We start from the raw sequence: 57,671 nt of genomic DNA, 5'->3' as shown, positions 1-57,671 counted from the left end.
CAGGGTCTTCGCCGCGTCGGCCGGGCTCAGCGCAGCGCCCTGCAGCGTTCGAGACGAGCCGCGGCCGGCCACCCGCAGCTGGGGCACCTGGCCCAGCGTCGTGACCAGTTCGTCGAACAGGCCGTGGGCGAAGACCGTCAGATCTTCGGCGTCCGACGGGGCCCGGAACGGCAGCACGGCCACCCGGATGTCGCGCTCGTCCGAGGATCGTGACCGGCCGCGTTGATGCCAGGCCTCGCGCAATCGGCTGCGGGCATGGTCCGCTCGACGCGTCCCGTCGCCGACCAGCGACTGTTCGATGGCGACCTGCAGGCGCTGTTCGACCTGGCCTCGGCGGGCACTCAACCACTCCTCGAAGGCCGCGCCGAAGTCCAGGCCGTCGAGCAGCGGCTGGTTTCCGATTGCAAGCACCAGCGCGCGCGCCTGCTCATGCCGGTATCCGGCCAGCGCGGACTCCAGTTCGGCCAGATCGGTGTCCAGCGCGTCGGTGCGGAGCGTGACGTGTTCCCGGCTGCCTTCGAACGGATCGGGACACGTTTCGGCCAGGGACCGCTTCAACTCCAGCAGGGTCTGGCGCAGGCTGGCCCGGGCCTGGGCCCGGAACTTGCCGCGCCACAGCAGCTGGCTGAGCTGCTCGCGCTCGATCGGCTCGCCCGGCGCCAGGCAGAGAATCGCCAGCACCGCCTGCGCCCGTTTTCCGCTGATCGGGATCTCGCGGCCGTCGAGCGTGGTCAGCCGGAAGCGGCCGAACAGGTGCGCGCGCAGCGGCGCGAGCGACCGGCCGGTGGAGCCGGACATGCGGGTGTCGGTCAAGCGCTCATCGGCAGGATCGCCGGCGCTGGCCGACCGCCGCTGGATCAAGGCTCGATCCGCTCCATGTGGATGCTGTGACGCTGGAAGCGCATCACCTCACCGTCCGGGCCGAGCTCGAAGCGCAGCGTTTCGCCGCTCGTATCCCCATCGGCCCGGATTCGTCGGAAGCTTGCGCCCTCGACGTGTTCGAATCGCTCCAGCGACTCGGCCGGGGTGCGGCTGCTCAGCCCCAGGACCGCAAGTCCCTCGTCCCATCGGACCACGGCGGTCTGGCCCCAGATGCTCTTGTAGACCCCTTCGTACCGCGCGAAGTCGGGGTTCCGCTCCGGCGCATCGCCGGATGCCTCCTGCGCCTTCTCGATCGCCGGCGCGATCAGTTCGAAGGCCTGCCCGGCGTACAGGCCGGGCTCCGAGCCGATCGCGCTGGTCAGCACGATCGCGCCGATCTTCGTCTTCGGCTCGATCCGGAACTCGGTGAAATACCCCGGGCAGCCGCCGCCGTGCCGGGCAAAGCTGCGGTTGCCTTCCTGGCGCACGCTGAAGCCCAGGCCCCAGGTGGTCGCCCAGTCGGGATCGACCCAGTGGACACGCTGCATTTCGCGCAGCGAGGAGGCCTTGAGCAGTTCGGAATCGGCACCGTCGAGCACGCGGAACTGCCACATCGCGAACTTCGCCAGATCCGGCACGTTGGAGGCGAAGCCTGCCGCCGGGGCGATGCCTCGGGTTCGAAACGGGATCACCGCGTCGCGCGTGCCGTCGCGGTTCAGTGCGGTGTGGCCGACGGCCAGCGCGCCGCCGTGCAGATCGACCGGGATGTCGGTGGTGGTGTCGGCCATGCCCAGCGGGTCGAGCAGCGCGCTTCGCATGTAGTCGTCGTAGGGCGCTCCGGCCACCTCGGCCACGACCTCGCCGACCAGCGTCAGGCCGAGATTGGAATACTGGAAGTAGCGCGAGGCCGGGTACAGGGTCTGCTGTGAACCCAACCGTCGGCGAATCTGCTCGGAGGTCGGGAACGGGTAGTCCGGATCGGTCCAGTAGGGAAAGTCCGACTCGCGCGGCAGGCCGGCCGAGTGCGTCAGAAGCCGTCCGACGGTGATCGCTTCGTCGTCGGGATGGACGTCCTCGATGGCCTCGAACCAGTCCAGGTGCTCGGCCACGGGATCATCGAGCCGAAGCGCGCCGTCTTCGCGCAGCTGCATGGCCGCAACCGAGGTGAACAGCTTGGAAATCGAGCAGATGCTGTAGAGCGTCTCCGGCGTTGCCGGCCGGTCGGTGGCCGGGTTGGCCTGGCCGAAGGCCCCGCTGGCGATCAGTTCCTGGTCGTGGACGAAGCCCCAGGAGACGGCCGGGGCCCGCGCGATCGAGGCCTGGTACTCCATCCACTTCGTCCATAGCTGCACGGCATCGGACACGCGCGGGTCGTCGGCCAGCGATCCGGTCTGCGCGGGGGCGTTCATGCCGGCGCTGCCAAGGACGAGAGCCACGGCCGCGGCGAGGGTCGGTCGGGTCAGGGTCATCGTGTGCTTCTCCTTAGCCAGGGTGTGGGAGCGGTCGGCACAAGCGCCGGCGCAAAGTCCATCGTCGGCTTCGGGCCCGGCATCACGGCCGGACAGAATGGATGGCCCGGGGGAACGACCGGCAGAACGGCGAGGACCGGGGACGCGTCGGCCGCGGTCCCGGCGGTGGATCCTGCTGCTCGTTCGTGGTCCAAATCGATCTCCCGGTCGCGGACCGTACGGCGCCTCCCTCGAAGGCCGCAGGCCGCATCGACCCACAGCATAGCCCACGGCGCGACCGGCTCCAAGCGGCCGGCGGGGTGCTCCAGGTCCGGGGCCGGTCGGATACTGCGCGTTGGCGAGCGAGTACACTGGATCCGGGCGCTGCTGCACCAAGGCCCACCCCCCCACGGGCCACCGAGGAACCGCCATGTCCCGTTCGACCATGATCCGCGTTGCGTGGATCCCGATGATGATCTGCACCTTCGCCACCGGCACGCTACATGCGCAGTGGAACAACCGCTACGCCAAGCTCGATGACTTCGGCCATCATGTCTACCTCGAGCAACACGAACTGCCGCTGCTGGCACACGGTCCGGTCGATCCGGCGCCGGCGCCGGACGGTCGGACGCTGGCCTTCGCGGCGCGCGGGTGGTTGTGGGTGCTGGACCTGGACAGCGGGGTCGCGACCCGGATCACCGACGGCCCGAACGTCGACGGCCGGCCGCGCTGGTCGCCGGACGGGACCCGGCTGGCCTTCGTCCGCGACGACGGCAGCGACACGGCCGTGGTGGTGCGCGACCTCGCCACCGGCCGGGAGCAGGTCATCGACACGCCGGCGATCGAACTCGATCCCGAATTCTCGATCGACGGCAACGACCTGTTCTACACCAGCGGCGAAAGCGGCAGCCTGCAGCTTCGGCAGCGCCACCTGGCCAGCGGTGTCGAGCGCAGCCTGACCGATCTCGATCAGGTCGTCCGCAACGCGCGCAGGCTGCCGGATGCTTCGGGTCTGCTGTACCTGCACGGTGCCGGCGCGCACCGCGTTCTTCGGGAACGCGATTTCATTGCCGGCAGCGATCGGATCGTGCACGCCGAGACGCTCACCTACCACCTCACCGCCGACGTCCATCCGGTCGAGCGACTGATCGTCTACAGCGCGCCGATCGACAACGACTACCACCTCTGGACCCTGGACCTCGACGACCCGCGGGTCCGGCATCGTCTCACCGACGGTCATGCCTACGCGACCACGCCGGCGTTCAGCGCCGACGGCCATACGGTGTTCTTCGTCGATCTCGACGACCGACGCCAGTTCCGGCTGATGCGCATCCCGACCTACGGCGGGCAGCCCGAGCCGGTGAGGATCGATCGCTGGGACTACGGCACGGCCACCGCGGCGCTGGAGATCAACATCCGCGATGCCGATGCGAACCCGCTGACCGCCCGCGTTTCGGTGCGCGAGGCGTCCGGGCGACCGGTCGCCTTCCACGAGGACGCCACCTACTTCGACCCGCAGACCGGACGGCACTATTTCTATGTCGAGGGCAGAACCCGCCTGACGCTGCCGGCCGGTCGCTACACCGTGACCGCCACCCGCGGACCGATGACGCCGATCGTCGTGCAGGACGTGCGCGTCCGGGCCGGCCGCGACGCCAGCGTCGTGCTGGAGCCGGCGCCGATCTGGGATGCCCATGCCGCCGGCTATGTCTCGGCCGACCACCATGTCCACCTCAACGGCGACGGCCATCACCGGGCCGACCACGACCACGCACTGCGCGCGATGGCCGGCGAAGACCTCGACCAGCTCGCGCCGCAGTCCTGGAACCGCTGGGAGCGGCGCATCGATCGCAGCATCCTGGGCCAGAACACGGAGCGCGATGGTCGCATCGTGCACCAGGCCCAGGAAGTGCGTTCGCACTTTCACGGCCACATCGGCCTGATCGGCGTGGTCGAACCGTTCGCGCCGTGGTTCTTCGGCCCGAACAATCCCACGCTCGGCAGTCCCGACCTGACCAACGGCGACGTCATCGCGTTCGCCGAAAAGCACGGCGCGTTCCCGACCTATGTCCATCCGATCGGCAGCGACCGCGATCCGTTCGAACATCTCGAGGACGGACCCATTCCGGTCGAACTGATCTCCGACGGCGTGCTGGCCGAGCGGATCGGGCTGGAACTGGTCTGTGCCTGGACCAGCCCGCTGGGCAATGCCCAGGTCTGGTACCGACTGCTCAACATCGGCCGGCCGGTCGCGGCGATGTCGGGCACCGACGGCTGGATCGACTTCCACCGCACGCCGGCGCCGGGCACGGCCCGCACCTACGTACGCGTCGATCCGGCCGAGGCCACGGTGGAATCGGTCATCGAGGCCGCAGCGGCCGGGCGCAGTTTCCTGACCACCGGACCGGCCCTGCTCTTCGAACTCGCCGAAGGTGCGCGGCCCGGTGACGTGACCCGATCGGGCCGGCAGCAATGGACCGCCACCCTGGCCAGCACCAACGACATCGACGTTGTCGAGATCCTGGTCAACGGAACCGTCGTCGAGCGGGTCGAAGGCGTGGCCGCCGGCCAGACCCGCAGGATCACCGGCGAGGTCCGCCTGCCGGCCGGCGGCTGGGTCGCGGCCAGGGCCTATGCCTCCGAGCCGCCCGCCGACCCCTGGCCGACCATGCATGCCCGTCCGTTCGCGCATTCCTCGCCGATCTGGATCGGCGAGATCGGTTCGACCGATCCGGCGGCGCGAAGCGCAGCGGCGGCCGACCTGATCCGCGCGGTCGACGCGGCGGCGGCCACGGCCCGGGCCGCCTACGGTGAGGTCGAGACCCCGCGTCTCGATGCCCGCTTCCTGGCCGCGCGCGCGCGGCTGGCCGGCATGATCGACAGCGGGATCGAGGGCCGATGATCCGCTGGATCACCGTGCTGTCCATGATCGCCTGCATCGCCTCCGGCGTCCCGGTGGTGCTGGCCCGGGACGCGCATCCGGCCTGCGACCAGGGTGCCGTCGTGGATGCCGTGAGCGCCGAGCGGGCCGCCTTCAACGACGCGATCCGGGATGGCGATCTTGCGATCGTGGAACGCGTGCTGGTCGACGATGTCGTGCTGGTGGCCGGCACGCACAGCGATCTGTTCGTCGGCAAGGACGCTCAGCTGGACCTGTGGCGCCGCGAGTTCTCGGGCTCGACGGATCGCCTGATCTACGTCCGGACACCGAACTGCATCCGGACCTCGCCCGTTCGGCCGATCGCGCTGGAGCGCGGGACCTGGCGCGGCGAGAGCCCCGCCGGCGACTTCGCCGCCGGGAGCTATTCGGCCAAGTGGCGTCGGATCGACGGTTCGTGGATGCTGGAAGCGGAACTGTTCATGACCGAAACCTGCGGCGGCAGCGCCTGCCCATGACCGCACCGTCGACCGGCGCACCCGGCCCCGACCTGACGGGGACTCCGGCTGGATGATCTCCCGCCCCCCGTCGTTGCCGCGCCGAACGGGCGGCGATCGGGTTCGGGGTGTTTCCGGACCTCGTTGTCGTCACCGCCGCTGGACCTGATCGAGCGAGCCGTTGGCCGACCGCCGATCAGGTGGCCCGCTCGGGCGCACGACCTCCCGCGACCTCGATGCGGCCCTTCAGCGCCGGCCGATCCGCAGGTTGCGATTTCGCCGAGGAGCATCGTCGTCCCGCATCACCGACGCCCGGTGCAGGGATGCGATCCAGTGCTCCGGCAGGGCGTGCTCGCGCGCACCCTCGACCACGAAGCGCTTGTACCAGTCCAGCGGCAGCAGGGATGCGTCGGTCGGGATGGCGCGGTAGGTCCGCGCGAGCCGGACCCGCCGATTGACCAGGATGCGGACCGCCTCGGCGGTGTAGCCGGTGTCGAGCTCTTCGTGGAAGTCCAGCGCCGGCCGCTCGGCACTGCGGATCCGCCAGGCCACGCCATGGACGTGGTCGGTCGGGCGCCCGGTGGGTACCACGTCGCACTTGCCGGTGTCGTCGCAGCCGATCTTGTGCCAGGCCAGCCGGTGGCCGGGCAGGATCGCGTTGCCGGCCTTGCGCGCCGACGGGCAGCGCGCAATCAGCCTCGCCGTCATCAGGTTCGAGCCGTAGGCGAAGTACAGGAAGGTGCCGTGGGGCCGCACGCGAGCTGCTGCGTCAGCCGAAGCGCCCGCGGTCGTGCGGGCGGTGGACGTCCAGCGCCGGGCCGACCGGGACCACGCCCGACGGGTTGATCATGTCGTGGCTGCCGTAGTAGTGCAGCTTGATGGCGTGGAATTCGCAGGTCTCCGACACGCCGGGCACCTGGTAGAGCTCGCGGACGTAGTTCGAAAGATTCGGGTAGTCCTCGATCCGTCGCAGGTTGCACTTGAAGTGACCGACGTAGACCGGGTCGAAGCGGATCAGGGTGGTGAACAGCCGCCAGTCGGCCTCGGTGATCCGATCGCCGCACAGGTAGCGCTGCTCGCCGAGGCGCTGTTCGAGTTCGTCGAGCGTTTCGAACAGCGGGATCACGGCTTCTTCGTAGGCCTGCTGGGTGGTCGCGAAGCCGGCCTTGTAGACGCCGTTGTTGACCCGGTGGTAGACCGTCTCGTTGATCGAATCGATCGCTTCACGCAGCTCGGCAGGGTAGAAGTCGCCGGCCTTCGCGCCGACGCCGTCGAAGGCCGAGTTCAGCATCCGGATGATTTCGGCCGATTCATTGTTGACGATGGTGTTCTTGTTCCGGTCCCAGATCACCGGCACCGTGACCCGGCCGGTGTAGTCCGGGTCGGCCGCGGTGTAGACCTGGTGCATGTACCTGGCGCCATGGATCGGGTCGGCGTGGACCTTGTAGCCGGGCTCGAAGGTCCAGCCGTTCTCCTTCATGATCGGGTTGACCACCGACAGCGAGATCATCCCTTCCAGGCCCTTGAGCTTGCGGAAGATCAGCGCCCGGTGCGCCCATGGGCAGGCGTAGGCCACGTACAGGTGGTAGCGGCCGGGCTCGGCGGCGAAGCCGCCGTCGCCGCTCGGGCCGGCCGCGCCGTCGGCGGTGATCCAGCTGCGGAACGCCGATTCCTGGCGCTCGAAGCGGCCCCCGGTCGAGTCGGTGTCGTACCACTGATCCTTCCATTCGCCGTCGACCAGCAGGCCCATGCGTGCACTCCTCGTGATGCGGGTTGGGCGATCCACGTGGATCGCGCGAGATGGTTTCAAGTGTAACAATCCCGGCGGTGCTCGGCGTCGTGCTCGCTTGCGCCGCGGCGGTGCGGGAGGGTAGGGTCGGAGCATGTTCCGGTCGGCTGTCAACCGATCCGCGCCGGTCGACGTTGTGCCTTTCGAGCCCTGCCGAGGAAACGGTTTCGATGATTCCGGTCCTGGACCCACAATCCGAACGCGCCCGCGTGCTGCGTCTGGTCGAGCGCATCACCTACGGCGCCGATGCCGGGACGGTGTCGATTGCCGAACAGATGGGCTACGAGGCCTTCGTCGAATGGCAGCTGGCGCCGGAAGCGATCGACGACGGACCCCTCGAAGACCTGCTGCGCGACGCACTGCCGACGCTGTCGATGACGCCGGAAGAGCTGGCCCGGCAGATCTTCGTCGAGCAGGATTTCGGCGCGGCCCAGCGCGACCTGACCATCGCGACGATGATCCGGCGCGCGTTCAGCCCGCGCCAGCTCTACGAGCGGATGGTGGAGTTCTGGTCGGATCATTTCAACGTCCCGGCCAGCGGGGTGGTCGGCAGCTACTACAAGTTCCTCGAAGACCGCGACATGGTGCGGCCGCTGGCGATGACCCGCTTCGTCGACCTGCTCCGCAACAGTGCGGCCAGTCCGGCCATGCTCGACTATCTCGATAACGCCACCAACACCGCCGAGGGGCCGAACGAGAACTATGCCCGCGAGCTGATGGAGCTGCACACGCTGGGCGTGGACGGTGGCTACACCGAAGACGACGTCAAGGAAGTCGCCCGGGTATTCACCGGATGGACGATCCGGCCGCCGGCGTATTTCGCCTTCGACCCCTCCACCCACGACGACGGCGGCAAGACGGTGCTCGGCGAACCGGTGCCGGGCGAGGGCGTGGCGCAGGGGCGCAACCTGCTGAACCGGCTGGCCGAGCATCCGTCCACCGCGCGCTTCATCGCCACCAAGCTGGCCCGTCGCTTCGTCGCCGACCTGCCCGAGCAGGCCGTGATCGACAGCGTCGCCGACGCCTTTCTCGATTCGGGCGGCGACGTCAAGACCGTCCTGCGCGCGCTGCTGCTGAACCCGCAGGTCGCCGACACCATGGCGCTGAAGCTCAAGCGCCCGAACGAATTCACCGCCGGCGTGCTGCGCCGGCTGCAGCCCGATCCCGGCGTCGACATCCTCGGTGCGATCTACGATGCCCTGAACGCCTCCGGCCAGGTCCCGTTCGGCTGGCCGGCCCCGGACGGGTACCCCGACGAGCGCGAGCACTGGCAGTCGACCACCGGCTTCCTGGTCCGCTTCAACTCCGCCTACGACTGGGCACGCCGGCTCGTCGACGGCTCGCCGCTGCTGCGCGCCGCCGCCGAGGAGGCGCGCATCAGCGATGCGGCCACGGTGCTGATCGACGGCCTGGCGCCGGCCGGCGTCACCGCCCGGACCCGGCGCATCCTGATCCGCTACGCCAACGGCCTGCCCGCGGCCGATCGCGTGCCGTCCATGGCCGCGTGGCTGCTGGCCGGCCCCGACGCCCAGTGGCGCTGAGCCCGGAGGAATCGACATGAAACGACGCACCTTCCTGCACACCGCCGCGCTGACCGGCGGGGCCGCGCTGGCGCCGCGCTGGGCCTGGTCGGCGGCCAAGGGCGCCACCGGCGGCGATCGGCTGATCGCGATCTACCTGCGCGGCGGCACCGATGGACTGACCGTCTGTCCGCCGCTCGGCGAACCGGCCTATTTCGACGTCCGTCCGACGCTGGCGGTGGGCGAGGCCGAGGCCCTGCCGCTGGACGGCTTCTTCGGCCTGCACCCGGCCGCCGGTGGCCTCAAGGACCTGTTCGATGCCGGCGACCTGGCCGTGATCCACGCCAGTGGTCTCAAGACCGCCGAACGCTCCCACTTCGAGGCCCAGGCCACGATGGAGCTGGGCGTCGATGCCGGCGACCTGAAACCGGCCGACGGCTGGATCGGCCGCTACCTGGCCGAGCTGGCGCCATCCGATCCGCTATCCGTCGTCTCGCTCGATGCGGCGGTGCCGAAGTCGATGACCGGTCCGGTCGACGCGCTGGCGATCGGTCGGATCGACGAGTTCCAGCTCGCACTGGGCCCGCTCGACCGCTCGGCGCTGCTGGCGGCCTATGCCGGCGATCCCCTGCTGATGCCGACGGCCACCGGCGTGTTCCAGGCCGCCGATGCGCTGGGCCCGGCTGCGGCGCTCCCGCCCGGCGCCGACTATCCGCAGGGCCAGCTCGGCGCGGGCCTGGCCGACTGCGCGCGGCTGATCAAGGCCGAGGTCGGCCTGCAGGTCGCGGCCATCGACAGCGGCGGCTGGGACCACCACGACGACCAGGCCGAGCAGATCGACCCGCTGCTGGCCGACCTCGGCGGCGCGCTGGCCGCCTTCCGCGAGGACATCGGCCCGGCCTGGGACACGACGACGGTCGTGGTCATGACCGAGTTCGGCCGCCGGGTGCGCGAGAACGCCTCGCTGGGCACCGACCACGGCCACGGCGGCGTGATGTTCGCCGCCGGCGGCAACGTCCATGGCGGCCAGGTCTTCGGCGACTGGCCGGGCCTCGGCCCGGGCGACCTGTCCGACGGCCAGGACCTCCGGGTGACCACCGACTACCGCCAGGTGCTGGCCGAGCTGCTGGTCGACCGGCTCGGCGTCATCGATCCGACCGCCATCCTCGGCGGCTGGACGCCGGGTCCTGGCCTTGGCCTGTTCCGCCCGGCGGCAGGTGCGGCGAAGCGCCGGTCCGGGGCCGGGCGAAGCGTTTCCTGACCCGCTGGACGGGCGAGCCGGTGCGCGGCCGCTCACCGGCTCGCGAGCGGCCCGGAAGGCTTTTCGATGACGGCCTCACCGCAGCGCCCGCCTGTTGGCGTTTCCCCGGGGCTTCGACAACTCCTATCGAACCGTACAGGGCTCGACGATCGCGTTTTCCGTCGCATCGGGCGCCGCCTTGAATGAAATGTTATATCATTCTATTCACTGGTCCGATACGGACCCTGGTTGAATCAAGGAGACGTCCAGACATGACGAGTCAGAGGCTGAACAATCCGCTGCGGATCGCAGCGATCGCCACGGCTGCATCGCTGTACTCGATGAGCGCGTTGGCTGAAATCACCGAACAGGACGTGCTTGCCGCCCAGCAGGAATGGGGCGCGGGCATCGTGGCGATTTCCGCGGTCCACGCCGAAGGTGGCGACTACGCGGCCCGTGCCACCGAACACATCGACACGCTGTATGCCTACGGTCTGAGCGACGTCATGTTCAAGCCGACGCTGGCGGCCCGGGACCAGTTTCGCGAGACCTTCGACGAGGCGCTGACCTACTTCATCGGCGAGGAAGGCAGCGAAGACAAGGGCTTTGCGATCTCCGGCTGGACCAACGTGCGCTGGGAGAACAACGGCATCTACACCGACCATGACTCGGCCATGGCCATGGGGAACTACTACTTCACCGGTCCCGACGGTTCGGAAACCAAGGTCGAGTACACCTTCGGCTACCTGCTGGACGACAACGGCGACCTGAAGATCAACCTGCATCATTCGTCGCTGCCCTACGCCCCGGAATGAACCGGGTGCGTCGTCTGCCCGGTCGGCGGGCAGACGATGGTTCAGCGCTGCCCCGGGGCACGCCGACAACCGTGAACCCGTCCCCGACCGATGCGCTTGGGCGGCCTGAACCGGGCCGCTCTTTTTTTGACCGGGCGCAGCTGGTCCGGTCGCTGCACGCAATCGATGGATGTCGTGGACCGAGCGGCGGCTCCGCGCGCTCCGGCGAGCGCGATCAGGACATCGCTGACCGGTCCGGCGTTGCGATCCGCACGCAGTTCCGGCCGCTCTGTTTGCCCCGGTAGAGCGCATGGTCGGCATCTCGAAGTGCGCGCTCGAAGTCCCCGTCATCGCCGATCTCGGCCACGCCCAGCGTCGCGGTGACCGACAGCGTCGCGTCGTCGTGGATCACCGGCGTGGAATCGATGGCTTCGCGAATCCGCTCCGCGACCTGCAGCGCCGCGTCTGCCGTGCACTTCGGCAGGAAGGCCAGGAACTCCTCACCGCCCCAGCGGGCGACGGTGTCCTCGCTGCGCATCATGGCCTGGATCCGCTGCGCGACGTCTCTCAGTACGACGTCGCCGACCTCGTGGCCGTGGTCGTCGTTGACCCGCTTGAACCGATCGACATCGATCAGGATCAGTGCACCGCGAACCGTTTCGTCGGTCATGCGTCGACGCAGGTGGTCGATGAAGTACCGTCGATTGCGCAGGCCGGTCAGGGTGTCGGTGTTGGCCAGCTGATCCAGCTCGCGGTTGGCCGATGCGCGCACCCGGCTCTGCTGCACGGCCAGCCATAGGGCAAACAGCAGCAGCACTCCGGCGATCGCGGCCAGCAGGATCAGCGTTCGACCTCGTTCCAGCTGGACTTCCTGCAGCGCGCGTTCCATCCGCAGTTGCTCGATCTCGCGTTCGCGCTCGAGCACTTCGAGACTGACTTCCAGCACCCGCGCCCGGTTCTCGACGGCCTGGCCCTGCAGTGCAGACCGGATGGCGGCCACCGCGTCGCGGTGACGGGCCTCGGCCTCGGCGTTGCCCTGCTCGGCTTCGAGCTCTGCGAGGTAGTTGTGGGCGAACAACTGCCAGCGCTCCTCGCCGGCGGCTTCGGCGCGCCCGAGCGCGTCCTCGAGGTGCATTCGCGCATCGCTGCGATTGCCCAGCAGCCGCTCGACGTCGCCGAGCTCCAGCAGGCCATAGACGATCAGCTGTTCGCTGCCGGCCTCCAAGGCTTGCCGGTACACCGCTTCGAACGCCGATAGCGCCGGCTCCAGCTCGCCGCGCCACTTGTGGATCATGCCCAGATTGTTGCGCCGCATGATCTCCTGGCGGGGCGTCGACAGCGGTCGGTCCATGGCCTGCTCGATGCTGGCCATCGCTTCGTCGAGACGGCCCAGCGCCCCCAGGATCGAGCCGCGCATCACCAGCAGCGCAGCTTCCAGGTCGGGCTCGTTTTCTTCACGCAGCGCGCCGAGCCCCCGCTCGACCAGCGACAAGGCCTGTTCGTAACGCCCGAGTTCGCCGAGCATTCCGGCGGTGTCACGATAGAGCTCGGCCAGCAGCGTCGGCGACATGCCGGGACGGACCTGTCCCATCGCTTCGCTCAGCGCTTCGACCGCTCGGTCCTGGTCGCCGAGCAGCGCATAACCGCGGCCCAGCGAACGCTGGGCATGGATGCGATCCTCCGGTGCCCTTGCGGTGTCCCGGAGTTCCACCGCCGCCAGGATCATCGATCGGTAGTCGCCGTCGCGTTCGTGCCGTTCGATCGCGTCCCGGAGTGTCGAAAGGGGATCCGACCCGGGAGCGGCCTCGGCCGCCACCATTGCAGCCAGCAGCGCTGCGCCGATGATCGAAAGAACCCGGGACGAGGTCGGTACGGTCTGATGCGTCATTGGATGTGCTCCTGCATGCGCCCGTTGTCGGTCCCGATGATGTTTTTCCATCGTGGTTGCGCGGGCCTGGACCGAGTGCGCGAGTTCAACGATACGGGCGCCGGCACACCGCGTTCAGTCCGATCGAAAACCGGCGATCGTAGCGACCCGAATGTATCCGGTTGCTTCATTCACGAAGCGACAGCGGAGCCATCGAGACGTCGTGAAGACGAGCTGAGCCGTTGATGGACCCCGGTTGAGCAGTGAAGCGGTCGTTTCGGGTTCACGCTATTCATCGTTTCAACTGTAGCGTACCCATAGTCTCGAGCATATCGCAGGGTCGGTCGAGATGTCTCGGTTCTGGACGGTGCTTGGGCGGGAGTTGGCGGCTGACATCCAGAAAAGGTGATCAGCGTCACGCTGCCGTCAAGCGCGATCGATACGAACATTGCAGCGAGGTTGCAGTTCGAAGAACAGGCTCCGGTGTGTCGTTCACTTCAACATCACGATTTCTGGAGAAATCATTCACATCCAAAGACTCTTCTGCCTTCACAGCAACCAAGGGGGTTCGTCGAATGCAGCACTCCGATTACGTCGCCTGGACGCGGTCCGATTTCCTCGGACAGATGTCCGAGTTCGATCTGGAAGACGAAACGCGTCCGGCTCGATTCCGTCACCAGCAGCTGGCGATCGGCTCGAAGCATTTCGAGATCGAAAGCGAGGGGTGGCGGATCGCCGGCGACCGGCTGTGCGGTCGGTATGCTCGAATCCGCGGCGCGGCCATGGACATCGCCACGGTCATGGTCTACCCCACGGCGAGCCCCGAGGTCTTTCCGGTATTCGCCGCCGAATGGGTCGTGTTCGGTGACCGGGTGCATGCGCTGATTCTCGATGTCGAAGTCTGCGGCCGGCAACCGGCGCTGGTCGATCGTCTCGACCGTGAATTCGGCGCACTCGGCGAATACTGGCGGGCACGCTTCCCGGAAAACCGTGAACGCCCCGCGTGGTTCGAAGAGATCGCCATGCCATGGGTGCTGTACGGAAGCTGCGAGGTATCCCGTCTGTCGGAGCTGCGCCAGGCCTTCAACGACTATCTCGCCACAACGATCCGATCGTTCTGGAATCCGAGCCTGTCCGCTGGACGTTCGGGGTCCGACCACGAAGATGTCGAACGGTACAAATTCCACCACTACGAGAATTCGCCCGGCCACCGATTGCTCGGCGTCAAGATGGGTCAGAAGGCCGCCGATGAACTCCTGAAGGATTGGCACTTCGGGCCCGCTCGCGTCGACGGGCGCAGCGTCCCGGCCGATGGGTCCGTGGTCGCAGCACGGAGCATGGCGCTATGAACCTCGACGCCACCCTTCAGAATGCTGCCGCCGCGGCGACGAAGTCATCGGCCGCCGCGCACGACAAGAAAGCGGCCCGTCTGTTCGAACCCCACGCCCTGTCCTGCTGCGAGACCTATCTTCTCGACCGTGAAGGCGCAGGACTCAGCGCTGTGCTGGCCGAAGAACGCGGCAAGCTCGTCATCGAGTTCAGTCGCAACGAAGCGCTGCAGGCGAAGATCGGTGACGTCGATCTCCGCAAGGCCACGGAGATGCTCCGGGAGTGCCTGGACGAAATCGAGGCACGCGTCTCGGGGCGCCGACCCGGTGGACTCGACCTGATGCCCGCCGCGGAGCGCCTGCTCGAAGCACTGCCGCCCGGTCCGGCAGTGCTTGCGCTGAACATGGTCCAGGGCCGCCTGGGTGCGGTGCTCACACGTCAGCAATCGATGCTTCTGCACGCTGCTCTCCGGGACGTGCGCGGAGCGGTCGACCGTCTGACCGCCCGCAGAAAGCTGCGTGAGCCCGAAGCGATCGTTGCGCAAGCGCTCTCGGAAGCCGGTCTGAGCGAACGAGAGGATGCCGATGCGATCGGCGAGGAGCTGAACGCCTGGTTGAACGGCTGGGCGCGGCTGCGCCCGCTTCGGCACCACGCGCTCGATTTCGAGTTCTTCCGCCGTCTGGTCCATTCGGTCGACCAGGCCGCGCAGCTTACTGCGGAAGAATGGCGCATGCTGAGCCGCCAGCTTACCTTCGCGATCGAAGAACGGGTCGGAGGCAGTCTCGACGAGCGTACCTTCGCCCTGTTCCGCGGCCTGGCGCGGAGCGGTCATCGCTTGGCGTTCGTCCGCAACCTTCGAACGGTGCACGCTCGTGCACTCCGTATGCTCGACGACGATCTCGTCGACTGGATTCTGGTTCTGACGCTGATCGGCGATTCGCGAACCCATCGAGCCGCGTTCATTCATGCCGTCGACCCCGAGCGGTTGACGCAGACCGTCGATCTCGATATCGACGAGCTGCGCGAATTCTTCGACACCTTGCTGAACAAGATCCGACCGGGTCACGAACGCTACGAGCTCGACTGGCTGCACGATGTCGCAGAGCGCCTCTGTCTGCTGCTCGAGGACGTGCGCGAGCTGGCCGCATGGAGAGGCGCTGCAGACCGCGAATCGGCCGGCTTTGCCAGCACCATCGCGGCTGAAGTCAGTGAACGCCTACCGACCGAAGATGCCACCCGCACGCTGCAACAGCTGATGAACGTGATCGCCCGCTCGGTTACGGCGGCCGATCAATCGGCCGACGCCGAGCAGAACTTCCGGCGTTACGCGGCGCTCCTGGCCGGCAGCGAAAGCGAGCGGCCGATCTGGCGCAGCACCCAGAGAATCGCGGCTCAATTGAGCCGGATCGATCAACCGCTGTCGTCCACGGCCGGAGCTCGTCTGCACGGTGTGCTGCGCGCGCTGTCCCAGTTCGAGGTCGCGCGCAGCGCCGGTGCAGCGGACTTTCGGGAGGTCTGGGCGGCGGTGTCCATGGACTGGGCTCCCCTGGCAGCCGAGTACATCGACCGGGCGCTTGGCGCCGAACGCGAGGTCAGCGGCCCGGGCCTGGTGGAATTCGCCAGCGACGATGTCGTGGCGGGCCGGACCCGGCCCGAAACCGTCGTCGAGTTCTTCGAATCGGGAATTGTCGAACGGGTCGCGTCTTCCTTGAATCTCGACCGCGAAGACGTCGCGGCGATGATCGACCGCGGCATGAACGAGTCGACCGTCCTGCGCCTCTGGACGATGCAGAACGAACTGGCCGCAGAACTTGCCGGGACCGATGAGCGGGCGCGTCAGCGGTTTCGACGGATCATCACCTTGCTGGCCCGATTGCCGGGCAACAAGACGCCACGCGTGGACGAGGAGTGGCAGATCTGGATCGTCCCCGAGGTCCACTGGTTGCTCCGGCATGATTTTCCTGCACAAGCCGATTGCTGGAAGTCCCTGACCGATGCGCTTCAGGCCAATCTCTCGGCCGAGCAGCAGAGAGGAATCGCCCAGTTCTTCCACAGCCTGCTGGGCCTCGGCACGCGGGCCGCGTCGGCCAGCAGGAGCGCCGTGCCCGACCGCGCCCTGGCGACGCCGCCGATCGGCGACTCCAGCGGTGCCTCGGAACCCTTCCAGCATGCCGTGCAGCATCTTCTCGCGCGATTCAACGACGCCGAGGCGCCCGATTGGCAATCGGCCTGGATGGCCGCCCTGGATCGGCACGGTGATTTCAAGATCGCCGTGCAGGACATCCTGCCCATCGTCGGCTCGGCGATCGGCGCGCGCGGCTTCTCCATCGTGGCCGAAGAGCTGCAGCAACTCGAAGGGAAACTGGCGGCCGAGTTGGAGGCGCCTGCGGCAGCGCTGTGGATTCAGCTGCTCGGCGAACTGCGCGCGATCGCTCGCCGCATCACGATCGGACGATGCTGGAGCGACGATGCCGGCTTGCTCGGCCGCAGAGCACTGAGCGCAGCGGCGGACGCGGCCGGAATTGCCGGCAGCCTTCCGGCCGCGCTGCCGAACGCCCTGGTCGACTCGGTGCGGCATATGGGAGATCTCCTGGCGAGCGAGACGGAACCGCTGATCGCGCTGGAATTGCCGCGCTACTGGCTGGCCAGCGTCCTGCCGATCGAAGGCGGCGATCCCGACTTTCCGGTCCGGTTCGCCGCGGCCCTGGCGAAGGAAACTTCGGCAAGGGTTCCCGACGAATGCCAGGCGGCGGTTGTCGGTTGGACTTCGCACCTCGGCCAGGCGGCATCGCATCTCTCCAACTGCCGGGTTTTCGCCGAACGAATCCTGCAAGCCGAGGAGCACCTGTTCACCGAAGACAAGGCCAGTGAGGCCGAGTGGCGTTCGTTCCTGGGTGGAATGGTCGTGGCGGCGAGCCTCGGCGATTGGCGGGGCGGGCGTGCCGAACTCTGCCAAACGCTGGTCGACGCCACCCCGACGGTGGCCGGCTTGCCACCGGAGACCTGGAAATCGTCGTCCGCTGCTTTGATCAAGCGGCTCCGCGAGGCATTGGACGAGCGCCTCCTGCCGGAGTTGATCGCCTGTCAGACGGAGATCGGCAAGGCGCTGGTCGCACGGCAGCAGCTTAATGCGCTCGATTCCGTCGAGTCCGACGTCCGCGGTTGGTGTCGGGGTCGAGCCGTCCGTGGCGAGCAGCGTCTCTGGCAACATTTCGTCGTTGCGTCCCGTCGCACGTTCGGCATGGCGCACCAATCCTTCATCGACGTATCGCAGCTCAACGACTGGCCGCTGCCCGACGAGACGACCGTGAAATCACAGATGAATCTGCTCCGGGCCGCATTGCATTCCGCGTCCAGCGCAGATCCGAACGCTCTTCGCGGCGGTCTGTTGAAGCGCTCGGTGCCGAAGATTGCCGAGCACAGCATCGAAGCGGTGCGCGCATCGGCGCGGGATTACGCGTTCGCGGTAGCGCGCGGGGATGACTTCGGTCAGCGATCTGCGCTCGTACAACTCTGTGCACGACCCCTGGCCGACTGGAGTTTCGACGACGTTCAGCGCTTTGCCGAGACAATCGATGCCTCGATCTACAGGCAGTCATCGACGGAGCGAGAGGCTGCCGAAAAGCGGTCCAGTGCAGTGGCCCAGGCATGGCTGGCCGCCAGGCTGTCGAGCCATGGCGCGCGATGGATCGAAGCGATGCAGGAAGCCGGCGGCTGGAGCACCAGACTGAACCGGACATCGACGGCCACCTCCCCGCTGGATTCGCTGACGCTGGTCCATGTCCTCGCGATGCTGGCCCTGATGGGAAGGATCTCGACCGTTCCGACTGCCGGCACTCGCGACGGTGCAGGCGGAACGTGCCGGATTCCTCGTATCGAGGACCCGGCCGAAGTCCGCCGACTCCGGAAGATGCTGCGCAGCCACCTTCCCAAAAACGTCCATGCGTTCTGTGAGCCGGTCGCGCTCGCACTGCTGAGCCCGCCGACGGGAGGCCATGAGCATGCCTGAGGTAACGATCCAGGGCCGAAAGGTCCCGGCCAACGAAGATCAGTCCCTCCTCGATGTCCTGATCGGGGCCAATGTCCAGGTCAAGAAACTCTGCGGGGGCCGAGGGCTGTGTGCCACTTGTCATGTCTATGTCCGCTCGGGCAGCGAAGGTCTGTCGGCGCCGACGAATCGCGAAGAAATGACTCTGTCGATCCTGACGGGCGCACAGGAAAACAGTCGACTTGCCTGTCAGTGCAAGGTGCAGGGTGGTGGGGTAGACCTCGAACTGCCCGACGGGTTGTACGTCGAGTCGTTTCAGGACCTCGAGACCCAGGTCGGCAAACGGACCAGCGTGCCGATTCTCCACCCCCGGACCGGGCAGGTCCTGGTGGAAGCCAACAAGATCATCATTCGAACGCAAATCATGAAACTCAAGGACATGGATTTCAGTGTCCTTGTCGAACAGGAGTGACCTGACCATGTCAATCGATACGGCGATCGGCGGATACGCGGGCTACCACAACTACTACGTGCCCGATGAGTTCTTCCGATCCAATCCGAAGACCGGCGAGATCTTCCTTCGGGACGGTCAGCGCGCGGCGAAAGTGACCGAAGCATTCATGGTCGGACTGCACCTCGGGATCGAGGAAGAAGTAGGCGCCTCCAGCGGTTTGCTGATGTATCGGTGCGGAATCGCTTGGGGTCTGGAAGACATGAAGCGCTTCGCTGCTCGGATGCGTCAGGAATTCGGCGGCGGAAAGCGCGAAATCTGGCAGATGAATCCCAAGTTCGTCTGGGAATGCTGGTGGTGGCCGCTCACCATCATGGGCTTTGGGGCCTGGCGGCTCGATCTGGAGTTCAAGAAGCGGGACTTCACCGTCATCGAGATCAGGAATTCGGCGGTGGCCCAGTCGATGCAGATCGTCGGTAAGCCGGTGTGCCACATGTACGCCGGATTGTTCGCCGGGGCCTTCAGCTTCTTTCATCGCACCGACCTGCAGAGCATCGAGGTGCAGTGCTATTCCATGGGCAGCGACGTCTGCAAGTTCCTCGTCGGCGAGGAAAAGAAGGTCAACGCCGCGGAGTTCTGGCGCAGTGAAGGGGCTTCGGCCAAGGAAATTCTCGAAAAGATCGAGGACTAGGCATGAACCAAGACATGAACGCTCGACTGTTGAGAGGCACGCTGGCCACGGTGCGAAAGGCGCTGAAGGTGCGTGGGTTGAAGGAGGTCGACGAACTGGAGCTCTACGAGCCCATCACGGTCCACTCGTCGTCGGTCGACGGCTCGGAAGTAGGGGCCGGTGGCGTTGACGCCATCGGCATCGAGGACAAAGCCGAGGCGACGAATGCGGATGTGGCGATCGCCGGGCCTGCATCGAAAGCGACAGCTGCGGCGCCGGAGCCACGCCGGGCCGACGATCCTGAGGCCGACGCGCTATTCGATCAGACGGCAGAGGAGCTGTTTGCCGAAATGCCCTGGGAACCAGGCGAGGCACCCCGCTCGCCGACGGATGCCGAAAGCGCGAACGTCGGCGGTGAGGCATCGCGTCATGAAGTGGAGAAGGGCGCGGCGGAGTTCCTTAGCGACATGCCCTGGGACGGCGCGGGAACGAAGCAGGAGGAGCCAAGCATGAGCGAACGATCGGCGGTCGAGCGATCGATGAACGAACGGAAATCCGACGCGCAGGATGACGCGCAGGATTTCTTCGAGAACCTGAACTGGGATGGTGACACGGACGCCCATGCCGACGACCCGACGGCGGAATCCGATCCGGCGGATCCGGCCGACGGCGCTCCGGGCGAGCGCTTCTCGGTCGACCCGGATGGCGGCGAGGTTCCGGACCACGTCCGGCGAGTGGTCGAGCTGCGTGAACGGGAGCGGGTGCCTGCAGCAACCGACGATGCCGTGGACCGAAGCTCCGAGAACGAAAACCGCCGTAGTGAAGGAGGCAAGGAATGAGTGCCAATGCAGCAGTGGTCGACACTGCCCGACCCGAACTTCCCGACGAACTCCGTCGGATATTCAAGGATGCCGAAGCCCGCCATCTGACGGAAGACGAACTATCGATCTATCGACGCCTTCTTCCGGACTGGGCGGAGCGGGCGGATGCCGCAAAAGCCGCCTATGCGGTGGAAGCCGACGTAGTCAGCGATGCGATCAACCGGATCTTCGAGGTCTACCCGTACGCCGAGAAGCACAAACTGGCACCGGAGAAGTGCGTTCGTGATGCGACCAACGTAAGCACCTACGCCATTCAGGCCATGTTGATGAACGACAATCAATGGTACAAGGACAAGCTGCTGTTCTGGCTCAAGACCATTCTCCAGGCCTTCAATTTTCCGGGGCGGGTCAAACCGAAGGAGAGCGTTCTGTTCGGCAGCAATGAAGATGCCGAACGCATCAACGGCCTGCCGGACGGGTTGCAGTCGCTCTACGAGACCTATCTCCTCATGGATCGTAACTACCAGCAATCGCTCGACGAGCCGCACTACCTTCTGCTCAAGCCGCATGTCGAAATCGTTCGCGAAATTCTTACCGGGGATTGATCCATGTCCAGCCCTGCACCCATTCAGGAAACGACTCAGACCGAAGCTACGGAAATGGTCCTCCAGCGGATCTTCGGTGAAGATCAGCTCTGTTACACGCTCGACGAAGGGACGGTTCGCGGCTATGCCGAATATCGCGTCATCTATTTGTCCGAGGATGTCATACGGGGCATCTATGAAGCGCTGCTGCATGAAACCGGCGAGGCCTGGTCGCTGATTCTGAAGACCGCCGGGCTCACCTGGGGTCGGCGCACCGCCAAGACGCTGAACCGGCAGGTCAACGAGATCGCGCCGCAAGGCCTCGACCGTCTTTCGGTGCAGTCGTTCTTCTCCGTGCTGGAGTCGTACTATCAGCTTCATGGGTGGGGACGGGCCGATTTCGATTTATCGATGGCTCGCTCGGCAGGCCTGATCCGCGTGACCTTCAAGAACAGCATCTTTGCGCGCGCGCTCAGCGACCTCGCCGAGCCCGTGGATCACATGGTCGGCGGCATGCTGGTCGGAATGTTCGAGGCCATGAGCCGTCGCGACCTGGACTACGCCGAGATCGCCTCACCGCTACTGGGTGCCCCGCAGACCGAATTCCTCATCACCGCACCGGCACGCATCGACCAGATTCGCTCGATGGTCGACGACCGGACGCCACCGGACGAGATCTGTGAATTCCTCTGTCGTTGAAACCATGCTCGGTGGCGCGTACTCCGGAATCCGTCCGATCCGGGGCGGCCCGAACGACAACGTGTACGTCGCCTTCGACAACAACGATCGCAACAAGGTCTTCATCAAGCTGGTCGATGGCAACCGCTACCGTCGGGAACTCAACGTGTTCGCTCTTCCGGTCCGCGACCAGATCGTCGCGCCGCTCGATACCGTGTTCATCGATAACACGCGTTGTGCGCTCATCTACCCGTGGTTCTCCTCCGGCAGCCTGCGAAAGTGGCTTCGACGGCGATCGATCTGGTCTCCGGACCTGGTCAAGCGGCTGGCGCACGATCTGATGGTTGCGTTGCGTTGCCTGCATGCGCAGCGGATGCTCCATAGCGACTTGAAGCCCGAGAATATCCTCGTTCGTAGAGACGGCAGCTCACTGAGGTTCTTTCTCGCCGACTTCGGCAGCAGCGCGTATTTCCAGGAAGTCGAGCAGCAGAAATGGCGTTCGGCATCTCCGGCGTACGAGGCTCCGGAATCGGTCGACGGCCACCCGTCGCTTCGTTCCGATCTGTTTTCGCTGGGGATTGTCCTGCTGGAAGCGCTGCGCGGCAGCGTGCCGAACCGTGGCATGCCCTCTGCGATCTATCGCGAGGCGCGCTACACGATTCCCGAATTGTCCGGCGTGCCCTGCCTGGCGCTGCGCAACCTGCTGTCCCGTCTGCTCCAGAACGACGAACGGAATCGGCCCGAGCACGCCAGTGAAGCGCTGGCGTTGCTGATGAAGGGCGCAAGCGACGATCGGTCCGTATTGCCGCGATCAGCGACGGTCGTTCCGGCAGGCCTGGTGAAGCGGCATGCGCGCTCGCATCGTGGCCCTTTCGACACCGTCCTGTCCAGCGACGACGGCCGCTTTGTGGCGTTCCACGCCGGATGCAATCTCGTGGTCCGTGAGGCCACGGGCCGCACCATCGGCTCCGTATCGTGCTCGAGCGTATCGCCGATCTGGCATGGCGACGAACTGTACTTCGTTCAGGGCTCCGACCTGTGGCAGTGGTGCGTCGAGTTCGACCGGCTGAGCCATGTCCGCTGGCTGCGGCACGTGCCCGACGCGATTGCCGTTGCAGAGGACGGCGAGGCCTGGCTGAGCAACAACTGGCTGTTCTGCGCCTCGCGCGGCAGCGCCGATATCGCGCGGACGCGACTCGAAGGGTTCGTCAACAGCGACCTGATCGCGCTGACGACGGACCGCTGTTATGTGATCGAGGGCAACCTGCAGGATCGACTGGTCTGCCGAGACCGGAATCTCGTCGTGCGCTGGTCGCGTGACCTCGACGGCATGGCCGAGGGATTGCGAGTTTCGCAGGACGGCTCGCTTCGCTTGCTGCTGCGCAGCGTGCAGCGGCCGGTGTCGTTCGAAGCGCAGACGATCGAGAACGGCATCTGTCGCCAGCGGATCGCGCTGGATCCCGGCACTCGAAACGTATCGCTGACGCGAAACGGCTGCATTGCCTGGCTTCAATCCGGCCAGGTCCGACTCTATTCCTTTTCCGAAACCGGGCGGGTCCGACGGCAATGGCTGTCTCCGCTCCGGCTCCGTCCACGTCAGAGGCGTTCGATCGAGCCCAGTACCGGCGAGCCCGATCAACCGCAAGAAGGTGAGGTCCGTCCATGAGAAATTCGATCGAATGCATTCTGTACACGAATCCGCTTGCCGTCCGTCATCTCGATGCCCTCGGTGTGGTCGACGACGGCAGTTCGCTGGTCATCGAGCTCAGCGCAAGCTCGGTGCTTGCCCCGGTCTTCGATCAGCAGGGAATCGCGCGCTTCGGCGTGGCCGGCCTGCTCGGGCGTGCGCAGCGCATCCATCGCCTCGGGGAAGTCTTCGATGGCATGCGCAATCCGGTCGTGCTCGGTTCCCGTCCGGCGGTTCCGCCGGAGTCGAGCGCCGGTGCACTGTCGCTTCTCCGGTCTATCGATGTGCCGTATCAACGCATCGTCGTGCTGTTGCACCTGGCCGAGATCAGTCGGTTCGCCTACGCGCTCCAGATGGTCGACCGATTCTCCATCCTGCTTGCCGATAGTGACCCGGTCCCGTTCGCGCTGCCGTCCAAGGCTCAGTTGCTCGCGCAGATGCAGATGCTGGATGCAACGAGTTGGGCGGGGCTCTTCTTTTTCGATCCGTCCGGTGCCGATCACGGCGGCCGGCTCGACGCGGACTGTCTCGACGTGCTCGACGAATTCGAGGGCTACGTCCGGTCGCCGCGGAGCCACGCCGCGTGAGGGCCGGCGCGGTGAACGCGGTGACCGTGTCACCTCTGCCGGATAGCGAAGCGTTTCGAGGTTGGCAGCGCGAGGGCTTCAATCGCTGGATCAGTCTGTGCGGTGTCGGTGCGTCCGATCTTCTCGATCGCGACGAGACTCCGATCGAAATCGAAGGCATGGTCTTCCGGCTGGCCGATCCTTTCTCCGCATCGGACCCGTGGGACGGTCGAGAGCAGCTCGGCGCCCGGGATTTTCTCGAGCACTCCACGCCGGTGCTTCGCGCCAATCTTCTGCGAGCGGTGCGGGCGTTGGTCCGTTCACTCGAGCAGGGCGAGCGCGTCGTGGTGTTCTGTCATCTCGGTCTCAGCCGATCCCCGCTTGTCGCCGCCGCCGGGCTGATGGTCGCTCGGAGGCTCGATCCCCTGAGTGCCTGGGCGGCCGTGGCCCGGACGAACGACGAGCTCCGGCTCACCAGGTTGGCACTGGCGGCGTTGTTGTGGATCGAATCGACGTGGAATCAAGACAGGGGCTTCGATAATGATATTTCATGACCTCGTTGTAATCGGTGGCGGGATGGCGGCAATGGCCGCCGTCAAGTCGTTCCGCTCCCGGGACACGGTGTCCACGATCATGATGCTGTCCGATCAGTCGGACATGCCGGTCCGCAAGCCGCCTTTGAGCAAGCAGCTGTGGAAAGGCATGGCCGTTTCCGATTGTTTCTACAACCCGGCCCGGTTCGGCGTTGAGTATCACCCGGCGACGCGGGTCACGGAAGCCGACTTCGATCGGCATCTGCTGACCCTTTCATCCGGAGAGAAAGTGCGCTACGAGCAGTTGCTGATCGCCACCGGTCTACAGCCCCGCCGGCTTCCGGGCGATTGCGCCGAAGCGGTGTACTTCAATTCGCTCGCCGATTTCCGTCGCGTCCGACAGAAACTGGCGGCGGGAGGATCGGCCGTGGTCATCGGTGGCGGTCTGCTCGGCGTGGAGCTGGCCAGCTCCCTGAGTGCCAACGGAATCCGCGTCAAACTCGTGATCTCCTCCGAGGCGCCGCTGACCGGCTATCTGTCGGAACCGCTGGCTGTACGGATCCGGGCGCGGCTGCAGGCTGCCGGAATCGAGTGCATTACCGGTCGCCGTGCGATCCGGCTCGAGCCGGGCGGGCGGGTCCAGCTCAGCGACGGCAAGCAGCTCGATGCCGATGTGGTCATTCCGGTCATCGGCCAGCAGCCGAGCGTCGACTTCGTTTCGCACGATCCGGAAGTCTCCAGGCACGGCCTGGCGGTGGACGCTCGGCTCCGGATCAAGGGGCTCGAGGACGTGTTTGCCTGCGGGGATGTCGCGCGCTTCGGAGTGCAGGCCTCGAGTTTTCGCCACGAAGAGAATGCGCTCCGGTCCGGAGCCGCCGCCGGCCGCAACCTGGCCGGTGACGACGTGCAGTTCAAGCCGAGTTCCTTCCTGTATTCGGAATTCCTGGACATGCGCCTGGAATCGATCGGCGTCGGCAATGCCGCCGAGATGAAGGCGATCGGCGAGGACTGGTCGGATTCCAAGGAGCAGGGAATCTGCATCCTGACCGAGGATGACCTGGTGCGGCGGGTCAGCATGGTGAACTATCGGATGGACTCCGAAACGGCAGAAATGCTCTCGAGTCGCCTGATCGGCCGCTCTGCCGAAGCCGACCAACTCCAGATCGTCCGGACCGTCCTGAAGCCGGCGGCCTGAAACCAGGAGAAACGAACATGGGACTTGCCGATACGCTTCGCCACGCTACCGTCGACGACCACCGCGCCGTCGAAGAAGCCGAGTTGCTGAAATCGATCTTTCGCCCGGATTTCGATCTCGATGAATACGCCCTGCTGCTCGGGCATTGGGCCTGTTTCTTCTGCCGTTTCGATCCGGAACTTGCCTTGTTCCACAGCGCGAAGTACAGCTACATCCCCCGCTTGCCCCGGGTCGATCGTGATCTCGCCTACCTGTCCGGCGTGACCCGCCGACCCCGGGTCCGGTCTTCCTACGATGGCTGGCTGCCGCGAACCGATTCCGAACGTCTGGGCGCCATCTACGTGCTCGAAGGATCGACCCTGGGTGCGCGGTTGATCTGCAAGCGTCTGACCGAGCGATTCGGTTCCCACGCCCGGCTGTGCACGGCCTATTACGCGATGCGAACCGTCCACTGGCCTGGCTTCCGCGCCTTCCTCGATGCCGCGGAATCCGATGACACCGTCGATCCGGACGCGGTCGTTGCCGGGGCGCGTTCGACGTTCGGCGCACTTCGCGACTACATGGACGTCTCGGCGTGCGGCGTGCTCCGGATCACCGCGACCGCGTCGGTCGGAGAGCCTCTGCCGGTCTGACCGTTCGAACGGGGCCGCTGTCAGGTCGAGGCCGCGCCGGTTTCCGTCTCCAGGTCATCGGCCAGTGCGCGGACCCTGTCGGCGGCATCGATGATCCGCGTTTCATCTGCGTCGAGCCGAACCTTCGGGTCGAGGTTCGGCCACAGGTCCTCGAGGCTGGAGATCGCGACCCCGGCTTCGGCGGTCACCTCGCGCTCGACATCGGTGGTCACGACGATCTGACCGATGCGCTCCAGCGCCACCTGGGTGAATCCCCAGGCATCCTGGTATTCGTGGACGTTGTCGACCACCCCGTCGACCACGCCGATGGCGTACTCCTCGGCGGCCGTATCGAGCATGGCGGCCACCGCCAGCAGTTCGTCGCGCGGCGAGGCCGCGGTGGCGCGCTCGATGGACTCGATGGCGCCGTCGACCTCGCGCCAGGCCGCGGTGACGTCCTCGCTCGGCGCCCCGGCTTCGACGGCCCGTTTCAACGCCGTCAGTTCCGCATCGAACGGTTTCAGCCCGCGCGCCTCGATGGCCGGGACCAGTCCCGCGTACAACTCGTCGCGCGGATGTTTCATGTGCGTTTCCGCCATGGCGGATCGGCCGTCGACGTACAGCGCGTGCCCGGCGTGCAGGTGGCCCCGGATCAGGCCGAGTCGCTTCATGAACGCGACGTCGTCCTCGGCCAGCGCCGGCGTGGCGGCGTCCATGCCGTCGTTGCGGTCCTCGGCTTCGGCCGAGCCGGGCGAGTCCGTGGCCTGCGCGGAGCGATCCGCCCGCGGACTGTCCGCGTCGCCGGAGGGCTCTCGATCGGAACAGCCGATGATCAAAAGAGACGCAAGCAGAAGGGTCGGGATCGGCGAGTGATGCATGTCGGGCTCCTTGGAATTTCGTGGTGAAGTTCGGGCGGCGTGGGCGGTCGACGAGCACCGATGCGGCTCGTCGATCCCGTTCAATCGATCGAATCGTCGAGTTCGGGCAGCGGCGGTTCGACGCCGTCGCTGCGGAACGTCTGCCAGTAGCGAGCGAGGCGATCGGCGAAGCGACCCGGTGGCTCGGCATACAGGACGGCGCCGCCGCGCAGCGCGGCGTGCTCGAGTCGGAGACGAACGCCGCCGGCGAGTACGTGCACCCGATCGACCGCATCGGAGCCGCCGTAGCGCTGCGGTTCGGCGCCGAGCCGTTCGCTCAGCACGTGAAGATCATGGGCGTCCCCGAGGGTGTTGGACAGGGCGTGGAACCCGTCGGCGAGCGGACCGAGGACCCACGGCGCAGCGTGGCCGACGAGCCGAAGGTGGTACCAGGTGTACTTGCAGCGCTTGCGCCACTCGTGGAAGTCCTCCGGCGAGGCGCTGTCGGCGGCCGTGCGTCGGGCCTTGTGTCCTCGCTTGTAGGTCTTCTTCAGTCCGGGCCGGACCGCGGATGCGTCCAACGGGCCGACGGCGGCGTCGATCCGGACGCGCCGGGCCCGTTCGACGCCCGCCTCGATGCCGTGGGCGGCGTCCTCCAGGTCGTCGTCGCCGTCGCGCAACGCGGTCGAGGCGCGCTCGGCGTCGGCGGCCAGGCCGTCGCGCACCGCCGCCAGGGGTTCACGGTCGCGACCGCGGCCGGGAGCGACGGCGCCGAGGCGATCGAAGGTCTCCAGCAGCGCGTGCGCGTCGCGATAGGGACCGAGTCGACGCGCGGCGTCGCGGAAGGCACGGTTGCCGGGCGCGTACAGCTCGCCGATGACCGGCCGGACCAGGCGGAGCAGACCGCGCAGCTTCTTGCAGCGCTTGCGGGCATCGTGGACGGCCGCCTCGACATCGCCCTCGCGCTCGCCGGACAGGTCGCGCAGGGCCTTGTCCGACTGTTCGCCTGCAATCCGGTGAACCGCCGCCTGCACGGTCTCTCCCGGCTGGATTCGGTACGCCACGATCGGCACGCTCGGGTTCAGGAGTGCCTACGACCCTAACGCGGGCGCTGAAAAAGCGTGAAGACGCCACCGCACCGGGATGCCCGGGCCGATCGGCGCCCCTCAGATGATCCGCAGCGTGATCGCCTTCAGCACGGCACGGGTCCGGTCGCGCGTGTCGAGCTTGTCGAGAATGTCGGAGACGTAGTTCTTGACCGTTCCTTCGGCCAGGTGGACGGTGCGCGCGATCTCGCGGTTGGAGTAGCCGCCGGCGATCAGGCGCAGGATGGCCAGCTCGCGGTCGGAGAAGGCGTCCAGGGGTGGCTGGTCGTCCGGGTACGGGTAGCGCTCGGCCACGCCGGCGGTGCTGATCGGCTTGAATCCGCCTCGGCCGTCGACGACCGCCTCGATCAGCTCGGCCAGGTCCTCCGGCGAGATGTCCTTCAGCGCGAAGCCCCGGGCGCCGGCCTCGACCGCGGCCAGCATCAGCGCGCTGTCGTCGAAGGTGGTCAGCAGCAGCACCGGCGGCGCGTCGTCGCGCTCGCCGAGCCGCCGGCAGAGTTCGATGCCGTCGACGCCGGGCATGCGGATGTCGGAAACCACCAGGTCGACGGCGTGGTCGTCGAGCGCGTCCAGCAGCGGCTCGCCCGATTCGGCCTCGACCACGACCTCCATGCCGGGAAGGTCGTTGAGCACCGACTTCAGGCCTTCCCGGATCAGGGCCTGGTCGTCGGCCAGCGCGATGCGGATCGTCATGCGTTCGGCTCCAGCGGTAGCGAGGCGGTCAGGCGGACGCCGCCGAGGTCGGACGTGCCGATGTCCAGCGTACCGCCGAGTTCGTCGAGTCGCTCGCGCATGCCGGTCAGGCCGTTGCCGGGTTGCAGCGGTCCGCGCACCCGTCCGTCGTCCTCGACGACCAGGACGAAGCGGCCGCCGTTTCGATCGAGGACGACCCGCAGGACCTCGGCCGGTCCGTGACGCGCCGCGTTCGTCAGGCCTTCCTGGACGACCCGTAACAGCGCCTCGGCCTGGTCGGCGCGGGGGATGCGGGCCTCGTCGGCGATGACGAGCTCCAGCCGGGGCCGGGGAAACGGCCGGGCGAGTTCGCGAAGGCTCTTGCCGAGGTCGATGCCCTCGGTCTCGCGCAGGTGCCGGACCACCGAGCGCAGGTCCTGCAGCAGTTCGTCGGCCAGCGCCGTGGACTGCTCGACCGCCTCGGCCGCGTCGCCGTCGAGCTTGCGGGCCAGGCCGCGCAGGTTGAGCTTGAGTGCCGTGACCTTGTGTCCGGCCACGTCGTGCAGCTCGCGCGACAGCCGGAGCCGTTCGTGATCGCGCGCCGTCTCGCCGAGCAGCGAGCGGGTGGCCAGCAGCCGCGCGTTGACCGCCTGCAGGTCCTCGGCCAGGCGCTCGGCCCGGTTGGCGTAGACCATGACCATGACCGCGAACAGCTGGAAGCCGCCCATGGCCAGCACGGTCAGCGCCGCGCTCTGCACCGACTGGTCCCAGGGCCCGAGCAGCACGCCGAAGAAGTACAGGTTGGCCACGATCAGGCCGGCCACCAGCGCCCGGCTGGGCAGGCGGCCGGTCAGGCGGATGGCGACCAGGATCAGCAGGATCGGCGTCGTGCCGTTCTGGATGAACCACAGCGCCAGCGCGGTCAGGGCGATCAGCGCCAGCAGCGCGGCGTTGTCGACGGCGGTCGGGACCAGGTCGTCGAGCAGGCAGACCAGCCAGGCCGCCAGCCACGCGAACAGCAGGCCGTCGACGATCGACGGGAACACGGCGTCCTGCGCGCCGAACACCGCGCTGGCCGACAGCCAGACGGCCAGCCAGGCGGCATAGGACGCCCAGGCCAGCGGGCTGATGACGAGGTCGAGCAGGCCGTCGCGCAGTGCGTGCTTCATGGCGTCCTGTATAGCCGGGCGGACGCCCGACGACAACCGGCGGCGGCAAAGTCATGACTTCCGGCACCCGGTTTTCCTGACTTCCGGCACCTCGATCGGGCCGGCCGGCAGGCGATGCTGTGGCCACGCTCCGACGAGGACTCCGCCATGACCATCATCCCCTTCCTGTCCGGCTTCGCGCTTCCGCACGCCCTGATCGGGACCGTCGCGCTGCTGACCTTCTGGACCGCCGCGTTCGCGAAGAAGGGTTCGGCCCTGCACCGCACCATCGGCCGCGTCTATCTGCTGGCGATGATCGGCGTGCTGCTCACCGCGATCCCGCTCGCGCTGTCCCAGGCGCTGAAGGGGCAGTGGGTGGGTGCGACCTTCCTCGCCTATCTCGTGATCCTGGTCGGGCACGCCTGCCGCACTGCCTGGACGGCGATCAAGTGCAAGAACGACTTCGCCCGCTTCACCGGCACCGGGTATCGCGTCAGCGCGGTCGTGCTGGGCGCGGCCGGCCTGGCCGTCACCATCATCGGGTTCGTCCACGGCGCCGTACTGCTGATCATCTTCGGGCTGATCGGCCCGCTGGGCGCCTGGAGTGCACGCTCGCTGCTCCGCACCGGCCCGCAGTCGCCCCGCTGGTGGCTGAAGGAGCACTACGGCGCGATGATCGCCAACGGTGTGGCCACCCACATCGCGTTCCTTCAGGTCGGCCTGATGCGGCTGGTGCCCGAGCTCGGCAGCGGCATGATCCAGCACCTGGCCTGGTTCGGACCGCTGGCGCTGTCCTTCGTCGCCGGCTGGTGGCTGGACCGCCGCTACCTTCGACCGCGGTCGAAGGTGTCCGAGAAGGTGCCGGGTCTCGAGACCCAGCCCTCGTAGCAGCGGGCGGCGGTGGAACGCTCGGGCTAGTCCGCGCCGTTCAAGCGTGCCAACGCCACTTCGAAGCGCTCGAGTTCGGGGCTGCCCGCGGGCAGTTCGCGCCGCGCGCTGGCGGCGGCGCGTTCGAGCAGCGGCCGAGCTTCGTCGAAGCGGCCCCGGTCGAGCAGCAGCTCGCCGAGACCGAGCTGCGAGTCGGCGGCTCGCAGGCTGTCGGCGCTGCCGTCGGCTTCGAACAGGGCCACCGACTCGTGCTTCAGCCGTTCGGCCCGGTCCAGGTCGCCGAGCGCCTCGATGATATTGGCGTGGGTCACCAGGCCGCTGGCGATCAGCACGTTGTCGCGACCGAAGACCTGCTCACGAAGCGCGAGCGATTCGGTCGAGTGGGCCAGGGCGGCGTCGAGGTCGCCGCGCTGGCGCTCGATGTTGGCCAGCACGGCCAGCGTCACGGCGAGCGAAGACAGGCTCCAGTCGCCCGCCGCGCGCTTGATCGCGATCGACTCGGCGGCCGCCTCCGCGGCGTCGTCGAAGCGTTGCTGACGACGCAGTGCAAGTGCCAGGTTGTGCAGCGGTGCGGCGGCGGCGTCGGTGTCCCGGCCATCGACCTGACGGTGTAGTTCGATGGCATGGCGGAGCGATCGCTCGGCGGTTTCGTAGAACCCGAGCTCGTTCTGCAGAAGACCGACGTTGTTGTACGAATCGGCAAGATCCTGATCGATCGGACCGTTTTCTTCCCGCCACTCCAGCGCCTGGACCAGCAGCGGCTCGGCCTCGGTCAGGTGGCCGAAGCGCCGCAGCACGTTGCCCAACCGGTTGCGCGAGTCGGCGACCAGCGCGCTGTCCTCGCCGGCGTGCTCGATCCGCAGCGCCATGGCCTCGCGCAGCAGCCCGAGGCCCCGCTCGCCGAGCCCGAGATTCGAATACGCCAGCCCGATCACGTGCATCAGCTGCGCCCGGCCCAGCGGGTCGCTTTCCAGCTCCTCGGGCAGGCGCTCGGCCGCGGCGTCCAGCATGTCGCGGGCGCGGACGTCGGCCGGGTTGGCTTCGCGCGGGTCGGAGACGGCGAACAGGTCGATCAGGAACGCGGAGGTTTCCTGCGCCACCCGGGCCTCGCGCGCGGCCGCGTCCCGCTCGAGTTCCAGCAGGTGGGCCTGGCGGGCCATCGTCGCCCCGAAGCCGATGACCAGCACCGCGATCAGCGCGGCGGCCCCGGCGCCGAACGGATGGCGCCCGAGGAACCGCCCGGCGCGGTAGAGCGCGCTGTCGGGTCGGGCCTCGACCGGTCGGCCGTCGAGCCAGCGCTGCAGGTCGTCGGCCAGCTCGCGGGCGCTGGCGTAGCGGCGGGTCGGGTCCTTGTGCATGGTTCGGGCGATGATGCAGTCGAGGTCGCGGGCGTTCCTGCCGCCCAGCGGCGGCGGTTCGGTCTCGCAGACGATCCGTTCGATGTCCGACGGTCGCCGGGTCGGGAACTCGTAGGGCCGCCGGCCGGCCAGCAGCTCGAACAGCAGCACGCCGAGCGAGTAGACGTCCGAGGCCGGGGTCACGGTCTCGCCGCGCACCTGTTCCGGACTGGCGTAGTGCGGGGTCATCGTCGACGCCACGGTCAACGGGGCGTCGCCGCTGTCGGCGTCGTCGACCAGCTTGGCGATGCCGAAGTCGAGCAGCTTGAGCTGGCCGTGGCGGTCGATCAGCACGTTCGAGGCCTTGATGTCGCGGTGGACGACGAGGTTGCGGTGGGCGAACTGGACCGCGTCGCAGAGCGCCAGGAAGCGCTCGACGCGATCCCGGCGGTCCAGTCCCTGCTCGGCGGCCCAGCGGTCGATCGGCTGGCCGTCGACGTATTCCATCGCGACCCAGGGTGTGCCGTCGGCCTCCTCGCCGCCGTCGACCAGCTGGGCGATGTGGGGATGGCGCAGGCTGGCCAGCACGCGGCGCTCCATCTTCAGCCGCTCGCGGGCGAAGTCCGAGTCGCCGGCCGCCGGCAGGCGCTTGACGGCGACCTGCTGCTCGAAGTCCGGGCCGGAGCGTCGGCACAGGTAGACCACGCCCATGCCGCCGGCGCCGAGGCGGCGGACGACGTCGAACGGGCCGATCCGCTCGGGCGGCGTCTCGTCGGGTGTCGTGCCGGCTTCGTCGGCCACGACCTGCTTCCATCGATCGTCGCCGCGCGCCTGCGCGTCGTCGGCGGAGAGCATCGCCTGCAGCTGCTCGACCAGGGCCGGATCCTCGGCGCGGCAGGCGGCGACGACCGCGTCGCGGTCCTCGGCCTCGACGGCGCGTTGGAACCAGCGCTCCAGCCGGAGGAAGTCGTCGCGGGTCATCCGCCCGACTCGAGTGCGCTGCCCAGCCAGGCGCGTGCCGTGCGCAGATCGCGCTTCGCGGTGGCCGGTGAGATGGCCAGGGCGCTGGCCACCTCGTCGTCGGTGAGACCGCCGAAGTAGCTGAGCACCACGGCCTCGGCCTTGCGCGGGTCGATGTCGGCCAGCTCGTCGATCGCGGTATGCAGGTCGAGTACGTCGATGCCGTCGGAGTCCGGGTCGGAATCGACGCCCGCACGGGTATCGAGCGTCAGCGGCCGGACGCCCTCGCCGCGCTTCTGCCGGTTCCGGCTGCGCGCCTGGTCGACCAGTACCTGGCGCATGGCCACCGCGGCCAGCGCCAGGAAGTGATTGCGGTCGCGCGGCTCGACGTCCGGTCCGGACAGTTTCAGGAAGGCTTCGTGGACCAGTTCGGTCGGCTGGCAGGTCACCGGTGCCTCGCGCGCCAACCGGCTTCGCGCCAGCGCACGCAGCTGGCCGTGCACCTCGGTCCAGAGCCGGTCGCGGGCGGCGCGGTCGCCGTCGGCCGAGCGTCTGAGCAGCTCGGTCAGCGGCGGGTCTTCGGGCGGTGCCGTGCGGTCGGTCATGGCCGTTTCCGTTCGAGCGGGTGATCCGATTATGCAGAAAACGGCGCAGTGGACCGTACACCCGATACGAGCGTGCCGAACGATGAACCGAGTCTTCCCACGAATCCTGCCTGTCGGGATGGTCGTCCTGCTGTTCACGATGGCCCCGCACCTGGCTGCGGCCGACATCGATCGTTCTGCGCCGATTCCTCACAAGACGCCGTCCACCGAGATCGAGATGCGTGCGGCGCTCGAGAACCTGCACGCGCTCGATCTCCCCGAGCTCGACGGGCTGGACGGCCTCGAGGCACGGATCGACGCCAAGGCGCTGACCCGGAACGACCGCAGCCTCCTGTGCATCGGTGCGCTCTCGATTCCCTACGCCGCCGCGTTCGGCATCGGCCTGGTCCCGAACCCGCCGTGGGACTACCTGCTCGGACAGGTTCCGGCGTACGCGGCCAATCTCGGCCTGAAGTTCTGCCCGGCGGTGCTCGAAGCGCCGGCCGACATCGAAGTCTCGCCCAACGTCGATACCGCCGACGGCGTGGCCTGCGGCTACGACTTCAGTCAGCCGATCATCGCCGGCGGCCGCGAGGACTTCATGGGCGTGCCCTACAAGCCGCTCGGCAACTGGACCTTCACGCAGTCGGCCGACTCGCGCGGCTTCGGAACCCCCAGCGTGTTCCACTACAACACCGGGGTCGATGTGCGCATGTTCCTTCCCGGCGAAGCGCCGCCCGGCTACCTCGACGAGTTTCCTGCCGAGCAGTTCGTCGCCCGGATCACGCCGTCGGGCATCCTCGAGCCCGTGGTGGAGGTCGTCAATACGGTCGGCTGCGTGCTGGACGGCACGGTGCCGATCAGCAACGCCGGTCAACCCTGCCCGGTGGACATCGATCGGAAAGTGCAGCTGCCGGTCGGTCGCCACACCGTCACGTGGCGGGCGGAGACCTCGGTCGGCTTGCTCGACACGCTGCCGCCGATCTATTCCCCGGGCAATCCGCCCGGGTCGAAGAAGGCGGTGGCGAAGGAAATTCTGAAGAACCTCTACGAAGCGGTGCGCGACACGGTGACCGGCTCGTTCCTCGAGAGCTATCCGACCGGCGTGGTCACGATCGAACGGCAGACCGTCGACGTGCTCGACGAGGTGCCGCCGACGCTGGACTTCGTCGACCCGGCCCTGGCCACGTTCCGGATCGAGGCGCAGGAACCCGGCGGCCAGTCCACGCGCGGCCTGCGCGCCGTACTGCGCGACTCGATCGCGGCGACCGATGCCTGCAATCGCACGCCACAGGTCACTGTGCCGCTGGCCCCGTTCCTGCCGCTGGGCAGCCACCCGATCACCTGGACCGCGCGCGACGCCGGCCCGGCACCGGGCGGCGGCGTCAATTCGACGACGCTGGTGCAGACGATCGTCGTCGAAGACACCCGCCCGCCGCAGATCGCGCCGCCGCCGTCGATCGTCATCGAGAGCGACACCGCGCCGATCGTCGTCGACACCGGGTCGCCACAGGTCTTCGACGTGGTCGACCTCGAGCCGGTCATCGAGTACGACGGCCCGGCCGATTTCGCCTTCGGCCCGACGGTCGTCCGCTGGCGCGCCACCGACACCTCGGGCAACGTCTCGCCGTGGGTCGAGCAGACCATCAACGTCAAGCCGACCGGCAGCAACAACGCACCGGCGGCCGACGACGCGGTCGCCGCCGGTCCGTCGTTCGAGGAGATCACCGTGCCGCTGACGGCCACCGACGCCGACAACGACGAACTCTATTTCTACATCGACCGCCAGCCCGACGAGGGTTTCTTCGTCGCCCCGCTGCTGCCGACCTTCGTCGACGACTTGCGCGTCCAGGCCCAGTTCGACCCCGGCGCGATCTGCCAGGGCGGTGGCACGCTCCCGCCGCAGGACTACGTCTGGAGCCCCGAGTACGTGACGACCGACGACGACGGCGTGTCCTTCGTCATCGACCGGATCGTGCGCTGCGACTCGAACAGCAGCACCGGCATCTCGACCAACAACACGCGGATCGCCCGCTTCGGGCCGGACGGCGAACTGCTCGGCGAGTACGACCTGGGCAGCAGCGCGCAGGTCGATCGGCTATCCTTCCACCCCGGCGGCCTGCCGGGCTACCCGGATCCGTTCCTGTACTGGATCAGCGGTCAGACCGACCACCTGCAGGTGCTGAACCAGGACCTTTCGGGCAGCCGGGAAGTCGTGCGCCTCGACGGTGTGCCGTCCAGCATCCTGAGCAACCCGGTGGATGCGGTGATCGACGCGCAGGGCATTCTGTACGTGGCCAGCACGCGCAAGCTGCTCGCCTTCGACTTTCTCGAGCGCGAGGGCAGCAACGAGGCGGTGTTCTTCGACCGCATCGATGAAGTCGTCGGTGCAAGCTCCAGCGACATCGGCCAGGCCTGGGACATCGATGCCGACTCGGCCGGCAACGTCTACGTCGTCGACTGGAGCGACAGCAAGATCCACAAGTACAGCGCCTCGGCGGTCGACCGCGGCGTCTCGCCACCGCAGTTCACGTCCGGGGCGCTGGTCGGCTGGCTCGGCCGCTGCGACAGCGACCTCGCCCCGGGCAGCGCGGCGGTCTGCGACGTGGCCCGCAAGCGCAGCCTCGGCTATTCCTGCACCAACGACGTCTGCGGCCGCATCCAGGACGCCGGGGAAGACCCGTCCCAGTTCGATCGTCCCCAGGGCTTCGCGATCGATCCGAACGACATCCTGTACGTGGCCGATCGCGGCAACAACCGCATCCAGCGCTTCACGCCGGAAGGCTTCTTCGCCGGCCAGGCGAGGTCGGACTGCGAATCGGTCAACTGCTTCATCATCGGCCAGTTCGGCGTCGCGGACTCGGTGACCGTGAATTCCACCAGCTTCTACGTGCTCGACCCGGACACCGACATCCTGCACATCTTCGCCGCCGATCCGGTGACCATGACCGGGCCGGACACGGGCTTCGTGACCTACCGATCGAACAACAACTTCATCGGCCCGGACACCTTCGACTGGTTCGCCTCCGACGGCCTGCGCATCGGCGGCGAACTGGTTCGCAGCAACATCGCCACGGCCACCGTCGACGTCAACCAGAACCAGCGCGTGCCCTTCGCCACCCAGGGCATCACCGCCCAGGTCACGGAAGACCAGGCCACCGGCATCCTCCTCGACGGCAGCGACCCGGACATCGGCGACACCTATCCCTGGGAGCCGCTGCAGAGCCTGTCCGCCGTGCTGATCACGCCGCCGGCCCGCGGCCAGGTCACGATCAACGGTTTGACCGCGACCTACGTTCCGAACGACGATTACAACGGCCCCGATGCCTTCGAGTTCGCCGTCACCGACGGCCAGGCGATCTCCGCGCCGGAAACGGTGACGCTCGAGGTGCTGCCGGTCAACGATCCGCCGGAGCTGACGCCGTCCAGCGATCCCGCCGACCTCGTGGCCGGCATCGGCTACCCGTGGGAACTCAACGTCGGCGTGTTCGATCCCGATCCCGGCGACGCCCACAGCATGTTGGTCGCCTGGGGCGACGGCACCGCCGAGCCGGAAGGCGAAATCCTGGACGACGGCACGATCACCGGACCGCTGCTGGACTTCAACGCCGGCGGCGAAGGGCTGGTCCACGCGCGTCACGTCTACGGCACCGCCGGCCACCGCTCGGTCCAGACCTGCGTGACCGACAGCGCCCCGGCCCAGACCTGCACCACGTTCCAGATCGACGTCGTTCCGATGACCGACCTGGCGGTGTTCGAGCGCGACGTGCCGCGCGCGATCCCGGTCGGCCAGCCGATCAGCTACCCGATCGGGCTGTCGAACTTCCAGGGGGAAGGCGGCGCCGGCATTCCGGCCACCGGCGTCACGCTCGAAGTCGAGCTCGACCCGCGCCTGACCGTGCTGGGCATCAGCGGTGCCAGCTGCGTGGAGGACGGCACCACGCGCGTCTGCGCCGTTCCGGACCTGCTGCCGATTCCGCGCGGAGACAGTCAGGGTACGCCGCCGATCGATCGCCAGGTCACGATCAACGCGATCGCGGATGCCGGCCTGCCGCTCGGTACGCGCTTGTCGTCCCGGGCGCGCGTGTTTGCCGACCCGATCAACCGCAACGCGAACGTGTCGGCCACCCTCGAACGCATCCTGGTCGCGTCCGGCGACATCACCGTCGATCCGCTTCAGGCCGATTCGAACGACGCCCAGGGCGGCGACGGCTTCTGCGAGGACGAAGAAGGCCGCTGCACGCTGCGCGCTGCGATCGAGGAGGCCAACGGGCTCGGTGGGTCACGGACCATTGCCGTGCCGGACGGCCTGTTCCGGCTCGAACTCGGCGCCGTTCCGGTCACCGGCGACATCACGCTGATCGGTGTGGGCGTCGGCCTCAGCGAGATCGTGGCCGAAGGCCCGCAGCGGCTGTTCGAGGTCGCACCGGGCGGACGGCTGACCCTTCTCGGCCTGACCCTGTCCGGCGATGAGTACGTCGGAGGCGTCGCCGGCCTGGTCCGCAACGACGGCGATCTCGTGATCGAGGACACGCTGCTGCAGAACGGCGACGCGACGAACGGTGGCGCGATCTACAGCACGGGGACCTTGACCGTTCGGCGAAGCACCTTCACCGACAACGTCGCCAGCGTGGGCGGCGCCAGCGGTGGAGCGATCGCCAACTTCGGCCCGGCGGTGATCGAAAACAGCCTGTTCCTGGCCAACGAAGCGAGCAGCGGTGGCGCGATCACGAGCAGCCCGAGTGCAGGAGCCACGCTGTCGCTGCTGCACGTCACGATGACCGGCAACCGGGCGCGCTCCATCGGCGCGGCGCTCTTCGACGAGTTCTCCGGTCAGCCCATGGCGACGCTCGAGAACACGATCCTGTCAGGAAACACGGCGGTGAATCCCGGCGGTGGCGGCTGCCTGAATCAGCTGATCTCCGCTGGAGGCAACCTGATCAACGACGACCTCGAGGGTTGTCCGTTCACGCCCGCCGCCGGCGACCTGGTCGACGTCGATCCGCGCCTGGAGCCGGCGGTCGTGCTCGACAACGGCCGCATCGTGCTGGAGCCGCGCGCCGACAGCCCGGCGGTCGATGTGCTGGCCGGTCCGTGCATCGCCACGGACCTTCGCAACCTCGAGCGGCCCCAGGGCGGCGCGGCGTGCGACATCGGCGCCTTCGAGCGCGGTATCGCCTCCGATGTCGCGATCTCGCCGGGATTGATCGACTTCGGCCCGGTCGCGCCCGGCCAGGTCAGCGATCCGCAGTTGCTGACGATCTCCAGCACCGGCAACCTGCCGCTGAACGTGCTGTCGATCGAGCAGCCCGATGCACCGTTCATGGTCACAGGCGGCAACTGCCCGCTGCCGCCCTTCGCGCTGGAACCCGGGGACGCTTGCAGCGTCGGCTTGCGTTTCGTGCCGGTCGATCCGGCGCCGGAGGTCGGCGAGCTCGGGGTCGCCGCCCAGCTCGAGACCACCCTGGGTGCCATCGAGCTCTGGGGCAACGTCACCCGGCCGGTGGCCGACTTCGCCCCCGCCGCGATCGACTTCGGCGAGCTGCCGATCGGCCAGCCGCCGGCCGACCGGATCGTCACGCTCGGCAACAGCGGCGACTTCGAGCTGCAGGTCGATGCGCTGACGATCACCGGACCGGCAGCCGCCGACTTCGAACTCGTCGCCGGCCAGGACGGCTGCAGCGGCAGCGCCGTCGAGCCGGGCAACGCCTGCGGGTTCACGGTCCGCTTCTCGCCGACCGGTCCGGGCGTCCGCCGCGCCGAACTGCGGCTGGACAGCAACGAGCCCGAGGGTCCGCGCTTCATCGAGCTGCGCGGCACGCGCGACGTGCTGTTCTTCAGCGGGTTCGAGTGAGCGGTGGTTCGGGACCCGCGAGAGGGCGGGCGCGCCGGCGCGTCGGGACCCGGTCGAACGCACGAGGCGATCGAGGCTCGAGATGCGACGATGCCGACCGGACTTGTGTTCCTTCCGCGTCAGTCGCAGCGAAGCTGGAACACGAGGTCGACGTTCGCTCCGCCGCCTTCGGCGAACAGCGCACCCGAACCGCTGGCGCCCGTGGCGCTCTTCTCGAAGGTCTCGAGGTTCGGGGTGCTGAAATTCGACGCTCCGTCCGTGTAGTCGACGATCAGCTTGTCGCCGCGCTGCATGCCGGACAGCCGCATGCCGTTGCTTTCTTCGGACCGGAAGCGGAACCGGTCGGTCGGATGATCGATGCAGCGGGCCTCGAGGCGAAACGGCACGCCGTCCAGCGTGCCGCTGACGGTCCCGGAGCCGTCCTCCGCCGACGATGCGGCTTCGGCCGCCTCCCGTTCACCGCAGCCGGCGAGCAGCAGGCCGGCGCAAACCAGGGCAAGGAATTTCCGCACGGGGTTCTCCTGTAGCAGGGACGTCTACAGACATGATAGCGGCATCGCTTCGCCGATCGAGGAATCCCAACCCGTGGCTTCCGAGGCCGATGATGCGGCCTCGACCGGAACGCGACCGATGGTGGTTGGTCCTGCCAGGCCCGCGGCCTGTACTCGACGCTCGAAACTGCCGAGCGAGTGATCGTTCCGACCCGAAATCATCCTGTCGATGCCTCGTTCCTTCGTCATCGCGCGCTTCGGTGCGTCCGGAAACGCCCCGCTCCGGCCGAGGTGGGTCCTGCGCTGTCTCCTGGCCCTGGCGACGTTGCCGCTTTCCGCGGCCTCCGCCGACGAGATCGAACGCGCCGAAGCCTTGCTGACCGGATCGCCTGCCGCCGCGGTCGAGCGGGCAGCCGCCGTCGAGCCGGGCGATGCCGCCGAGGCGATCCGGCGCGCCATCGTGCTGGCCCGAGGGCGTTTGATGCTCGGCGCTTCGCGGCAGGCCGAGCAGGCCCTCGACGAAGCCCGGGAACGGCTCGATGAGGTCGACGATGCCTTGCGTTCGCGCTGGTATCGGACGCGGGCCACGGTGGCCTTCTCGCTCGGCGAACAGGAGCGATCGCTGGCGGCCAGCCGCCGGGCGCTGGGTCTCCTCGATGCCGCTGTCCCGGCCACCGAGCGCGCCGAAGCGCTGGCCGTCGCCGTGCAGGTGGCGCTCGGCGCGCGGATCTATTCCGATGCGCTCTCCTTCGCTTCCGATCTTCAGCAACTTATCTCGGAGCGGGATGTCGAGGCCACGGCCCGCTACGACGCCGAGATGATGCTGGCCGTGCTGCACCGCGAATTCGGCGATACGGAACGTGCCTCGTCCACCTACCGACGGGCGGCGCGGACCGCCGTCGAGATCGGTGATCCGATGGCGGAAGCCGACGCGCGCTTCGCCCGCGTCCAGGTCCTGATGAACGCCGAGCGGCTCGACGGCCTGTCCGATGACCTCGACGACCTCGAGAATCGCTATCGCGACGCCGGCGATGACTTCGGGCTGGCGATGGTCGTGCTCGAGCAGGCACGACTCGCGCTGCAGCAGGGTCGGTTTCCGGCCGCGCTCGCGGATGGACACGTGGCGCGGACGCTGCTCGAGCGTCTTTCCGTGCCCACGCTGGCGCAGCGTGCCTATCACTTCGAAGCCGAGGCCCTGCTGCTGATGCTGCCGCTGTGGCGCCAGCGGCGCTACGGAAGCGAATTGTCGCGGCTGGCGCTCAGCGATTCGCTGACGCGCCTGCCGAACAGACGGGCCTTCTTCCAGCGGGCCGAAGGTGCGATCCGTGAGGCGGGCAGGAACGGCATCCCCGTGTCCCTGCTGATGATCGACCTCGACCACTTCAAGCGCGTGAACGATCGCTACGGGCACCACGTCGGCGATCGCGCACTGGAAGAATTTTCCGATTGCCTGCGGAACAACGCCCGGGCTGGCGACCTGCCCGCACGCTTCGGCGGCGAGGAGTTTGCCGTGTTGCTGCCGAGCACCGATCTCGAAGGCGCGCGACGCGTGGCCGAGCGGCTTCTCGAGGCGCTCCACCGGCAGCCGCTTCGCGTCGGCTCGGACAGAGTCGAACTGCGCGCGAGCATCGGCGTGGCCGAACTCGGACCCGGCGAGGCGCTCGACACGCTGATCAAGCGCGCCGATCGAGCGCTCTACCGGGCCAAGTCGGACGGCCGTGACCGCGTGGCCTGGGCCGCCGCCGACGCGTGACACGCCGAATCGTCCCGGCGATCAGTGCAGCTTCAATCTCGGCTTCGTGCGCCGGCCGATGATGTCCGAAATCCACAGCACCAGGGTCCGGAACGAACCGTGCAGCGCGCGCTGGTGCGAGCGGTACAGCATGCGATAGCTGAAGCGCGCGGCCCAGCCCTCGAAGTTCACGTTGCCCATCAGCGCGCCCATCAGGGTGCCGACGGCGGTGTCGTCCAGCGACACCAGCGAGCCCCGGTCCTTGTAGACGTAGTGCTCGAGCTCGCGGTCGGCGAGGAAGCGCGGGATCTGCGCGGCGAGGAACTTCGACTGCTGATCGGCGGCCTGGGCGCGCGGCGGCACGAAGCCCGAGCCCGCGTCGTCCAGCGGGCAGGCGGCGCAGTCGCCCAGCGCGAAGATCCGCTCGTCGGTGGTGGTCTGCAGCGTGCGCTTGACCTGCACCTGGTTTCGGCGATTGACCTCGATCCCCTCGATCTCGGACAGGAAGGCCTGGCCGCGGATCCCGGCCGCCCACACGGAGAAGCATGCCGGGATGAACTCGTCGCTCGCGGTGTAGACGCCCTCGGCGGTGACCTTCGACACGGCCTCGCCGGTCCGGACATCGATGCCGCGAGCCACCAGCTCGCGCTCGGTGCTTGCGGCCAGCTCCTCCGGCAGGCCGGGCAGCAGCCGCGGTACGCGCTCGATCAGCGTCATCCGTGTGTCTTCGACCGTATCGATACCGACCGCACCGTACTCGTTGAGCTCGTGGCGCATCTTGTCGAGCTCGGCGGCCAGTTCGACCCCCGTCGCGCCGCCGCCGACGATGGCGACGTCGAGATCACCCGGCTCGGGCGTCACCCCGGACTGCCCGGCGCGCAGGTAGGCCTCGAGCAGGCTGCGGCGGAACCGTTCGGCCTCGGGCGCGGAGTCCAGCCGGTAGCAGTGCTCGGCCACCCCGGGAACGCCGAAATCGTCGCTGATCCCGCCGACCGCCAGCACCAGCACGTCGTAGGCCAGTTCGCGGGTCGGGACGGTGTTGCCGTCGCCGTTGCCGTCCAGCGGTTCCAGCACGATCCGACGCCGCGCCGTGTCCAGCCCCTGCATCCGGCCCCAGACGAACCGGAAATGATGCCGCCGGGCATGTGCCAGGTAGTTGCATTCGTCTTCGTGAATATCCAGCGTGCCGGCCGCGATCTCGTGCAGCAGCGGCTTCCAGACGTGGGTCAGCGTGCCGTCGACCAGCGTCACCGCCACGTCGGCGTCGCGGCGATAGCGCCTGCCCAGGCGGGTGGCGAGTTTCAGCCCGCCGGAGCCGCCGCCGACGATGACGATCTTCGTTGCGGCGTCGCTTTTCATTCGTGGCTCTCCCGACAAAGCAGCTGCGAAGCGCGCAGCCTATCGGTATATGGTGCCAGAGCCTTGCGAACGGAGCCTCGTTCCGGAGGAATCGCAGGCGGCCGGCCTGAGCCCCGTGAAGTGCGATTCGCCGGACCCGCGGCATTCCTTCTCGCGATTCCGGCCTGGCTGGAGAACGTCGATGATCCCTCGTGCTGCGCTGATCGTACTGATCCTCCTGCCCCATCTCGCTCACGCCCGGGTCGATGAAGAAGGTCGAACGCAGGACGCGGCCAACAAGCAGATCGCACTGAACTTCTACCGGGACCTGGGGGGGTACGGTACGTCGTCCATGACATCGGCGATCGCAAGGGCGGGGTCGAGCCGGCGATCGAGCAGAAGCACATTGCCGACCGCTTCTGGGACAACGGCACGATGGCGTTCGAGCCGGAGACGTGGATCGGCCGAGTGCTGTTCGGCGCGACGGCCATTCCCATCGTCAACGTCTTCCGCATCGAAAACGGGAAGATCGTCGAACTCTGGAACCACTGCCACGATATCGACACGCCGATGACCCGCATGTACATCGCGATCGGGCTGGCCATCGGCCTGCTGATCGCCATGGTGCCCACGGTATCGCGTTCCGTCTCCGGCGCAGGCCGAGGGCGCTTCGAGCGGCCTGAACGAACGGGCGTGCGCGCCGGTCGCTCGACCGGTTCGCGAGCAAACCCGGTTCTCGGTCACCGGGTCGGTGTAGGATGCGCCGCTGGACTGTCCCGCCGTATTCGGCCGGCTTGCAATGAATCTCTCCGGCCTGATCCTTCCGAACATCGACATTCCGACCCTGGCGGTGGCGCGGGCGATCATCCAGTTGACCCTGGCCGGCCTGATCCTCTGGACCGGCAGCCGGCAGGTGCGGCTGGCCGGCGCGCGCTGGTGGGCGGCCGGCCTGGCCGTACACGGCCTGGCACTGCTGGTGTTCACCTACCGCTACCTGCCGCTGGAATCGGTCACCGTCGTGATCAACCACCTTGGCTTCGGACTGAGCTCGGCGTTCATCCTGATCGGTTTCTGGCGCTTCGCAGGCCGACCGGTCCGGCACGGCCTGGTGGCGCTGATCGTCGGCGTTTCGATGGCCAGCCTGCTGCTCTGGGAATGGTGGATGCCCAATGCGCGCTTCCGGATCCTGACCACGGCCAGCGGGCAGGTCGTCTACCTGCTGGCGCTGCAGGCCCTGCTCACGGCCGCCCCGCGGCGCGAGATGGCGGGCATCTACCGCGCGCTGCGCTGGATCACGATCGCCTATGCCGTTTTGATGGTCTGGGCCTACGGCAGTGTCGGCGGGGTGCTGCCGACCACCGCCCGGGTGCCGGCCGGCTATCACGGCATCCTGTTCAGCGTCGGTTCGATGCTGTTCATGCTGTCGCTGGCCGTCGGCTTCGTCGCCCTGCAGTACGCCGAGATCACCTCGCGTCACGCCGAGCAGGCGCGTCGCGACTGGCTGACCGGCCTGTTGAACCGGCGCGGGCTGCGCGAAGCGCTGGCCGAGCGGGCGGCCGACCCGGCGGCGGCATCCTGCCGGGCGCTGCTGGTCATCGACGCCGATGAGTTCAAGGCCGTCAACGACCGCTATGGCCATGCCATCGGCGATCGACTGCTTGCCACGCTGAGCGAGGGCCTGATGCACAACGCCGAGCCCGCCGACCTGGTGGCCCGCATGGGCGGCGAGGAATTCCTGTTCCTGCGGCCGGATGCCGGGCTCGCCGAGGCCGAGCGGCTGGCCGAACAGCTCCGCACCGAGCTGGCGCGGCAGTCGCTGGACGGCCCGGACGGCCCGATCCAGGTCACCGTCAGCATCGGCCTGGCCTTGACTCCGGCCGACGAGCCGTTCGATGCCGCGCTGCAGCGCGCCGACCAGGCCCTGTACCGCGCCAAGCAGGCCGGTCGCAACCGGGTGGTCGTCAACGGCAATGCCGGATTCGCGCCGGCCCGGACGCCGGTGACCTGAGGCCGGGTCGAGCGGCGCGGTGCCGGGCGCCGCCGGACAGGTCGGGACGCTTGACCCGATGCCCGGGCGCGGGCTCGAAATCGGGCTCAGGGGGCGGCCGGCCCGGGCTCGAGCGACACGGCAACCCGCAAGCCGTTTTCCGGGTTGCGCTCGATCGGGCTGGGCCGGATCCGGGCCGCCGAGCGCAGGTCCCGGTCGGAGCTGTTCCACGATCCGCCACGCAGCGGCGAGCGGCCGCAGTCGCCGGCTTCCCAGGCGCTGCCGTCGTCGGGCGCGCCCTGGTAGTCGCTGTTCCAGCAGTCGCGGACCGGTTCGAGCAGGTTGCCGTGCATGTCGTACAGGCCGAACGCGTTCGGCGCGAAGCTGGCGACCGGCAGGACCGCCCCGCGGTAGTCGCCGCGCGGGCAGTCGCCCGACGTCAGCCGGGCGTCGAAGTTGGCCTGGTCGGAGGTGATGCATTCGCCGGTGGCATAGCGCGTGGTGGTGCCGGCGCGGGCGGCGTATTCCCATTCGGCTTCGGTCGGCAGTCGATAGTCGAAGCCGGTCCGGTCGCGCAGCCAGCGGAAGTAGAACAGGGCATCGGTCATGCCGACGTGCGTGACGGGCAGCCGGCGCAGGTCGCCCTGTTCCGGAATCGGCAGGCTCGGGCAGACGCCGTCGTTGACGCAGGCCAGCCACTCGCCGTGGGTGACTTCGGTGCGCGAAAGCGCGAAGCGCGCCACGTCGACCTCGCGTTGCGGGCCCTCGGTGGGCGAGCGCATGCGCTCGTCGGGCGGACTGCCCATGACGAAGCGACCGGCCGGAATCGCGACCATGTCCGGGCAGGTCGAGCAATCACGGAAGCTGCCGCCGTCCGGCACCGGCCAGCGGCGCAGTTCACGCAGGGCCTCGAGCGCAGCGCCCAGGCTTGCGCGGGTCTGTCCGGGCATCGGGCCGGGAAAGCCGACCATGGCCGCCCGGGTGGCCGGGTCGAGTTCCCCGGTTTCGGCCACGCGCCGTCCGAGACGGTTCAGCTCCTGCTGCAGCGCACGCACCAGGTCGGCACGCTGCTCGGCGGCGCCCAGCGAGACCATTCGTTCACGCGCGGCGTCGACGTTGCGTCCTTCGGGGTAGCGCTCGAGGTAATCGGTCACGGCAGCGACGGTGCCGGTCTCACGGGCGGCCGTCCAGGCCGCATCATCGCGCTCATCGAGCGCGGTCTGCAGCTGGTCGACCAGCCACGGCCGGAGCTCCTGCAGGCCGGCGTACTGCGGCAGCGCGCGATCCAGCGCGGCCCGGGTCGCGGCATCGAAGCGGCCCGATTCCGGAACCGGGTGGCCCAGCCGTCCCAGCAGCTGCTGCGCGGTGCGGACCTGTGCGGCCGGCATCGGTTCGCCGCCGCCAGGGCCGGCCGACGCGCTGGCCGGGCCCGGTGCGTCGTCGCGCAGCAACCAGTAGCCGCCGGCCAGCACGACCATGCCGAGTGCGCTGACTACGCCGAACACGGTGACGAGAGCCGGCGCGCGAATGCCCGCGGCGATCGACCGGGCCGGTGAAGCGGCCCCGGCGGTCGCCGCGGCAGCGGGCTCGTCGTTCGGCGCGTCTGCGTTTCGAGGGGGAGCCTGGATGCGCTGCAGCGCCGCCTCGATCAATCGGTCGACGTCGTGCGCGCCCCAGCCCGTGGGCTGCGCGCGTCGAATCAGGTCCTCGCGTTCGCTGGTCGAGAGCTGGCCGCCGCGGGCCTGGATCCGGGCCTGGATGCCGAGCACGATCCGCCGCTTCGCGGCCAGTTCGGGCCGCTCGGCGGCAAGCCGTTCGGCCACGGACTCGAGCTCGGCGCGGCGTTCGACCTCCGCGCCCACTTCCGGCGGAAGCCGCGTCAGTGCATCATCGGGTACGCGGCCTTCGCGCTGCAGCCAATCGGCGACGTAGTATTCGAGTGGAGTCATCGGCGCCTGCCCCTACAGTGCCCTCAATGGTACCGCGTACGTCGTGATGCGGCACCCATGAAAATGTTCGCGTTGTGATCCAGCACGCATGGGAACGCTCGATGCGGGCCGGATGGATCCCGATCGCGCCGGGCCCGACGGTCGCAGCCAGGCCTTTCGTATACTCGACCCCTGGCAGGCAGGGGATCCGGTCTTCATGCGAACTTCTTTCACGGTCGTCGTTCTTTCGCTCGCGCTTGCCGGCTGCGCCGTGCCGCCGGATCCCCGCCTGCAAGCTCACCCGGGCCAGCGCTACTGGGATGCGATCGATGCCTCGAACTTCGGCGACCAGGTGCCCGAAGCCGAGTCCCGCTTGATGGAACTGTACTCCGGCGAGCTCGACGCCGAGCGCTGCCGGCGCCATCGCGGCGCGCTCGAGCACGCCATCGAGCGGGTCGGCATCGACCTCGTCGACCTGACCACCGCGATCGAATGCGCCACGCTGATCGACGACCCGGACTGGGCCGCGCGGCGCCGGGCCCAGCTCGACGCGCTGGTCGAGTACGCGTGGCGCGACCAGCGTGGACGATGGGTCTGGCACCCGGTCCCGGTGCTGCACGCCGGCGACGTCGCCGTGCTGGCTCGCCAGCGCGGGCTGGAGATCCGCTGGTTGCGCTACCGGGTGCCCGAGAACGGCGCCGGCCTGCTGCTCGAAGCGGCCCTGGCCGATACCGGGGGACGGACCGCGCTGTACTACTTCGATCAGCTCGATGCGCTGGCCCGCGTCCACGCCGACGATCCGGCCGTCGCCTATCCACTGGGCCGGATGACGCTGGCCCGCTCCCGGCTCGAAGCCGACGCCCTGTCCGGCGATGCGCTGGCGATGACCGGCTACCTGTACATGGACATCGAATCCGGCGAAACCTCGCCGGCCGCTGCCCGTCGCGCGCTGGAGCTGGCGCTGGACGCCGGGGTGATCGGTGCGGCGGTGTCGCTGGCCGAGTTGTGCCTGGGCTTCAGCGACGCCGAGTGTCCGCCCGGTCGGTTGGATGAGCTGGTCGCGGTTCTGGAGGATGCCCGGCTGGCCGAGGGTTGGCTGCTGGCCGCTGCGCTGCAGGTGATCGAAGCCGGACTCGACGCCGACGCACCCGGCGTGGTCGAGCTGATCGATCGGGCCGCTTCGGCGGTCGGTCCCGGCTGGGCGAACTACCGCGTCGGTGAACTGGTCGAGATCCACGCGCGCGCCCTGACCGACACGGTGGCCATGCTGCCGCTCGGCGACACCACGCTGCCTGCCGCGGCGCGCCCGCTGATGCAGCGGGCGGCCGGCCACGACCGGCCCGAGGCGCTGCTCCGGCTGTGGGCGGCGTTGCCCGAGCAGCGACGCGGCGGCGACGACGCCGAGGGGGCCGAGTGGATTCGCCGGGCCGCCGAACAGGGTCATCCGCACGCGCTGCTGATCCGGGCCCTGCAACTGGGCCCGGACACGTCCCGGGCCCGGACCCTGCTGCGCGCTTCGGCCGACAAGGGCTTTCCGGCCGCGCAGTTCGCTGCCGGCTTCGCCGGCCGGGTGAAGGCGTCGACGGCCGAACAGCGCAATCAGGCGCGCGCCGAGCTGCGCCGGGCCGCGATGGGAGGGCATGCCGCGGCCGCCCGGCTGCTGGCCCATGACGCGCTGGAGACCGACGATGATCCCGAAGCGGCCAGGATGTGGCTGGCCAGCGGTTGGATGGTGGGCGACCCCGAGTCGGCCGCGCGGCTGGTCGCCCTGTTCACGGCGTATCCGGACATCGATCCGGCGGCCGACGCGCTCGCCGTCGAGATCGCCGCGCTGCTCGGCCAGCTGGGCGACCGCGACCTGGCCCTGCTGCCGATCGACGTGCTCACCGACGTCCCGCCCTACAACCGCGATCGGTCGGCCAGCACGCGCCTGCTCAAGAACATGAGCGAGGCCGGGATCGGCATCGCCAGCCACGAACTCGGCCGCCGCAGCCGCTTCGGCATCGTCATGCCGCAGAGCGCATCGGCGGCCGCCGGCTGGTTCGAACGGGCGATCGAGCAGGGCGACGTCGAGGCCTGGTCGGCCTATGCCGGGCTGCGCCTGTTCGATCTCGGCGAAACCGAGGCCGGACTGCGCCTGCTCGAACAGGGGGTCGAGGCCGGCGACCCCGACTCGTTCAACGACCTGGCCTGGGTGCTCTGCACCGGCGAGGGCGGGGTGACGCGCGACGCCGCACGCGGCCTCGAGGTGATCGCCGAACTGCTGGCGCGGGTCGAGCACCCGCACCCGTTCAATCTCGGAACCCGGGCGGCCTGCCTGGCCGCAGCGGGCCGCTTCGACGAGGCCGAACCGCTGCAGCGGCTGGCCGTCAAGCGAGCCCGGCAGGAGATTCCGTGGCAGGAGGACACGATCGCGCGAATGGCCGACCGGATCGAACGCTACGCGCGCGGCGAGCCCTACATCGCCGAGTGACCAGGGAGCGGCAGGCCGGTGGTTTTCGCACGGGTCCGGCTCACCGCCGGACAGGTTCACCGTCATGACCAACGACTGCGACGGTGCCGAGCTGATCGGCGGCGCATTCTGCGGCATCGACCTTCGCTTCCAACCGCAGGCCCCGGGGCTGCGCCATGCCCGGCTGGTGCTGGATTCCGACGCCCCCGCCGGCCCGGCCGAGGTGCGCTTGCGCGGCAGCAGCGACCTGGTCTTCGCCGGCGGCTTCGAAGGTCGCTGATCGCCCGCGGCGGGGACCGTCGCGCAGACGCTGCGGCCGATCGGCCGGGCGCGGCCGGGCGGGTGTCGGGTCTGGATACCGCAGGATCATGTGCTGGACCCCCGCTGGCCGTGGTCGATGCGAGAACCTATACTGCGGGCCAGTCCGTCGGATTCTTCACCGGAGCGCACCATGCCCGTTCGTCCCGTCGTTCTCGTTATCAGCGTGCTGGTCCTGACCGTCGGGGCGATCGGCGGGTCCGGCCCGGTGCGGGCCGACGAATCGGCCTCGGATGCGGTCGTGGAGATCGACGGCCTGGCCTGGACCACGGCGACCCGCGGCGGGAACCTCAAGTGGCCCGACGCGGTGGCCTATTGCGAGACCCTCGAACTGGCCGGCCACAGCGACTGGCGGCTGCCGACCCTCGATGAGCTCCGGACCCTGCACGACGCCGAGGCGGACGAAGGCATCCGCAGCCCGTTCGTCATCGGCGACTGCTGCCTGTGGAGCGGCGAGTCACTGGTCGATCGTCCGGCCGAAGACGGCAGCGGGATCGCCGGCGAGCCGGGCATGTATCACTGGGGCTTCATGTTCGACGGTGGCTTTCCGTACTACGCCGTGCACATCTTCGAAGACGGCCGCGCGCTGTGCGTGCGCGAGGCCACGAGCGCGCCGGGCTGAACCGGCCGTCTACCAGTACCCGATCATGCGGCCGCAGGCGATCACGCCCGTCCAGAGCAGCAGCGACACCGCCCCGAACACGGCCAGCACGCGGCGGTCGGCCGAGACCAGCGGCTGGCCCTGCGCGGCGCGGCGCCAGGCGGTCAACCGCTGGATGACCGCGACGTTGATCAGCCCGGCCACGATGAGCGGGAACTTGAGGTAGAAGAACGGATTGCCGTGGTACTCGCTGGCGTTGAAGGTCACCATCATCAGGCCGCTGAGCGCGGCCAGCAGAAAGCCGGCCGCCGCCACCGGCACGCAGGGACGAATCAGTTGCGTCGCCGGAATCGATGACCACGACCCGATCAGGCGCAGGTCCAGCAGCAATACGGCGCCGAACAGGCTGGCGATGCCCAGGATGTGGCCGAGGTTGAGCAGGCCGTAGGTCCAGATGCCCAGGCCGCGCAGGAATCCGGCCAGGGCCGAGCCTTCCAGCCACGAGAGGAATTCGAGCACGCTGCGGGCCGGTCGAGGCCGAGGTTATTCGGGCGGGTAGACGTCGAAGGTCTGGTCGCCCCAGATCACCCGCCGCACCTTGGCTTCGAAAACCGCCGGATCGGCATTGCGTTCGCCGAACACCGTCACTTCGGCACCGACCGGGATCACGTCCTCGCGCAGGCCGGAGCGATGGGTGCGCGGCCCGGGCGCCAGGGTCACGTCCCACACGTTACCGTCGGCATCTTCGATCTGCATCGTGCCGTGGGCCCCGGCCAGCCGGACCTCGGTCACCACCGTGCCGGTGACCTCGACATCGCCGGCGCTGTTGCCGGACCAGCCGTGATGTGCAGACCCCGGCGAGGCGAGGGTGGCCAGGACCAGGGCCAGCAGAACAGCGGGAATCGAGAGTTTCATGGGCGCACCAGTAGATGTCGGGACGGAACGCCGATCGTAGCAAGAAATCCCGTCAGCGGTCCCTGTCGGTCGATTCGCGCAGCCCCCGGGCCGCGAAGGCCTGCAACGAACGCCGGCCCGGTTGCTGTTCGATCATCCCGGGTCTCCGCGCCTGCTTGTCCGGCGTGCGCGTGCATCTCTCGTTCAAGCCGGCTGCCGTGAGATCGGATCGAGGAATGCGGGTACACTGCGCCCGATGAAGGCCGCTCGCTCATCGTTTCCGGTCCCGCTCTGGTCTGCGCTGGTGCCGGTCGGTTCGCTTGCTGTCGCGTTGTTTCTGGCGGTTCTGCTGCACGGCCCGCTTCCTGGCCTGCTCGTTCCGGTTGCGGTCGTGCTGCTGGTGTGGACTGTCCTGGCCGCCGTGCATCAGGCAGAGACGATCGCGCACCGGCTGGGCGATCCGTACGGCGCGATCCTGCTTGCGTTTGCCGTGACCATCATCGAAGTCGCACTGATCGTATCGGTGCTGCTCAAGGCGCCGCCAGGCACCAGTGAAATTGCCCGCGACACGGTCTTCGCGGCCATCATGATCGCGCTCAACGGCATCGTCGGGCTGTGCCTCCTGGTCGGTGGGCTGCGCTTCCGCGAACAGGAATTCGTTGCCCGGGGTGCGGTCGGTTCGCTGGCCGTTCTGGCCACGGTCGCCGTTCTCGCCCTGGTTCTGCCCAACTACACCGTGGCCGTTCCGGGGCCGGTCTATGCCACGCCGCAGTTGCTGTTCGTGGCCATCGTTTCCTTCGCGCTGTACCTGGTGTTCCTGTTCGTGCAGATGGTCAGGCATCGCGGCGACTTCAGCGAGCCCCGACTCGAGGAGGCCGGGGACGCCCGTCCCGGACGATCGGCGCTGGTCGCCGCGCTGGTCCTGCTTCCGATTGCACTGCTGGCCGTGGTGGTCCTGGCCGAGTCCCTGGCGCCGACCATCGAACACGGGGTCGCCAGCGCGGGCCTGCCGGCCGCCCTCGTCGGGGTGGTGATCGCAATGACGGTCCTGCTGCCCGAGGGCCTTTCGGCGGTGCGCGCTGCTGGCGCAAACCGTCTCCAGACCAGCCTCAATCTGGCGCTCGGCTCGGCCCTGGCCAGCATCTGTCTGACGATCCCCGCGGTCGCCCTGTTGTCGATCGCACTGGACCAGCCACTGACGCTCGGGCTGGAAGCCGAGCATATCGTGCTGCTGCTGCTGTCGCTGTTCGTGGCAACGCTTTCGCTGGCGATGGGCCGCACCACCATCCTGCAGGGTGCACTGCACCTGGTCGTTTTCGGCGCGTTCCTGACGATTGCCGCGATGCCCTGAACCTTCGGGCAGCCCCCCGGTGAGCAGCGAGGGGGTCTCGGGCTCTCCGAACGCACGCCGCCGGCGACCTGCCCGTTCGTACGGGGTCGCATACGTGCGGAGCGGCGGCGAGGGTCCCTCGCCGTCGCACCCGCGCCTCGGCCCGATCTGCCGCCTCGTCGACCGAACGGCGCCCCGCGCGGTCATCTCGAGCGTTCTTTCGCGGGCAGGGCGGCCGGGTGCGCGACGTCTTGTGTCGTCCAGCGCACAGACCCGGCCAGCCGCTGCGCGGATCATGCGATGAGCCGGAGACGGCAAGCCGTTCTGGATCAACGTCAGCCTGACGCTGCCCGGGTTCATCCCCGGCGTCATCCACGCGGTCCATGTCATCGCTACACGATGAGGCGGACGATCTGCGGCTCCGCCGACCGGACACCGCGCCACGCCGTCTGTCGCTCGCTCGGTGTGCGCATCTGCGACACTGTAATGAAGAGCCCCGGCGCGCTTGTCCGCACGTCACCGCCGGTGCGCGGAAGCGGCAAGCAGGCAACGAGCCGATGGGCCCGGGACGACCGGCCCTTCGTCTTGCCGCCGCAGAGCCTCGGACATCGAGCCGGACCGATCAATCCGCCTTATCACTGCAGACGATCATTCAAGGCCCATGAAATTTTCGTTCCAGAACATGTTCTTCGCTCTTGCCACCGTGTTCGCGATCTTCGCGGTGCTGGTGCTGGCAAAAACCATCCTGATCCCGATCGCGATGGCCCTGCTGATCTCGTTCATCCTGTTGCCGGTCAACAGGAAGCTGGAATCCTGGGGCATGAACACCCGGCTTGCGGCATTTCTCTCGCTGCTGGGGCTTGTTGTCCTCGTGCTCTCGGCAATCGCGCTGTTCTCGGCGCAGATCATTCAATCGGCCACGAGCCTGTCGAGCTTCGGCGACAAGCTGACCGGCGTGTTCACCGATGCCATCATCCTGCTCAACCAGCACGTCAGTTTCGTCGATGACATCAGCCGGGACACGCTGCTTGCGCAGTTCCAGGAATGGCTCCAGGGTTCGGCCGGTGCGTTGGTCACGAACACCTTCAGCAACACCGCGGCATTCTTCGGCGGCCTGGTGACCACCGTCATCTTCGTGTTCCTGTTCCTCATCTACCGGGTCGGACTGATCCGGGCATTGATGAGCTTCGCTGCAGAAGAAAACCGAAGCAATGTGCTGCGCATGCTCCAGAACGTTCAGCAGGTCGGCCAGAAGTATCTTTTCGGCATCACGATGCTCATTCTGATCCTCGGCATTCTCAACAGCGTCGGCCTGTGGATCATCGGCATCGAAAATCCGTTCTTCTTCGGGTTTCTGGCCGCGTCCCTGTCGATCATTCCGTTCGTGGGCACGCTGCTGGGGGCGACCATCGTCGTCGTGTACGCCTTCATGACGCATGATTCGCTGTTCGTGCTGCTGGCCGTGATCGGCCTGTTCTGGGCGGTCCAGACCCTGGAAGGCAATTTCCTGAATCCCAGGATCGTCGGCAGCAGCGTGAACGTCAATGCGCTTGCCGCGATCCTGAGCCTGATCATCGGTGCTTCGGTCTGGGGCATCGCAGGTATGATCCTGTTCCTGCCCTTCGCGGCCATGCTGAAAGTGGTCTGCAACGAATTCGAACAGCTCAGACCATTGGGGATGCTGATCAGCAGCGATATCTCGGAGACGCAGAAGGGAACCAGCGGCCGCACCGGCCGATGGCTCCGGAAACTCAAGGGGCTGGTAGCGCGCCGGTAGGCGGGCCGTGCAAGGCCGCTGTTGATCACGGCCGCGAGGGCGCGGGAGCCGGTCCGTCCGGTTTCAACCGGCCCGTTCTGTCTGGATCCGGGAGCCCGAATCGCCGATGACCCTGACCACCACCCACCTGGACGAACTGAAGCAGGCCCGGTTGCTGCTCGAGGACCCGAGCATCACCGCCCGGCTGACCGACGCGCTGGCCTCGCCGATCGAGTCCGGCATGAAGTACCTGCCGGCCGGGGCGCGCGACCAGATCGTGTCGATTTCCGATGCCGCGCTGCGGGCCGCGCTGCGGGTGGCGCTGTCCACCCTGGCCGCCAAGCCGGCACCGCCGTCGAACCGGCTGCACAAGGCCGGCGGTGCGCTCTCCGGCGCGCTCGGCGGCGCCTTCGGGCTGCCGGCGCTGGCCGTCGAGCTGCCGATTTCCACCTCGATCATGCTGCGCTCGATCGCCGACGTGGCGCGCAGCCAGGGCGAGGACCTGGCTCGGCCGGAGTCGCAGCTGGCCTGCATGGAAGTGTTCGCGCTCGGCGGCCGCACCGAGTCCGACAACGCCGCGGAGTCGGGCTACTTCGCCGTCCGCGCGGCCCTGGCCAAGGCGGTGTCCGACGCCGTGCGCTACGCGGCCACGGCCGGCACCGTCAACCAGGCCGCGCCGGCGTTGGTCCGCCTGATCGCCCGGATCGCCACCCGGTTCAGCATCCCGGTCACCCAGAAGGCCGCCGCCCAGGCCCTGCCGGCGGTCGGTGCGGCCGGCGGCGCGATCATCAACGTGCTGTTCCTCGACCATTTCCAGGACATGGCGCACGGCCATTTCGTCGTTCGCCGGCTCGAACGGATCTACGGCCCGTCGGTCGTGCAGGAGGCCTACCGGGCCATCGACGAGCACCCGACGCCCTGAACGAGGCACGAAGTCCGGTCGAGTGAGTATGCTTGTCCGCCCGGCCTCGAACCCTGGACCCCGCCATGCCCACCATCCCGTCGTCCCCGACCCTCGGCACCCCGTTTTCCGACACCGCCACCCGCGTCATGCTGTGCGGCGGCGGCGAGCTCGGCAAGGAAGTCGTCATCGAACTGAAGCGGTTGGGCTGCGAAGTCATCGTGCTCGACCGCTACGAGCACGCGCCGGCCATGCAGGTGGCCGACCGCAGCCACGTGATCTCGATGCTCGACGGCGAGGCCCTGAAGGCCATCGCGCGGAACGAGAACCCCGCCTTGATCGTGCCGGAAATCGAAGCGATCGCCACCGACGCGCTGGTCGAGCTCGAAGCCGAAGGCTTCAAGGTCGTGCCGACCGCGCGCGCCGCGCAGCTGACCATGAATCGTGAAGGCATCCGCCGGCTGGCCGCCGAAGAGCTGGGCCTGCCGACCTCGGACTATCGCTTTGCCGACGAGTGGGAGGCCTTCGTGGCCGCCGCGCGCGAGATCGGCTTCCCGTGCATCGTCAAGCCGATCATGAGCTCGTCGGGCAAGGGCCAGTCGCTGGTCCGCGACGAGGCCGGGCTGGAACGGGCCTGGAGCTACGCCCAGGAGGGTGGCCGGGCCGGCAAGGGCCGGGTCATCGTCGAATCGCTGGTGGACTTCGACTACGAGATCACGCTGCTGACCGTACGCCACGCCGGCGGCACCTCGTTCTGCGCACCGGTCGGCCACCGCCAGGAAGACGGCGACTATCGCGAATCGTGGCAGCCGCAGCCGATGAGCGATGCCGCACTGGCGAAATCCCGTGAGATCGCCCTGACGATCACCGGGGCGCTGGGTGGGCGCGGCCTGTTCGGCGTCGAGCTGTTCGTCAAGGGCGATGAGGTCTGGTTCAGTGAAGTCTCGCCGCGCCCGCACGACACCGGCATGGTCACCCTGATCTCGCAGCCGCTGTCGCAGTTCGCGCTGCACGCCCGTGCGCTGCTCGGCCTGCCGATCGGCACGACCGGCGCGGACATCGCCTTCCACGGCCCGTCGGCCTCGTGCGCGCTGCTGGTCGAGGGCGAATCCAGCCGGGTCCGGTTCGGCAACCTCGCCGAAGCCCTGGCCGAACCGCAGACCGACCTGAAACTGTTCGGCAAGCCCGAAGTCAGGGGCCAGCGCCGCATGGGCGTGGCGCTGGCGCGCGGCGAGACGGTCGAAGAGGCAGTGGAGCGGGCCAGGCAAGTGGCGAATTCGGTTCGAGTGGTCGTGTAGACCGTCCCGGGCAGGGCGCCGACGGGGTCGTGCGTGGACGTTCCATCCACAGCAATGAACAGGCAGTGATCCTGGCGTGACGTCCCTTCGTGATCCCCGGGCGCCGCTTTCCCATCCCTCGTCCTCCCCGGGCGCCGTTTTTTTCCCGTCCTCCCGGCGCGCCGCTTTTCCATTCCTCGTCAGTTCGGGGCGCCGCTTTTCTATTTCTCGTCCTCCCCGCGCGCCGCTTTTTTATTTTCTCGTCATCCCGGGGCGGCGATTTTGGCTTCCTCGTCAGTTCGGCGCGCCGCTTTTTTATTTCTCGTCCTCCCGGCGCGCCGCTTTTTTATTTCTCGTCCTCCCGGGGCGCCGAAGGCGAACCCGGGATCTCCCTGGGCTGGCGCCAGGGTTCCGACGGGCAATCGCGTCACGAGATTCCGGGTTCCGGCTCCGCCGGCCCCGGAATGACGAGGTTGAGACAACTCGCGCCCCGGTTCCGACGGGCAATCGCGTCACGAGGTCCCGGGTTCCGGCTCCGCCGGCCCCGGGACGACGAGCTGTCGGTGGGCGGCGCCTGTCTATCCCTCGTCCTCCCGGGGCGGCGCTTTTGGCTTGCTCGTCAGTTCGGCGCGCCGCTTTTTTATTTCTCGTCCTCCCCGCGCGCCGCTTTTTTATTTCTCGTCATCCCGGGGCGGCGATTTTGGCTTCCTCGTCAGTTCGGCGCGCCGCTTTTTTATTTCTCGTCCTCCCCGGGCGCCGCTTTTTTATTTCTCGTCATCCCGGGGCGCCGAAGGCGAACCCGGGATCTCCCTGGGCTGGCGCCAGGGTTCCGACGGGCAATCGCGTCGCGAGGTCCCGGGTTCCGGCTCCGCCGGCCCCGGGTGGGCGGCGCCTGTCCATCCCTCGTCCTCCCGGGGCGGCGCTTTTCGGTGGGCGGCGCCTGTCCATCCCTCGTCCTCCCGGGGCGGCGCTTTTGGCTTCCTGGTGGGCGGCGCCTGTCCATCCCTCGTCCTCCCGGGGCGGCGCTTTTGGCTTCCTCGTCAGTTCGGCGCGCCGCTTTTTTATTTCTCGTCATCCCGGGGCGCCGAAGGCGAACCCGGGATCTCCCTGGGCTGGCGCCAGGGTTCCGACGGGCAATCGCGTCACGAGATTCCGGGCTCCGGCTCCGCCGGCCCCGGAATGACGAGGTTGAGACAACTCGCGCCCCGGTTCCGACGGGCAATCGCGTCACGAGGTCCCGGGTTCCGGCTCCG

At 68.1% G+C, this 57,671-nt stretch carries 45 protein-coding genes (1 of these 45 only partly in view); 28 read left to right on the top strand and 17 right to left on the bottom strand.

The window, feature by feature from the left end; translation table 11 throughout:
* Positions 1-798: the start of a tetratricopeptide repeat protein gene (locus tag HFP89_RS14445; protein WP_168718382.1), read on the bottom strand. The gene continues 1,269 nt to the left of window position 1, outside the view; 798 of the gene's 2,067 nt are visible here — the first part of the coding sequence; it begins with the start codon at positions 796-798; the stop codon falls past the left edge of the window.
* A 59-nt stretch (positions 799-857) separates the two neighbouring features.
* Entirely contained in the window at positions 858-2,330 is a 1,473-nt protein-coding gene (locus HFP89_RS14440) for a serine hydrolase (RefSeq protein WP_168718381.1), read from the bottom strand.
* Positions 2,331-2,739: 409 nt separating this feature from the next.
* On the opposite strand from HFP89_RS14440, the gene HFP89_RS14435 reads away from it, so the two are divergent.
* Positions 2,740-5,211, top strand: coding sequence for a CehA/McbA family metallohydrolase (locus HFP89_RS14435; protein WP_168718380.1), 2,472 nt, complete (start codon positions 2,740-2,742; stop codon positions 5,209-5,211).
* Positions 5,208-5,705 carry a DUF4440 domain-containing protein gene (locus tag HFP89_RS14430; protein ID WP_206212392.1) on the top strand — a complete coding sequence of 166 codons (498 nt, stop codon included), beginning with the start codon at positions 5,208-5,210 and terminating at the stop codon, positions 5,703-5,705. Before HFP89_RS14435 ends, HFP89_RS14430 begins: the two co-directional genes overlap by 4 nt.
* Before the next feature lie 225 nt (positions 5,706-5,930).
* Here the strand turns inward: HFP89_RS14430 and HFP89_RS14425 are convergent, their stop codons facing one another.
* Positions 5,931-6,440 carry a gamma-glutamylcyclotransferase family protein gene (locus tag HFP89_RS14425; protein WP_168718379.1) on the bottom strand — a complete coding sequence of 170 codons (510 nt, stop codon included), beginning with the start codon at positions 6,438-6,440 and terminating at the stop codon, positions 5,931-5,933.
* A gap of 13 nt (positions 6,441-6,453) precedes the next feature.
* Positions 6,454-7,434 (bottom strand): glutathione S-transferase family protein, encoded by a 981-nt coding sequence (locus HFP89_RS14420; protein ID WP_168718378.1) that lies wholly within the window; start codon positions 7,432-7,434, stop codon positions 6,454-6,456.
* A 209-nt stretch (positions 7,435-7,643) separates the two neighbouring features.
* Between HFP89_RS14420 and HFP89_RS14415 the strand changes: the two genes are divergently transcribed.
* From HFP89_RS14415 to HFP89_RS14405, 3 genes are all read left to right on the top strand, one after another.
* Positions 7,644-9,014: a DUF1800 domain-containing protein gene (locus HFP89_RS14415; RefSeq protein WP_168718377.1), complete on the top strand. Its 1,371-nt coding sequence runs from the start codon at positions 7,644-7,646 to the stop codon at positions 9,012-9,014.
* A gap of 16 nt (positions 9,015-9,030) precedes the next feature.
* Positions 9,031-10,254: a DUF1501 domain-containing protein gene (locus HFP89_RS14410; RefSeq protein WP_168718376.1), complete on the top strand. Its 1,224-nt coding sequence runs from the start codon at positions 9,031-9,033 to the stop codon at positions 10,252-10,254.
* 251 nt (positions 10,255-10,505) lie between these two features.
* Positions 10,506-11,048, top strand: coding sequence for a phosphoribosyl-AMP cyclohydrolase (locus HFP89_RS14405; RefSeq protein WP_168718375.1), 543 nt, complete (start codon positions 10,506-10,508; stop codon positions 11,046-11,048).
* A 214-nt stretch (positions 11,049-11,262) separates the two neighbouring features.
* Here HFP89_RS14405 and HFP89_RS14400 read toward each other — a convergent pair whose 3' ends face one another.
* Positions 11,263-12,915 carry a diguanylate cyclase gene (locus tag HFP89_RS14400; RefSeq protein ID WP_168718374.1) on the bottom strand — a complete coding sequence of 551 codons (1,653 nt, stop codon included), beginning with the start codon at positions 12,913-12,915 and terminating at the stop codon, positions 11,263-11,265.
* Between the two features lie 350 nt (positions 12,916-13,265).
* Between HFP89_RS14400 and HFP89_RS14395 the strand changes: the two genes are divergently transcribed.
* Complete coding sequence (locus HFP89_RS14395) at positions 13,266-14,243, top strand: hypothetical protein (protein ID WP_168718373.1); 978 nt, start codon at positions 13,266-13,268, stop codon at positions 14,241-14,243.
* A 44-nt stretch (positions 14,244-14,287) separates the two neighbouring features.
* Here the strand turns inward: HFP89_RS14395 and HFP89_RS14390 are convergent, their stop codons facing one another.
* Positions 14,288-15,091, bottom strand: coding sequence for a hypothetical protein (locus HFP89_RS14390; RefSeq protein WP_168718372.1), 804 nt, complete (start codon positions 15,089-15,091; stop codon positions 14,288-14,290).
* Between the two features lie 15 nt (positions 15,092-15,106).
* On the opposite strand from HFP89_RS14390, the gene HFP89_RS14385 reads away from it, so the two are divergent.
* Genes HFP89_RS14385 through HFP89_RS14335 form a run of 11 tightly spaced genes read left to right on the top strand, consistent with a single transcriptional unit; the run spans position 15,107 to position 26,028 of the window.
* Entirely contained in the window at positions 15,107-18,232 is a 3,126-nt protein-coding gene (locus HFP89_RS14385) for a hypothetical protein (protein ID WP_168718371.1), read from the top strand.
* Positions 18,225-18,683, top strand: coding sequence for a 2Fe-2S iron-sulfur cluster-binding protein (locus HFP89_RS14380; RefSeq protein WP_206212391.1), 459 nt, complete (start codon positions 18,225-18,227; stop codon positions 18,681-18,683). Before HFP89_RS14385 ends, HFP89_RS14380 begins: the two co-directional genes overlap by 8 nt.
* A gap of 7 nt (positions 18,684-18,690) precedes the next feature.
* Positions 18,691-19,353 carry a V4R domain-containing protein gene (locus HFP89_RS14375; RefSeq protein ID WP_168718369.1) on the top strand — a complete coding sequence of 221 codons (663 nt, stop codon included), beginning with the start codon at positions 18,691-18,693 and terminating at the stop codon, positions 19,351-19,353.
* Positions 19,354-19,355: 2 nt separating this feature from the next.
* Positions 19,356-20,171, top strand: coding sequence for a hypothetical protein (locus HFP89_RS14370; RefSeq protein WP_168718368.1), 816 nt, complete (start codon positions 19,356-19,358; stop codon positions 20,169-20,171).
* Entirely contained in the window at positions 20,168-20,758 is a 591-nt protein-coding gene (locus tag HFP89_RS14365) for a hypothetical protein (protein WP_168718367.1), read from the top strand. Before HFP89_RS14370 ends, HFP89_RS14365 begins: the two co-directional genes overlap by 4 nt.
* A gap of 3 nt (positions 20,759-20,761) precedes the next feature.
* Positions 20,762-21,436, top strand: a complete 675-nt coding sequence (locus HFP89_RS14360) for a hypothetical protein (RefSeq protein WP_168718366.1) — start codon at positions 20,762-20,764, stop codon at positions 21,434-21,436.
* Positions 21,417-23,081: a protein kinase gene (locus tag HFP89_RS14355; protein WP_168718365.1), complete on the top strand. Its 1,665-nt coding sequence runs from the start codon at positions 21,417-21,419 to the stop codon at positions 23,079-23,081. Before HFP89_RS14360 ends, HFP89_RS14355 begins: the two co-directional genes overlap by 20 nt.
* A complete protein-coding gene (locus HFP89_RS14350; RefSeq protein ID WP_168718364.1) occupies positions 23,078-23,689 on the top strand; it encodes a hypothetical protein in 612 nt (203 codons plus the stop codon). Before HFP89_RS14355 ends, HFP89_RS14350 begins: the two co-directional genes overlap by 4 nt.
* Before the next feature lie 11 nt (positions 23,690-23,700).
* The gene (locus HFP89_RS14345) at positions 23,701-24,222 is read left to right on the top strand and encodes a dual specificity protein phosphatase family protein (protein WP_168718363.1); all 522 of its coding nucleotides are present in this window, start codon (positions 23,701-23,703) and stop codon (positions 24,220-24,222) included.
* Positions 24,209-25,396: an FAD/NAD(P)-binding oxidoreductase gene (locus tag HFP89_RS14340; protein WP_346775258.1), complete on the top strand. Its 1,188-nt coding sequence runs from the start codon at positions 24,209-24,211 to the stop codon at positions 25,394-25,396. Before HFP89_RS14345 ends, HFP89_RS14340 begins: the two co-directional genes overlap by 14 nt.
* 17 nt (positions 25,397-25,413) lie before the next feature.
* The gene (locus HFP89_RS14335) at positions 25,414-26,028 is read left to right on the top strand and encodes a biliverdin-producing heme oxygenase (protein ID WP_168718361.1); all 615 of its coding nucleotides are present in this window, start codon (positions 25,414-25,416) and stop codon (positions 26,026-26,028) included.
* Between the two features lie 20 nt (positions 26,029-26,048).
* Here the strand turns inward: HFP89_RS14335 and HFP89_RS14330 are convergent, their stop codons facing one another.
* The 4 genes from HFP89_RS14330 to HFP89_RS14315 all read right to left on the bottom strand — a co-directional run bounded on the left by HFP89_RS14330 (position 26,049) and on the right by HFP89_RS14315 (position 29,811).
* Positions 26,049-26,885 (bottom strand): hypothetical protein, encoded by an 837-nt coding sequence (locus tag HFP89_RS14330; RefSeq protein ID WP_168718360.1) that lies wholly within the window; start codon positions 26,883-26,885, stop codon positions 26,049-26,051.
* 80 nt (positions 26,886-26,965) lie between these two features.
* Complete coding sequence (locus HFP89_RS14325) at positions 26,966-27,928, bottom strand: CHAD domain-containing protein (RefSeq protein ID WP_168718359.1); 963 nt, start codon at positions 27,926-27,928, stop codon at positions 26,966-26,968.
* Positions 27,929-28,030: 102 nt separating this feature from the next.
* Positions 28,031-28,663, bottom strand: a complete 633-nt coding sequence (locus HFP89_RS14320) for a response regulator transcription factor (protein ID WP_168718358.1) — start codon at positions 28,661-28,663, stop codon at positions 28,031-28,033.
* The gene (locus tag HFP89_RS14315) at positions 28,660-29,811 is read right to left on the bottom strand and encodes a histidine kinase (protein ID WP_168718357.1); all 1,152 of its coding nucleotides are present in this window, start codon (positions 29,809-29,811) and stop codon (positions 28,660-28,662) included. Before HFP89_RS14315 ends, HFP89_RS14320 begins: the two co-directional genes overlap by 4 nt.
* A 147-nt stretch (positions 29,812-29,958) precedes the next feature.
* Here HFP89_RS14315 and HFP89_RS14310 point away from each other — a divergent pair, with 147 nt between their 5' ends.
* Positions 29,959-30,678: a hypothetical protein gene (locus HFP89_RS14310; protein WP_168718356.1), complete on the top strand. Its 720-nt coding sequence runs from the start codon at positions 29,959-29,961 to the stop codon at positions 30,676-30,678.
* Positions 30,679-30,704: 26 nt separating this feature from the next.
* On the opposite strand, the gene HFP89_RS14305 is transcribed toward HFP89_RS14310, so the two are convergent.
* A complete protein-coding gene (locus HFP89_RS14305; protein ID WP_168718355.1) occupies positions 30,705-32,996 on the bottom strand; it encodes a serine/threonine-protein kinase in 2,292 nt (763 codons plus the stop codon).
* Entirely contained in the window at positions 32,993-33,580 is a 588-nt protein-coding gene (locus HFP89_RS14300) for an ECF-type sigma factor (protein ID WP_168718354.1), read from the bottom strand. Before HFP89_RS14300 ends, HFP89_RS14305 begins: the two co-directional genes overlap by 4 nt.
* Positions 33,581-33,662: 82 nt before the next feature.
* Here HFP89_RS14300 and HFP89_RS14295 point away from each other — a divergent pair, with 82 nt between their 5' ends.
* Entirely contained in the window at positions 33,663-39,413 is a 5,751-nt protein-coding gene (locus tag HFP89_RS14295) for a choice-of-anchor D domain-containing protein (RefSeq protein ID WP_168718353.1), read from the top strand.
* Positions 39,414-39,532: 119 nt separating this feature from the next.
* On the opposite strand, the gene HFP89_RS14290 is transcribed toward HFP89_RS14295, so the two are convergent.
* Positions 39,533-39,925, bottom strand: a complete 393-nt coding sequence (locus tag HFP89_RS14290) for a hypothetical protein (protein WP_168718352.1) — start codon at positions 39,923-39,925, stop codon at positions 39,533-39,535.
* A 208-nt stretch (positions 39,926-40,133) separates the two neighbouring features.
* On the opposite strand from HFP89_RS14290, the gene HFP89_RS14285 reads away from it, so the two are divergent.
* Positions 40,134-41,657, top strand: coding sequence for a GGDEF domain-containing protein (locus HFP89_RS14285; protein ID WP_168718351.1), 1,524 nt, complete (start codon positions 40,134-40,136; stop codon positions 41,655-41,657).
* A gap of 21 nt (positions 41,658-41,678) precedes the next feature.
* On the opposite strand, the gene HFP89_RS14280 is transcribed toward HFP89_RS14285, so the two are convergent.
* Positions 41,679-42,995: an NAD(P)/FAD-dependent oxidoreductase gene (locus HFP89_RS14280; protein ID WP_168718350.1), complete on the bottom strand. Its 1,317-nt coding sequence runs from the start codon at positions 42,993-42,995 to the stop codon at positions 41,679-41,681.
* A 778-nt stretch (positions 42,996-43,773) separates the two neighbouring features.
* Between HFP89_RS14280 and HFP89_RS14275 the strand changes: the two genes are divergently transcribed.
* A complete protein-coding gene (locus HFP89_RS14275) occupies positions 43,774-44,982 on the top strand; it encodes a GGDEF domain-containing protein (RefSeq protein ID WP_168718349.1) in 1,209 nt (402 codons plus the stop codon).
* 86 nt (positions 44,983-45,068) lie between these two features.
* Here HFP89_RS14275 and HFP89_RS14270 read toward each other — a convergent pair whose 3' ends face one another.
* Positions 45,069-46,910, bottom strand: coding sequence for a formylglycine-generating enzyme family protein (locus tag HFP89_RS14270; protein WP_168718348.1), 1,842 nt, complete (start codon positions 46,908-46,910; stop codon positions 45,069-45,071).
* A 196-nt stretch (positions 46,911-47,106) separates the two neighbouring features.
* Between HFP89_RS14270 and HFP89_RS14265 the strand changes: the two genes are divergently transcribed.
* The 3 genes from HFP89_RS14265 (at position 47,107) to HFP89_RS14255 (ending at position 50,281) form a co-directional block, all read left to right on the top strand.
* Positions 47,107-49,362, top strand: a complete 2,256-nt coding sequence (locus HFP89_RS14265; RefSeq protein WP_168718347.1) for a hypothetical protein — start codon at positions 47,107-47,109, stop codon at positions 49,360-49,362.
* Positions 49,363-49,426: 64 nt separating this feature from the next.
* Complete coding sequence (locus tag HFP89_RS14260) at positions 49,427-49,621, top strand: hypothetical protein (protein WP_168718346.1); 195 nt, start codon at positions 49,427-49,429, stop codon at positions 49,619-49,621.
* Positions 49,622-49,792: 171 nt separating this feature from the next.
* The gene (locus tag HFP89_RS14255; RefSeq protein WP_168718345.1) at positions 49,793-50,281 is read left to right on the top strand and encodes a DUF1566 domain-containing protein; all 489 of its coding nucleotides are present in this window, start codon (positions 49,793-49,795) and stop codon (positions 50,279-50,281) included.
* Positions 50,282-50,290: 9 nt separating this feature from the next.
* Here HFP89_RS14255 and HFP89_RS14250 read toward each other — a convergent pair whose 3' ends face one another.
* Together HFP89_RS14250 and HFP89_RS14245 are read right to left on the bottom strand one after the other, a co-directional pair.
* Positions 50,291-50,779: a DUF6644 family protein gene (locus HFP89_RS14250; protein WP_168718344.1), complete on the bottom strand. Its 489-nt coding sequence runs from the start codon at positions 50,777-50,779 to the stop codon at positions 50,291-50,293.
* Positions 50,780-50,803: 24 nt separating this feature from the next.
* Positions 50,804-51,175: a hypothetical protein gene (locus tag HFP89_RS14245; RefSeq protein WP_168718343.1), complete on the bottom strand. Its 372-nt coding sequence runs from the start codon at positions 51,173-51,175 to the stop codon at positions 50,804-50,806.
* Positions 51,176-51,410: 235 nt separating this feature from the next.
* Between HFP89_RS14245 and HFP89_RS14240 the strand changes: the two genes are divergently transcribed.
* The 4 genes from HFP89_RS14240 to purT all read left to right on the top strand — a co-directional run bounded on the left by HFP89_RS14240 (position 51,411) and on the right by purT (position 56,439).
* Positions 51,411-52,505, top strand: a complete 1,095-nt coding sequence (locus tag HFP89_RS14240) for an ionic transporter y4hA (RefSeq protein WP_168718342.1) — start codon at positions 51,411-51,413, stop codon at positions 52,503-52,505.
* A gap of 640 nt (positions 52,506-53,145) precedes the next feature.
* Positions 53,146-54,261, top strand: coding sequence for an AI-2E family transporter (locus tag HFP89_RS14230; protein WP_168718341.1), 1,116 nt, complete (start codon positions 53,146-53,148; stop codon positions 54,259-54,261).
* A gap of 106 nt (positions 54,262-54,367) precedes the next feature.
* A complete protein-coding gene (locus tag HFP89_RS14225; protein WP_168718340.1) occupies positions 54,368-55,162 on the top strand; it encodes an EcsC family protein in 795 nt (264 codons plus the stop codon).
* Between the two features lie 65 nt (positions 55,163-55,227).
* Complete coding sequence (gene purT / locus HFP89_RS14220) at positions 55,228-56,439, top strand: formate-dependent phosphoribosylglycinamide formyltransferase (protein ID WP_168718339.1); 1,212 nt, start codon at positions 55,228-55,230, stop codon at positions 56,437-56,439.
* The last annotated feature ends 1,232 nt before the right edge of the window (positions 56,440-57,671 follow it).

The sequence above is a fragment of the Wenzhouxiangella sp. XN79A genome, assembly GCF_012272825.1.
GTDB lineage: Bacteria > Pseudomonadota > Gammaproteobacteria > Xanthomonadales > Wenzhouxiangellaceae.
Note: the sequence above shows the minus strand (reverse complement) of the source record. Positions and strands in the feature narration are given on the sequence as shown.

Coding starts and splice junctions, on each gene's coding strand:
- HFP89_RS14440 (WP_168718381.1), bottom strand. CDS start 2,330: ATGACCCTGACCCGACCGACCCTCGCCGCGGCCGTGGCTCTCGTCCTT.
- HFP89_RS14435 (WP_168718380.1), top strand. CDS start 2,740: ATGTCCCGTTCGACCATGATCCGCGTTGCGTGGATCCCGATGATGATC.
- HFP89_RS14430 (WP_206212392.1), top strand. CDS start 5,208: ATGATCCGCTGGATCACCGTGCTGTCCATGATCGCCTGCATCGCCTCC.
- HFP89_RS14420 (WP_168718378.1), bottom strand. CDS start 7,434: ATGGGCCTGCTGGTCGACGGCGAATGGAAGGATCAGTGGTACGACACC.
- HFP89_RS14415 (WP_168718377.1), top strand. CDS start 7,644: ATGATTCCGGTCCTGGACCCACAATCCGAACGCGCCCGCGTGCTGCGT.
- HFP89_RS14410 (WP_168718376.1), top strand. CDS start 9,031: ATGAAACGACGCACCTTCCTGCACACCGCCGCGCTGACCGGCGGGGCC.
- HFP89_RS14405 (WP_168718375.1), top strand. CDS start 10,506: ATGACGAGTCAGAGGCTGAACAATCCGCTGCGGATCGCAGCGATCGCC.
- HFP89_RS14400 (WP_168718374.1), bottom strand. CDS start 12,915: ATGACGCATCAGACCGTACCGACCTCGTCCCGGGTTCTTTCGATCATC.
- HFP89_RS14385 (WP_168718371.1), top strand. CDS start 15,107: ATGCTCGACGACGATCTCGTCGACTGGATTCTGGTTCTGACGCTGATC.
- HFP89_RS14380 (WP_206212391.1), top strand. CDS start 18,225: ATGCCTGAGGTAACGATCCAGGGCCGAAAGGTCCCGGCCAACGAAGAT.
- HFP89_RS14375 (WP_168718369.1), top strand. CDS start 18,691: ATGTCAATCGATACGGCGATCGGCGGATACGCGGGCTACCACAACTAC.
- HFP89_RS14370 (WP_168718368.1), top strand. CDS start 19,356: ATGAACCAAGACATGAACGCTCGACTGTTGAGAGGCACGCTGGCCACG.
- HFP89_RS14365 (WP_168718367.1), top strand. CDS start 20,168: ATGAGTGCCAATGCAGCAGTGGTCGACACTGCCCGACCCGAACTTCCC.
- HFP89_RS14360 (WP_168718366.1), top strand. CDS start 20,762: ATGTCCAGCCCTGCACCCATTCAGGAAACGACTCAGACCGAAGCTACG.
- HFP89_RS14350 (WP_168718364.1), top strand. CDS start 23,078: ATGAGAAATTCGATCGAATGCATTCTGTACACGAATCCGCTTGCCGTC.
- HFP89_RS14340 (WP_346775258.1), top strand. CDS start 24,209: ATGATATTTCATGACCTCGTTGTAATCGGTGGCGGGATGGCGGCAATG.
- HFP89_RS14335 (WP_168718361.1), top strand. CDS start 25,414: ATGGGACTTGCCGATACGCTTCGCCACGCTACCGTCGACGACCACCGC.
- HFP89_RS14330 (WP_168718360.1), bottom strand. CDS start 26,885: ATGCATCACTCGCCGATCCCGACCCTTCTGCTTGCGTCTCTTTTGATC.
- HFP89_RS14320 (WP_168718358.1), bottom strand. CDS start 28,663: ATGACGATCCGCATCGCGCTGGCCGACGACCAGGCCCTGATCCGGGAA.
- HFP89_RS14315 (WP_168718357.1), bottom strand. CDS start 29,811: ATGAAGCACGCACTGCGCGACGGCCTGCTCGACCTCGTCATCAGCCCG.
- HFP89_RS14310 (WP_168718356.1), top strand. CDS start 29,959: ATGACCATCATCCCCTTCCTGTCCGGCTTCGCGCTTCCGCACGCCCTG.
- HFP89_RS14305 (WP_168718355.1), bottom strand. CDS start 32,996: ATGACCCGCGACGACTTCCTCCGGCTGGAGCGCTGGTTCCAACGCGCC.
- HFP89_RS14300 (WP_168718354.1), bottom strand. CDS start 33,580: ATGACCGACCGCACGGCACCGCCCGAAGACCCGCCGCTGACCGAGCTG.
- HFP89_RS14295 (WP_168718353.1), top strand. CDS start 33,663: ATGAACCGAGTCTTCCCACGAATCCTGCCTGTCGGGATGGTCGTCCTG.
- HFP89_RS14285 (WP_168718351.1), top strand. CDS start 40,134: ATGCCTCGTTCCTTCGTCATCGCGCGCTTCGGTGCGTCCGGAAACGCC.
- HFP89_RS14280 (WP_168718350.1), bottom strand. CDS start 42,995: ATGAAAAGCGACGCCGCAACGAAGATCGTCATCGTCGGCGGCGGCTCC.
- HFP89_RS14275 (WP_168718349.1), top strand. CDS start 43,774: ATGAATCTCTCCGGCCTGATCCTTCCGAACATCGACATTCCGACCCTG.
- HFP89_RS14270 (WP_168718348.1), bottom strand. CDS start 46,910: ATGACTCCACTCGAATACTACGTCGCCGATTGGCTGCAGCGCGAAGGC.
- HFP89_RS14265 (WP_168718347.1), top strand. CDS start 47,107: ATGCGAACTTCTTTCACGGTCGTCGTTCTTTCGCTCGCGCTTGCCGGC.
- HFP89_RS14260 (WP_168718346.1), top strand. CDS start 49,427: ATGACCAACGACTGCGACGGTGCCGAGCTGATCGGCGGCGCATTCTGC.
- HFP89_RS14255 (WP_168718345.1), top strand. CDS start 49,793: ATGCCCGTTCGTCCCGTCGTTCTCGTTATCAGCGTGCTGGTCCTGACC.
- HFP89_RS14245 (WP_168718343.1), bottom strand. CDS start 51,175: ATGAAACTCTCGATTCCCGCTGTTCTGCTGGCCCTGGTCCTGGCCACC.
- HFP89_RS14240 (WP_168718342.1), top strand. CDS start 51,411: ATGAAGGCCGCTCGCTCATCGTTTCCGGTCCCGCTCTGGTCTGCGCTG.
- HFP89_RS14230 (WP_168718341.1), top strand. CDS start 53,146: ATGAAATTTTCGTTCCAGAACATGTTCTTCGCTCTTGCCACCGTGTTC.
- HFP89_RS14225 (WP_168718340.1), top strand. CDS start 54,368: ATGACCCTGACCACCACCCACCTGGACGAACTGAAGCAGGCCCGGTTG.
- purT (WP_168718339.1), top strand. CDS start 55,228: ATGCCCACCATCCCGTCGTCCCCGACCCTCGGCACCCCGTTTTCCGAC.